Annotated in this window: 47 protein-coding genes, 2 tRNA genes and 2 pseudogenes; 32 read left to right on the top strand and 19 right to left on the bottom strand. The window is 65.5% G+C overall.

The genetic code is table 11. The features are described from left to right. Positions 1–370 precede the first annotated feature (370 nt). Complete coding sequence (locus ACHIRB_RS05415) at positions 371–676, bottom strand: hypothetical protein (protein WP_395117413.1); 306 nt, start codon at positions 674–676, stop codon at positions 371–373. A gap of 395 nt (positions 677–1,071) precedes the next feature. Here ACHIRB_RS05415 and ACHIRB_RS05420 point away from each other — a divergent pair, with 395 nt between their 5' ends. Beyond that, positions 1,072–1,728 carry a TetR/AcrR family transcriptional regulator gene (locus ACHIRB_RS05420; RefSeq protein WP_395117411.1) on the top strand — a complete coding sequence of 219 codons (657 nt, stop codon included), beginning with the start codon at positions 1,072–1,074 and terminating at the stop codon, positions 1,726–1,728. A gap of 6 nt (positions 1,729–1,734) precedes the next feature. Here the strand turns inward: ACHIRB_RS05420 and ACHIRB_RS05425 are convergent, their stop codons facing one another. The 3 genes from ACHIRB_RS05425 to ACHIRB_RS05435 are packed head-to-tail and all read right to left on the bottom strand — an operon-like array spanning position 1,735 to position 3,889. After that, complete coding sequence (locus ACHIRB_RS05425; protein ID WP_395117409.1) at positions 1,735–2,886, bottom strand: serine hydrolase domain-containing protein; 1,152 nt, start codon at positions 2,884–2,886, stop codon at positions 1,735–1,737. A gap of 33 nt (positions 2,887–2,919) precedes the next feature. Further along, positions 2,920–3,447 (bottom strand): hypothetical protein, encoded by a 528-nt coding sequence (locus ACHIRB_RS05430; protein WP_395117407.1) that lies wholly within the window; start codon positions 3,445–3,447, stop codon positions 2,920–2,922. Positions 3,448–3,463: 16 nt separating this feature from the next. Continuing rightward, the gene (locus ACHIRB_RS05435; RefSeq protein ID WP_395117405.1) at positions 3,464–3,889 is read right to left on the bottom strand and encodes a VOC family protein; all 426 of its coding nucleotides are present in this window, start codon (positions 3,887–3,889) and stop codon (positions 3,464–3,466) included. A gap of 233 nt (positions 3,890–4,122) precedes the next feature. Here ACHIRB_RS05435 and ACHIRB_RS05440 point away from each other — a divergent pair, with 233 nt between their 5' ends. The 25 genes and pseudogenes from ACHIRB_RS05440 to ACHIRB_RS05560 form a co-directional block, all read left to right on the top strand. Continuing rightward, positions 4,123–4,593, top strand: coding sequence for a hypothetical protein (locus ACHIRB_RS05440; protein ID WP_395117403.1), 471 nt, complete (start codon positions 4,123–4,125; stop codon positions 4,591–4,593). 26 nt (positions 4,594–4,619) lie between these two features. After that, the gene (locus tag ACHIRB_RS05445) at positions 4,620–5,288 is read left to right on the top strand and encodes a dihydrofolate reductase family protein (RefSeq protein ID WP_395117401.1); all 669 of its coding nucleotides are present in this window, start codon (positions 4,620–4,622) and stop codon (positions 5,286–5,288) included. Next, positions 5,285–5,944 carry a GNAT family N-acetyltransferase gene (locus ACHIRB_RS05450; RefSeq protein WP_395125661.1) on the top strand — a complete coding sequence of 220 codons (660 nt, stop codon included), beginning with the start codon at positions 5,285–5,287 and terminating at the stop codon, positions 5,942–5,944. Before ACHIRB_RS05445 ends, ACHIRB_RS05450 begins: the two co-directional genes overlap by 4 nt. A 456-nt stretch (positions 5,945–6,400) precedes the next feature. After that, positions 6,401–7,450 (top strand): hypothetical protein, encoded by a 1,050-nt coding sequence (locus ACHIRB_RS05455; protein ID WP_395125660.1) that lies wholly within the window; start codon positions 6,401–6,403, stop codon positions 7,448–7,450. 250 nt (positions 7,451–7,700) lie between these two features. Further along, the gene (locus tag ACHIRB_RS05460; protein WP_395117395.1) at positions 7,701–8,522 is read left to right on the top strand and encodes a helix-turn-helix domain-containing protein; all 822 of its coding nucleotides are present in this window, start codon (positions 7,701–7,703) and stop codon (positions 8,520–8,522) included. Positions 8,523–8,775: 253 nt separating this feature from the next. Further along, the gene (locus ACHIRB_RS05465; RefSeq protein WP_395117392.1) at positions 8,776–9,888 is read left to right on the top strand and encodes an ArdC-like ssDNA-binding domain-containing protein; all 1,113 of its coding nucleotides are present in this window, start codon (positions 8,776–8,778) and stop codon (positions 9,886–9,888) included. Further along, positions 9,888–10,844 (top strand): bifunctional DNA primase/polymerase, encoded by a 957-nt coding sequence (locus tag ACHIRB_RS05470; RefSeq protein WP_395125659.1) that lies wholly within the window; start codon positions 9,888–9,890, stop codon positions 10,842–10,844. The genes ACHIRB_RS05465 and ACHIRB_RS05470 overlap by 1 nt, the downstream gene beginning before the upstream one ends. Next, positions 10,844–11,605 (top strand): DUF2637 domain-containing protein, encoded by a 762-nt coding sequence (locus tag ACHIRB_RS05475; RefSeq protein WP_395125658.1) that lies wholly within the window; start codon positions 10,844–10,846, stop codon positions 11,603–11,605. Before ACHIRB_RS05470 ends, ACHIRB_RS05475 begins: the two co-directional genes overlap by 1 nt. Next, positions 11,602–12,000, top strand: a complete 399-nt coding sequence (locus ACHIRB_RS05480) for a hypothetical protein (RefSeq protein WP_395127624.1) — start codon at positions 11,602–11,604, stop codon at positions 11,998–12,000. Before ACHIRB_RS05475 ends, ACHIRB_RS05480 begins: the two co-directional genes overlap by 4 nt. 6 nt (positions 12,001–12,006) lie before the next feature. After that, positions 12,007–12,864, top strand: coding sequence for a hypothetical protein (locus ACHIRB_RS05485; protein ID WP_395125656.1), 858 nt, complete (start codon positions 12,007–12,009; stop codon positions 12,862–12,864). A 49-nt stretch (positions 12,865–12,913) separates the two neighbouring features. Beyond that, complete coding sequence (locus tag ACHIRB_RS05490) at positions 12,914–13,954, top strand: ParB N-terminal domain-containing protein (protein ID WP_395125655.1); 1,041 nt, start codon at positions 12,914–12,916, stop codon at positions 13,952–13,954. Between the two features lie 115 nt (positions 13,955–14,069). Continuing rightward, a complete protein-coding gene (locus tag ACHIRB_RS05495; protein ID WP_395125654.1) occupies positions 14,070–14,708 on the top strand; it encodes a hypothetical protein in 639 nt (212 codons plus the stop codon). A 19-nt stretch (positions 14,709–14,727) separates the two neighbouring features. Then, complete coding sequence (locus tag ACHIRB_RS05500; protein ID WP_395125653.1) at positions 14,728–16,383, top strand: M23 family metallopeptidase; 1,656 nt, start codon at positions 14,728–14,730, stop codon at positions 16,381–16,383. 268 nt (positions 16,384–16,651) lie between these two features. Next, positions 16,652–16,918: a DUF6112 family protein gene (locus ACHIRB_RS05505; RefSeq protein WP_395125652.1), complete on the top strand. Its 267-nt coding sequence runs from the start codon at positions 16,652–16,654 to the stop codon at positions 16,916–16,918. Positions 16,919–17,105: 187 nt separating this feature from the next. Continuing rightward, positions 17,106–17,426, top strand: coding sequence for a DUF6112 family protein (locus ACHIRB_RS05510; RefSeq protein WP_417282115.1), 321 nt, complete (start codon positions 17,106–17,108; stop codon positions 17,424–17,426). Between the two features lie 103 nt (positions 17,427–17,529). Continuing rightward, positions 17,530–18,876 (top strand): conjugal transfer protein TrbL, encoded by a 1,347-nt coding sequence (locus ACHIRB_RS05515; RefSeq protein ID WP_395125651.1) that lies wholly within the window; start codon positions 17,530–17,532, stop codon positions 18,874–18,876. 6 nt (positions 18,877–18,882) lie between these two features. Then, the gene (locus ACHIRB_RS05520) at positions 18,883–20,355 is read left to right on the top strand and encodes an SCO6880 family protein (RefSeq protein ID WP_395125650.1); all 1,473 of its coding nucleotides are present in this window, start codon (positions 18,883–18,885) and stop codon (positions 20,353–20,355) included. Between the two features lie 101 nt (positions 20,356–20,456). Further along, positions 20,457–21,668 carry a hypothetical protein gene (locus ACHIRB_RS05525; protein ID WP_395125649.1) on the top strand — a complete coding sequence of 404 codons (1,212 nt, stop codon included), beginning with the start codon at positions 20,457–20,459 and terminating at the stop codon, positions 21,666–21,668. Continuing rightward, positions 21,665–23,152 (top strand): ATP-binding protein, encoded by a 1,488-nt coding sequence (locus tag ACHIRB_RS05530; protein ID WP_395125648.1) that lies wholly within the window; start codon positions 21,665–21,667, stop codon positions 23,150–23,152. The genes ACHIRB_RS05525 and ACHIRB_RS05530 overlap by 4 nt, the downstream gene beginning before the upstream one ends. Then, positions 23,149–23,721 (top strand): hypothetical protein, encoded by a 573-nt coding sequence (locus tag ACHIRB_RS05535; protein WP_395125647.1) that lies wholly within the window; start codon positions 23,149–23,151, stop codon positions 23,719–23,721. Before ACHIRB_RS05530 ends, ACHIRB_RS05535 begins: the two co-directional genes overlap by 4 nt. Continuing rightward, a complete protein-coding gene (locus tag ACHIRB_RS05540) occupies positions 23,718–25,505 on the top strand; it encodes a type IV secretory system conjugative DNA transfer family protein (RefSeq protein ID WP_395125646.1) in 1,788 nt (595 codons plus the stop codon). Before ACHIRB_RS05535 ends, ACHIRB_RS05540 begins: the two co-directional genes overlap by 4 nt. 79 nt (positions 25,506–25,584) lie before the next feature. After that, a complete protein-coding gene (locus ACHIRB_RS05545) occupies positions 25,585–26,028 on the top strand; it encodes a single-stranded DNA-binding protein (protein ID WP_395117386.1) in 444 nt (147 codons plus the stop codon). A 19-nt stretch (positions 26,029–26,047) separates the two neighbouring features. Next, a complete protein-coding gene (locus ACHIRB_RS05550) occupies positions 26,048–26,620 on the top strand; it encodes a hypothetical protein (RefSeq protein ID WP_395117384.1) in 573 nt (190 codons plus the stop codon). Continuing rightward, positions 26,617–26,859, top strand: coding sequence for a hypothetical protein (locus ACHIRB_RS05555; RefSeq protein WP_395117382.1), 243 nt, complete (start codon positions 26,617–26,619; stop codon positions 26,857–26,859). Before ACHIRB_RS05550 ends, ACHIRB_RS05555 begins: the two co-directional genes overlap by 4 nt. 169 nt (positions 26,860–27,028) lie before the next feature. Further along, a pseudogene (locus ACHIRB_RS05560) lies at positions 27,029–28,087 on the top strand (recombinase family protein); the annotation flags it as partial. Here ACHIRB_RS05560 and ACHIRB_RS05565 read toward each other — a convergent pair. The 15 genes and pseudogenes from ACHIRB_RS05565 to dnaA all read right to left on the bottom strand — a co-directional run bounded on the left by ACHIRB_RS05565 (position 27,998) and on the right by dnaA (position 44,769). After that, positions 27,998–28,462 (bottom strand): hypothetical protein, encoded by a 465-nt coding sequence (locus tag ACHIRB_RS05565; protein ID WP_395125645.1) that lies wholly within the window; start codon positions 28,460–28,462, stop codon positions 27,998–28,000. The pseudogene ACHIRB_RS05560 and the gene ACHIRB_RS05565 sit on opposite strands and share 90 nt — an antisense overlap. 223 nt (positions 28,463–28,685) lie before the next feature. Beyond that, a tRNA-Ala gene (locus ACHIRB_RS05570) sits at positions 28,686–28,761 on the bottom strand. 45 nt (positions 28,762–28,806) lie between these two features. After that, entirely contained in the window at positions 28,807–28,917 is a 111-nt protein-coding gene (locus ACHIRB_RS05575; RefSeq protein ID WP_233530165.1) for a DLW-39 family protein, read from the bottom strand. A gap of 30 nt (positions 28,918–28,947) precedes the next feature. Further along, positions 28,948–29,021, bottom strand: a tRNA-Ile gene (locus ACHIRB_RS05580). A gap of 114 nt (positions 29,022–29,135) precedes the next feature. Then, positions 29,136–30,374 carry a DUF3566 domain-containing protein gene (locus ACHIRB_RS05585; RefSeq protein WP_395127625.1) on the bottom strand — a complete coding sequence of 413 codons (1,239 nt, stop codon included), beginning with the start codon at positions 30,372–30,374 and terminating at the stop codon, positions 29,136–29,138. Continuing rightward, on the bottom strand, positions 30,371–34,162 hold the full coding sequence (gyrA, locus tag ACHIRB_RS05590) for an intein-containing DNA gyrase subunit A (protein ID WP_395117376.1): 3,792 nt from the start codon (positions 34,160–34,162) through the stop codon (positions 30,371–30,373). Before gyrA ends, ACHIRB_RS05585 begins: the two co-directional genes overlap by 4 nt. Before the next feature lie 41 nt (positions 34,163–34,203). After that, positions 34,204–36,252, bottom strand: a complete 2,049-nt coding sequence (gene gyrB, locus ACHIRB_RS05595; RefSeq protein WP_395117374.1) for a DNA topoisomerase (ATP-hydrolyzing) subunit B — start codon at positions 36,250–36,252, stop codon at positions 34,204–34,206. 228 nt (positions 36,253–36,480) lie between these two features. Further along, the gene (locus ACHIRB_RS05600; protein WP_395125642.1) at positions 36,481–36,861 is read right to left on the bottom strand and encodes an alpha/beta hydrolase; all 381 of its coding nucleotides are present in this window, start codon (positions 36,859–36,861) and stop codon (positions 36,481–36,483) included. After that, positions 36,858–37,406, bottom strand: coding sequence for an alpha/beta fold hydrolase (locus ACHIRB_RS05605; protein WP_395125641.1), 549 nt, complete (start codon positions 37,404–37,406; stop codon positions 36,858–36,860). The genes ACHIRB_RS05600 and ACHIRB_RS05605 overlap by 4 nt, the downstream gene beginning before the upstream one ends. Positions 37,407–37,453: 47 nt before the next feature. Continuing rightward, positions 37,454–38,577: pseudogene (locus tag ACHIRB_RS05610) on the bottom strand (PDR/VanB family oxidoreductase). Then, entirely contained in the window at positions 38,577–39,473 is an 897-nt protein-coding gene (locus ACHIRB_RS05615) for a metal-dependent hydrolase (protein WP_395117368.1), read from the bottom strand. Before ACHIRB_RS05615 ends, ACHIRB_RS05610 begins: the two are co-directional and overlap by 1 nt. A gap of 99 nt (positions 39,474–39,572) precedes the next feature. Beyond that, a complete protein-coding gene (locus tag ACHIRB_RS05620) occupies positions 39,573–40,145 on the bottom strand; it encodes a DUF721 family protein (RefSeq protein WP_395117366.1) in 573 nt (190 codons plus the stop codon). 64 nt (positions 40,146–40,209) lie between these two features. Beyond that, positions 40,210–41,382, bottom strand: a complete 1,173-nt coding sequence (gene recF, locus ACHIRB_RS05625) for a DNA replication/repair protein RecF (protein WP_395125640.1) — start codon at positions 41,380–41,382, stop codon at positions 40,210–40,212. A 3-nt stretch (positions 41,383–41,385) separates the two neighbouring features. Beyond that, positions 41,386–42,570, bottom strand: a complete 1,185-nt coding sequence (gene dnaN, locus ACHIRB_RS05630; RefSeq protein ID WP_395125639.1) for a DNA polymerase III subunit beta — start codon at positions 42,568–42,570, stop codon at positions 41,386–41,388. A 501-nt stretch (positions 42,571–43,071) separates the two neighbouring features. Beyond that, a complete protein-coding gene (gene dnaA / locus ACHIRB_RS05635; RefSeq protein WP_395127626.1) occupies positions 43,072–44,769 on the bottom strand; it encodes a chromosomal replication initiator protein DnaA in 1,698 nt (565 codons plus the stop codon). Between the two features lie 394 nt (positions 44,770–45,163). On the opposite strand from dnaA, the gene rpmH reads away from it, so the two are divergent. The 6 genes from rpmH (at position 45,164) to rsmG (ending at position 48,609) form a co-directional block, all read left to right on the top strand. Then, positions 45,164–45,307 (top strand): 50S ribosomal protein L34, encoded by a 144-nt coding sequence (gene rpmH / locus ACHIRB_RS05640; protein WP_199708206.1) that lies wholly within the window; start codon positions 45,164–45,166, stop codon positions 45,305–45,307. Between the two features lie 27 nt (positions 45,308–45,334). Continuing rightward, a complete protein-coding gene (gene rnpA / locus ACHIRB_RS05645) occupies positions 45,335–45,739 on the top strand; it encodes a ribonuclease P protein component (RefSeq protein WP_395117360.1) in 405 nt (134 codons plus the stop codon). Beyond that, on the top strand, positions 45,736–46,071 hold the full coding sequence (yidD, locus tag ACHIRB_RS05650) for a membrane protein insertion efficiency factor YidD (protein ID WP_395125638.1): 336 nt from the start codon (positions 45,736–45,738) through the stop codon (positions 46,069–46,071). The genes rnpA and yidD overlap by 4 nt, the downstream gene beginning before the upstream one ends. A gap of 4 nt (positions 46,072–46,075) precedes the next feature. Next, positions 46,076–47,215 (top strand): membrane protein insertase YidC, encoded by a 1,140-nt coding sequence (gene yidC, locus ACHIRB_RS05655; protein ID WP_395117356.1) that lies wholly within the window; start codon positions 46,076–46,078, stop codon positions 47,213–47,215. 50 nt (positions 47,216–47,265) lie between these two features. After that, complete coding sequence (locus ACHIRB_RS05660) at positions 47,266–47,835, top strand: Jag family protein (protein WP_395117354.1); 570 nt, start codon at positions 47,266–47,268, stop codon at positions 47,833–47,835. A gap of 102 nt (positions 47,836–47,937) precedes the next feature. Continuing rightward, positions 47,938–48,609 carry a 16S rRNA (guanine(527)-N(7))-methyltransferase RsmG gene (gene rsmG, locus ACHIRB_RS05665; protein ID WP_395125637.1) on the top strand — a complete coding sequence of 224 codons (672 nt, stop codon included), beginning with the start codon at positions 47,938–47,940 and terminating at the stop codon, positions 48,607–48,609. The last annotated feature ends 992 nt before the right edge of the window (positions 48,610–49,601 follow it).

Here is a 49,601-nt window from a genome sequence, read left to right on the forward strand (position 1 = left end):
CGTCGATCGGGACGACGGATGCCCCCGCCGTGGTCGTCATCCCGAGAGCGTCTCAACACTTCTAACCGATCTCCGAAGGATCAGCCGTTACACCACGAACAGGGACTTGACCCCGGGTCGGCATACGAGGAGAGGTCGTGCATGAAGTGGCTCCGCAGGCGTGGCGAACCCCGGATGCAGACACCGCTACTCGTGAACTTGGGAACTCGGTTGCGTCCGGCGCATCTGGGGAGCTGAACAAGCCGATCCAGGGGACGAGGCTGCACGGACTCTCGCTATGGGTCGCCTGCGACTTTGAGGAACCGAGGGCGCCGAAACCGCGTGAAGCGAACCCCGGACGTGGCCTCTCGGGATTCCGCTGTCGGCGGGGCTATGTGCTGGACTTGTCGGCGGGTAGTCGCTCGATGCGGGTCCAGCCCTTCCAGCCCCGCTCGTTTAGAAGTGCCATCAACCGCTCGACAGACGGATCGGACTCGGCAATGGCCGCGTCCAGCAGGTCAACGAGGCCGTTGTCGAACCCCTCCCCGTGTACGTTCAGACTTCCCGCCTTCGCCGCGTTAGTCAGCAGCCGGTCGAGACTGTCGGCGACCTCCACCATCTGCGAGTCGTCGGCCGACGAATCCCATGCTCCGCCGTTCTCTGGTGCGTCCTGGCGACAACTTGTTCGCGAGGTCAACGAAGAGATTACGTGCTGGAAGCTGCCGCGTACATCAATGGGCCGACCAGCCAGCCACCCATACTCGCCGCCAGCGGCGAGTGAGGCGGGCACGAGTCCCTGTCCAGCCGATCGGAGCCTTCCGACACTCTTGTCGACTACGGCATTTACGGCGGCGATCCGCAACTTCAGAACGCGATCTGAAGCCCTTGCAAGCGTCTTGGCGGCTTCTGTCTCGCTCAGAACCTCTACACTGTAGGGGAAACAGTGAACGCCCCGATGTTCGGACAGCCGGCCAGGGCGGGAAGGAAGCGATGGCGGACGAGCACCCCCTCCCTCCGATCGTTGCGCGGATGTGGGGGCGAGAGGAGGCCGCGCGGCACGGGCCACGCCCGAGCTTGGACACCGCAACGGTCGTGGAAACCGCGATCGCCCTTGCTGATGAGAAGGGCCTCGCCGGGGTGACGATGAGTGCCGTCGCCTCGAAACTCAAGGTTGCGGCGATGTCGCTTTACCGCTACGTCGGCAGCAAGGACGAATTACTCACGATGATGGCGGACGCTGCGGCACCGGTCCCGCCAGTGCAAGGTGAGCTCGGCTGGCGCGAGTACGTCGTCGTGTGGACCCGGGCTCAGCTCGACCATCTGCGCGGACGCCCGTGGACATTGGATATTCCGCGCACCGGGCCGCCTTCCGGCCCGAGTGAGCTTCGCTGGCTTGAGGCGATGCTCCGTGCGCTCGAAGCGACGGGATTGAGCGTGGGAGAGCGGTTTAACATCGCTATCGCGCTCTCTGGTTACGCGTTTGCGCAGGCCAAGCTGGTTCATGATCTTGCCACGCCTGCGCAGAGTGCATCGGAGGAGTTCGCAAGTAGCGCTGGGTACGCTGCCATGCTGAGCGCGGTGCTCGATGAGCGGGACTATCCGATCCTCACCTCGCTCGCTCGGGTTGATGACTTCGGTAGCTGGAAGGAGTGGGTCAGAGATCCCGATTTCGGTTTCGGGCTGAATCTTCTGTGTGCCGGCGTGGAATCCCTGATCGAGCGCTCCTCGGGCCCTCGCTCCGCCCCGTAGCCCTGCTCACGGAGCCGGTTTGTGCCCCTCGGTCCACGCGGCGAGGCACTTGGCCATCAGTGCGAACGGCGCGGCCTTGCTCCCGATCTGGTCAACGGTGCCTGCGAGGTGCAGGTCGACCTCGGGGCAGGAGAATAGCCAGCTCCCAGTTGCTCCGGAGTGTCCCACGAGCGTTCTCGCCGGAGCGCCGCCGGACATGAGTCGACCGACACGGAACGTCATCGTTCCCAGGCCGTAGGTGAGCATCGGGATGTTGCGCAGGCGGTTCGACCGCTCGGTGAGCAGAGCCGATGTCTCTTGCTCGTGGAACACCGACCCTGTGGAAAGGGCCTGCTGAAAGATCTGAAGGTCATTCGTGGTACTCATCAGGTCGTTACTGGATTCCAGCATGCCGGGCACCGTGACAGGCGCCCGCCCTGAGTACAGCTGCGTCGGGGGGGTCGGGGGCGACTCCGAGCGACCGTGTGCAACACGACGCGGAAGATGGGTCCGGGTGAGTCCCAGCGGTTCGACGATTCTCATCGTCACGAGCTCCGAGAAGGAACGGCCGGTCGCTGTCTCCAGGATGCGGATCAACATCTGGAACCCGGTGTCGGAGTAGCGTGCCTTCTGTCGGGCGGCTCGGAGGTCTTGCGGGGCGAAGTGCGGTCGCTGCAGATGTCGCGTCGTGTGCAGTACGTCGTCGAATGTCCACGCGGCGTCCTCGCCCCGGCGCAGCGCTCGGTCGAGGCTGCCTAGTCCGCGACGCTTCTCGAAGTGGTCGGGTAACCCCGAGGTATGACTTGCCAGGTGCCGCACTGTGATCTCTTGCGTCCGGTCGATGCCGCACCAGACGTGCAGTCCTCGGGGGTCGCCGGCGGGAAGGTAGCGGCCGATATGTCCGTCGAGGTCGAGTTCGCCGCGTTCATGTGCCTGTAGGACCAGTGCGATGATGAAGCGCTTCGTCACGCTGGCGATGAAGAACGGAGCGGCGGGGTCGAGCGGAGTGCGGGCGCACGCGGCCGACCAGCGATGCTTTCCACCGCTGTCCGTGAGGCCGATCAGAACGTGGTGGGAACGTCCGCGTTCGACGTGGCGTTCGATGATGGCAGTGAGGCGGGCGTCCAGTTGGGCGGGCACCGTGTTCTCGTGCGCTCGTCGTGTGATCGGCTGTGTCATCGATTCCGCTCCTCCGTCTCCATCCGCCGTGACCTAGCTCCGAGTCAGTTCGAGTTCGGAGAGGGGGACGATCGTTTCCTCGCTCTCAGCAATGTGATCCGGGATGCGGCCGTCATCGCCACGACAGTCTGACGGGAGCAGTTCTACGGGCGAATCGGCGCGGACTTCGATCGTGAAACAGACGCGGCCCGACAGCGCCTCGTAGCTGAGACCACCGCCGCCCTCGACCCTGGCAGTGGTCGTCATCGTCAAGCGCACCGTCTCCGCAGTTCGACCCATCGCCAACAGTGCCGACGGCTCGACCGGCCACGTTGCTTCCGAGCCGCCGGAGAGTGAGCGTGCATCGCCAATGACATCCGAGCCGGCGATGACGTCCTCCGGGTCTGCGATCACGTCTTCGCGGACGAGTTCGATCCCGTCCGTCACGCTCTCCACCCGGTAAGTCAGCTCTGCGACAAGATCCTTCTCCAACTGTGCGCTATCGGTCAGCGCACACCCGCACACACCGGATGCGGCCACGAGCGCCAAGAAAGCGGCAACCTTCCTTCGGGCGGTGGTCATTCGAGTTCGAGCTCCCTCACCAGCTCTCTTCCAGCGCCTGGTTGAGGGCTACCAGCGTGCCGTCGGGGGCTCGCATCGTCGCGAGACGAGCGCCGGGCACGTCAACGGCCCCGGTAGCGGAGTCGACGCCTGCAACCGGCGTCCCTTCCCCCTGTTCCTCCAGGGTGCCGCCGGCCACCTCGATCATCGTGACAGCGCCGGCAACTGTGAGCGCGCGATGAGCGTCTTCGATCTGATCACACGCCCAGAACACCACAGGCTCATCTCGCCACGGCGCTTTCGTCAGACCGACCGAGACATTGCCAGCCTCGAAACTGGCGAAGTCATCGGTCCGAAACGCGGGCCCGTGGCCCAACGCGACGGACCAGAACTTGATCGACGCGTCTAGATCGCGTGTCGGAAACACGATCGACTCGACACGGTTCAACGGTGAACCAGACATCAGATACCTCCTCAGTTCGGATGAGCGACTTCTTCAACTCGCCCATGAAATGTTTCTCAGCAGCCGCCTCGCCGTCAGGGAGACCGATGTAGCCGACGCCGATGAGACTCCACGACACGCGGGGCGGCCTAGGGTGAGCAGCCCTCTTGGCTTGATGAGTCTCCTCTTCCTTCACGCCATCAATAACTATGTGTAGTGTACACTGTAGCACGTACGGAAGGATGGGAGAAGTGATGCGGGTACTCGACCCCCTCAGAGCACTGCTCACCCTCGTTGTCGCTTACGTCGCAGTCTCGACACTGGGGTTCGGCATCTACCTGGGTGTCGCAGCCGTGATGGGGCAATCTCCCTGGGACGAGGTGGCCGTCCGAGACAACATCGCCTATCAGCGCGTCGCTGTGATCCTGCCGATCCTCAACCTCGCGGTCTGGACCTGCGCGGCACGCTGGTACTTCTCAGGGCGCCGCCTCCGCTATCCAGCCTGGCCCCTCGGCCTCGCCTGGCTCATCGTCGCCCTGCTCTTGGACTATCTCGCGTTCGTGGTGCCCACACACCCGCTCTCGCTCGATCACACGAGCTTCTACCTCGAACAGGGACCCTGGATCTACCTCACCTATCTCGCCGTCGCGGTCTCAGCCTTCCTGGGGCGATGGTGGGTGACAGCCGGTGCGCGGCATCGCGTTGATGCGGTTCCGGACCAATGAAAGAACCGAACGGAAGAGAACCCATCATGCGCAAGGTCATCGTCAACAACATCGTCTCGCTCGACGGCTACTTCGCCGACGCGTCGGGCAGCCCACTCGCTCTGGCGACGGATGCCGCGTTCGACCGGGCGAACCTTGAGAGCATCGCGTCCGCAGAGCTACTGCTGCTCGGGCGGGATTCCTTCGACGGATTCAGCGCCTACTGGCCGTACATCGCCGATGCCCCAGAGCCTGAGAATCCGCACGCGCCCGAGGCGCGCGACGTGGACGACACCAACCGGGAGATCAGCCGCCGCTTCAACGGGCTGCCCAAGGTCGTCGTCAGCGACCGGGGCCCGATCCCGACTGACAACCCCTGGGCCAAGACTACGACCGTCATCCGCCGAGCCGATGTCGCCGCTTGGCTCGCAAAGGCGACCGCCGAAGGGGACGGAAACATTGTCGTATTCGCCAGCCACATCGTTTGGAACCCGCTCCTCGCCCAAGGACTCGTGGACGAACTGCACCTCATGGTCAGTCCGGTTGCGCTTGGCAGTGGCATCCCGCTCTTCATCGAGTCCACGCGCCTGGAACTGCTCGAAGTACGCCGCTTCGACAACTCGTCAAACATTCAGCTCTGCTACCACCCCACCCGCTTGAGCGACATGAGGGACGATTTGGGTCGCCAACGCGAAGACCAAGGAGCAACGACATGACTGAGACAGTCGTCCGCAGTTTTCGGCACGATGACCGGGTTCCGCTACGTCAACTATTCGATCGCGCGGGCGCAGACTCCCCGGTCGATCAGCTCTGGGGACACCGCGACTCCGAGGCGGCGGTCTATCTCGATCCCTACATGGACACCGAGCCCGAGTCGCTGCTCGTTGCGCATGGGGATGGCCGACTCGTCGGCTACCTCACCGGATGCGTGGACAGTTCCCGGTTCCCCACCGAGAGCGAGCGAATTGATCGTGCGATCAAGGAACACCGACTGATGCGTCGGCCCAGTGTCCTGAGGTTCTTCCTGCGCAGCCTGCGTGACCTTGCCCTCGCCAGGCTGCGGCACGAGGAATCGATGGGAGATGGGTTCACAGACCCGCGCTGGCCCGCTCATCTGCACATCGCCGTCCTCGCAGAGTTCCGCGGCACAGGCGTGGCCGAACAACTCATGACCCACTGGCTCACCCGACTCGACGAGGCAAGAGTTCCAGGTTGCCACCTGCAAACGACCGTCGACAATCCCCGGGCAATCCGCTTCTTCGCGCGCATGGGATTCACCAGACATGGTGCGACGCCAGCCATCCCCGGCGTCAGATACAACGGACATCGACAGCACCTGCAGACCATGGTGCTCTCCCTCCCCGGGACCTAGCCGGGAAGCACCAACTGGGACCAATCGGTTGTCCTGCACGCTAGCGTGTCTCCGCGAGTTCGCGCCTCGGCGATGACCGGATGCAATGAAGCACGGGTATCGGCGTTGGTCACTTCGTTCAGGTCAGATAGGGCCGAAGCAGTTGATCGAACCGCATCTTCATGGAGTCGACAGTGCCCCGTCCGCGTCGAAGCTCGCTCAACCTGCCTCGGAACTGGGCTACGTCACTGTACATGCTACAGTGTAGTCTGTCCAGTGACGTAGCGTTCACGAGAGGAGAGGGATGGTGCCGCAGGTAGTCACCAGCGATGTCGGCGACCACGTCCTCAGCGATTCTCGTGGTCGGATCAGCCATGCGCGCCAGGCAGGCTCAATGCGTGGAGGCGGTTGGGGCCGTCAGCATGCGCAGCCGGCCCTACTGTCGGCTTGTCGGCACCGACACGTCTCGGCAGTATCATGAACCTCCGCGGGACAGTCGGTCACGCACTATTGGCCCATCGTCCCCTCCAGTTCGCCGCCTTCGGCTCGCTGGCGATCGCGGGTATCGCGCTGATCGGGGTGTTCCTCGATCCGCGGGAACTCGTGAACGCCCCGATCTGGCTCAAGTCCTTCAAGTTCGGCATCTCCATAGCGATCTACACCACGACGCTCGCCGTGCTCCTCCCGCACGTGACCCGGGCACGCCGAACAGCACGGGGGCTGTGCACCATCATCGCGGCAGGAATCTTCCTCGAACTGGCGCTGATAACGTTCCAGATCGTCCGAGGCACACTGAGCCACTTCAACTTCCAAACCGTCTTCGACACTGCTGTCACCGCTTCAATGGGCATCATCATCGTCATCGTCTGGCTGTCGAACATCGTGCTCGCCGTCTTCGTGCTCGCATCGCGAGGCGGCGATCAGGCGCTGAGAATCGCCGTGGGATGGGGCCTGGTCATCGGCCTGGTAGGAATGGGCCTCGCATTCACGATGACCGCCGAAGAGGCCGGACTGATTGAGAACCCGACCGAGACGATCATGGGGGCACACTCGGTGGGCATCGCCGACGGCGGACCCGGCTTGCCGATCACCGGATGGAGCACGGTCGCAGGCGATCTTCGCGTGCCGCACTTCGTCGGTCTCCACGCCATGCAGGTGGTACCACTGATCGCCTTCGCTATCGCGTGGCTTTCACGCCGTAGCCCCGCGATCGTCTCCGAAGGCGCGCGGGTGCCGCTTTCTCATATCGCCGGTGTCGCCTACAGCGGTCTCGTCGTGCTCAGCTTCTGGCAGGCCGCCCGCGGACAGTCGATCGTGCAACCCGACGCGATGACGCTCTCCGCCGCGGGTGCGCTCGTCGCGGGTACCACGATCGCCGCGATCGTGACTCTGGTGTTGGGTGCTCGGCGCCGGCCACCGCCGACTAGCGATCGATCGCTCGCAGCCTCCCCGGCACCAGCTCACTCCCAAGCAGAGGCGCGGCATCCTAGGCGCACCGACACGGCAAGGGGCCCGGAGAAGGAATGACGCGACGTCCAGCCTCGATGCGACGGCATTCATCGTCACCCCCCGGCGAGCCTTTTCTCGTCGGCGAGGGGTGCGGCCGCCCCGCGGACGATTCTCGGCTTGTTCCGGGGCGTCCGGAGACCGGTGTGCACGCCATTCCATAATGCCGCAAATTGGGGCTGCTGATGTCGTTGAGGCCCACGATTATCAGCCGATCCTGGCGCGGACTCGGACGGTTCACCGTCCGGTTGGGCCGGTGGCGTATGACTGCGTGAAGCTCATCTTCGTACGCTCCGGTTCGGCGATCCTGTTCAGTGAGTTCGGGCAGAAGCCGGCCACATCGGGTGATGTAGTGCTGCTGAGCGCGAACACCTTGTGTGGCAGTGAACCCGAGGGCCACATCACCGTCACGACGATCTATTTGGACACCGACTATGTGATCGATCAGGTGTTCTGGCAGCATGCCGGGCTGTTGCAGGATCGGCTCGACGCGCAGGGATTCGCCGAGCGAGTGTACTCCGAGCCGGCTCAGATTCTCCGGCTGGGTGAGAAACGCGCAGGGATGTTGATGCCGTGGCTGGATGAGCTGGTGGAGCGGAGCATTGACGGTGGCTTCGCCCGGAACTTCTACCGGATGCAGGCGCTGTGGTTCAACGTCGCCCACGTAGTCGCGCCGTTCGTCAACGTCTCCCCGGTGCGGATATCGGCGTCGCAGCGTGCGCATATCCGGCCCACGCTGCCGCGGCATCGGCAGTTCGCGCCGTTGCGCGCCGAGGCTCGCCGGGCCGCCGAGCTGCTGCATCAGGCACCCGCGAAGCAGTGGACTCTCCACCTTCTGGCCGCGAGGGTGCATCTGTCGCCGTCGCAGCTCAGCCGGGTGTTCACCGATGCCTACGGCAAGACGCCCCTGGCGTATCTGACCATGCTCCGCGCCGAGAACCTTGCCAAGTCTCTGCGGGAGACCGATCTGTCGATCGAGACGGCGATGCGGGAGGTCGGCTGGCGCAGCCGCGGACACGCAGCCCAGCAGTTCCGCAAGTACGTCGGACTCACCCCCACCCGGTACCGGCAGTTGACCCTGCGCGCGAGCTGAACGCCGCTCCCGATCTGAGCATCACGAGCGGGATATCGGGAGCATCCCGGCACCGAACCCCACGGATCACGAGATTCCCGGTAGGCCGGTATGTCATACGTCAGGCGCGCCACGCGAGTTCTCCTGACGGCCAACCTACCGACCTCGTAGTCCGCTGACCGTCTCGACACACCTGCTGGTTCTCCTGGCGCACCTCGTTGGTGCACCGCCACCTTCTCCTGGGCGCGGTCGATGCCGGGAGGAGGCCAGAGCAATGGCGACGAGGCAGGAAGCCCGCGAGGCACGCGAGGCGAAGCTCGACGAGCTGCACGAGAAGCTGACCGGCGCCGTGGAACAACTCGTGTCCGGCCCAGATTGGACGCGGGCGCTGGCGTTCGCGGCGCGGTTCCGTTCAAGGAGCTTCAACAACACGCTGCTGGTCTGGGTGCAGCACCAGAACGCTTACGAGCAGGGCCGCGTGCCGGAGCCGTACCCGTCGTACGTGGCCGGCTACAAGCAGTGGCAACAGCTCGGCCGACAGGTGGAGAAGGGTCAACCCGGCTACCAGATTCTCGCGCCCGTGACCGGCCGGTTCGCCTCGGCCAACCCCGCGGACGCGGAGTCGTGGCGCCGTCTCAGCAAGGGCGAGAAGCCCCGGCCGGGTGAGGTGGTGCGCTCCAAGATGGTCGGCGTCCGCCCGGCGTATGTGTGGGACGCATCGCAGACCACCGGCGACCCGATCCCCGAACCCCCGGCACCGCGACTGCTGGAAGGCGAAGCGCCCGCCGGGTTGTGGGACGGCCTGGCGGTGCAGGTGGAGGCGGCCGGATTCGCGGTGCTGCGGGTGCCCCACGAGGGGATGATCCACGGCGCGAACGGGACGACTGACTACACCGCGAACACGGTCGCGGTGCGGGAGAACATGGACCCCGCGGCGCAGGTCAAGACCCTCGCTCACGAACTCGGCCACGTCCTCCTCCACGGCCCCGACGCAGAGGAGGCCCGACAGCATCGCGGCATCGGCGAGGTCGAAGCCGAGTCGGTGGCGTTGATGGTCGGCGCTGCCCACGGAATGGACACCTCCGGGTACACGATCCCGTACGTCTCGACCTGGGCAGCCCGCGTCGACGGGAAAGAGCTGGTCGAGGTGGTTAAGGCGACCGGGGAGCGGGTCCGCAAGACCGCCCTGGCGATCCTGGACCAGCTCGACACCGCACAGGTCGGCGACGGCACCCCACCGGGAATGGACCGGGACGCGGCCCACCGCGAGACACCCGCACATGGGCGACCGGCAGCGGAGCCGACTGCTCCGCGGCGGGTGGCGTCGTTGCCTGAGCCAGGTGCGCGCCCCGTCCCGGCGCCGGCGTTCGAGGGGCGGGGGCTGTGATGGCCGAGCACGGCGCGGTCTCCTCAGCGCTGCTCCGGATGAGCGGGGCATGGCCGTTGTCGGCGGCCGCGCGGGAGTTCGCCGCCGCGGGGGTGCGGGTCTTCCCCTGTGTGGCGTTTGGGAAGCGGCCGGCCACCGGACACGGCTTCCACGACGCCACCACGGACCTGGATCAGATCGAGGCGTGGTGGCGGCAGTCGCCGGGGGCGAACATCGGTGTCCCGACCGGCGCAGCCTCGGGCGCGGTCGTCGTCGATGTGGATGTCCACGGTCCGGTCGATGGCCGTGCCGGGTTCGGCCGCGCCGCTCGTGCCGGGCTGGTGGACGGGTGGGAGCTGCTGGTGCGCACCCCTACCGGCGGGATGCACGCCTACTACCCGGCGACCCCCGGGACGGAGCAGCGGTCGTGGCAGGCCGGGCCGGCTGGGATCGACTTCCGCGGCGACGGCGGTTACATCGTCGTCCCGCCCTCGACCCGCGCGATCCAGGGCGCCACGGTCGGGTACCAGGTCGAACAGGTCAACACCGGCCCCGCCAGCACCCTGGACGCTCAGCGGCTGCGAGACTTCCTCGACCCCCGCCCCGCACCGAGCCGTCCTGCGTCTGGCGGTGTGGACCGGGATGTCGATGTGTGCCGGCTGGCGGCGTGGGTCGCTGCCCGTGGCGAAGGTGAACGGAACCGCGGCCTGTTCTGGGCGGCGTGCCGACTCGCGGAAGATGGGCTCCCCGCCTCGGATGCGCTGGATGTGCTGACCGCTGCCGCCGGTCACGCCGGGCTCGGAGACCGCGAAATCGCCACCACGGTCCGCTCTGCCTACCGCACCGTCCACCCGGCCACGGCGCGGCGCGGAGCGTCGTCACCGGTGCGGGGTTATTCGCCGCTGGCCTCAGACAGCTGGTTCAACCGCGATCCCGCTCGCCCGTCAGCCGGGCCGTCGAAGGTGCGGGGGCTGTGATGACCACCCCGATCGCGAGCAGGGCGGCGGGTCGCCGGTGGGCGGTGGTGACGGCGGTGTCGGGGACGGTGTTCATCGCCGCCGGCGCGTTCTGGCTGTCCTTCACCGCGCTGGCCGACCTCGCGGCCCGAAGCGGTGTCGGTGCGGGGCAAGCGTGGGCGTGGCCGCTGATCGTGGACGGCATCATCGTCGTCGCCACGGTCGCCGTCGTCGCCCTCGCCGGTCAGAAGACAGCGTGGTACCCGTGGGCGCTGCTGATCGGCGGCGCCGCGGTCTCGGTGACCGCCAACGCCATCCACGCCGTGGTCGCCGCCGACGCCGACGTGCCCGACGTGCTCGCCGCATCGGTGGCGGCGGTGCCGCCGGTCGTGCTGCTGGCGATCACCCACCTGACCGTCATCCTCACCCGCCCCACACCCGACACCACCGGTCTCGATGAGACTTCACCCAGCCTCGCGGCCTCGAACCATGCGGTCCTCGGCGCACCGTCGCCGTCACAGCCGCGAGAGCTGACTGCACCGCGCACCGAGGGCGAGCCGGCCCATGAGGCGGGCAGGAACGTGCCCGACATGTCTACGTCCGCGCCGGCACTGGAGCGCAGGGGCCGGGCCGCTGAGCTGCGGGATGGGGGCTGGTCGGACCGGCGCATCGCCCGCGAACTCGGAGTGCATCCGTCCACGGTCGGGCGCTGGTTCACCGCTGCGCACCTTCCTGACATGAGAACCCCTGAGATGACCGATGGTGAGGAGGCAACCCGATGAACGGGAACCCACACGCACAGCACGAACGGCGACGGCTGACCCCCGAGCCAGTGGACGAGCGACCGGAGATGGTCGAGAAGACCGGCACGCCAGACGCGGTGGAAGCCACCCACGTCCGCCGCGACGGCGACCAGGGCACCCCCGCACATGAGAGGCGGGCGCGGGGTGTGGAGTGGGTGCGGCCCACCGACCTGATCGCTCGGCACGGCGCGACGCTGTCGGGGCGGGGTATCGACTTCGAGGCCGAGCTGGCCCGTCGCGCCCGCGCCCCGATCGCGAACCGGGTGCACGACCTCGCCGACCGGGCGCACCGGCTGCCGCCGCTGTCCGCCTTCGGCCGCAGCGGTGCTACTCCCTCGGGTCCGGTGCGCTCGGGTGTCGGGATGAACAGGTGACCGGCCATGACCCCCACGACGCACCACGGACACCACGACGAGACCGACTTCACCACGGGTGAGGGTCTGCGTGCCCTGCTGACCCGGCTGTACGAGGCGGGCGAGGGCGCCTGGGCCTCCGATCCCGTGGCGCGGGAGCTGATGGCCTATGCCGCGGAGAAGTACACGCCGCTGGCGCGCAAGCACGGCCTGGACCCGTGGGAGGCCGCGTCGGCGGCGTTTGACGCGATGCAGTACGACTCCACCCGGCGCGCGGACGATCCGTGGGCGATGGTCACTCACGGGGTGCGGATCACCTGCATCTTTGAGGAACGTGCCCAAGGACTGCTCTGCTCGGTCCACCAAGCCCGCCGCCCGCACGTGTCCGCGTTCCACGATCCCGAAAGGTTCGGCGATCGCGACAACCCGCTGACGGACTATCACCCGGCGTTCCACGTCACCGACCCCAGCTCCGCAGACGCCGAGACGGACACCAGCGCCGATGCGGGCAACGGTGGCTCCAGCGGTTCGGATCAGGCGTGCATGTCCGCTGAGTCGGCGAGTGAGGACGCGATCGGCCTGTTGTGCCTGCTGGGCTGGGCACCGGAGACCGCTCGCGCGTCGGTGGAGCATGTCTGCGGGGCCCTGATGCGGGCCGGCACCCGGCAGTCCGCCTATGAGAGCCTGCGGCGAGACCGGCACGCCCGCGCCCTGCTCGACCTGCCCCGCGCCTCGTGGACCGTGCTGCTGCGCGCGCTGCTCGGCAGCCCGCACCCGGCGTATGCGGCTACGAGTGCGGGGAAGGGCGTGCTGTTGCGGCTGCTGATCGGTGAGACCTTGCCGTGTTGCTGCGCGATGACGACCTGGTGCTCTCGCTGTCTCTAGCCGCTACCGCCCACCACAGCCGGAACCGCGACCGTGGCGGGGGTGGGGTGTGAGTGAGGGGCAGGCCGGCGGGGTCCAGCTCGACCGGGTGGTGGACTCCATCATCGTCGGTGCACGGCACCGTGCCGATCTGGGCGACATTGACGCTCTGGCCGCCTCCATCGACCGCGAGGGGCTGCTGCAACCGCTGACGGTCACCATCGACGGGGTCCTGGTGTGCGGGGCACGGCGGTTGGCGGCGATCAAACAGCTCCGCTGGCGCACCGTCAGCGTATGGGTCCGCTCCGGTCTGTCGGATCGTCTCGGGCAACTGCTGGGCGAGCAGGACGACAACGCCCTGCACAAGCCGCTGACCCAGCTCGAAGCCGCCACCCTGTACCGAGAGCTGAAACAGGAGATGTCCGCCGACGCGGCCCGCCGGCAGGCCGCGACCCGATTCACCAGCGACCATCAGCCCGGAAGCGACGGTGGTGGACAATGTCCACCACCGTCCGCCGGGCAGCTCGGCAAGACCCGCGAGCAGGCTGCCGCCATGATTCCCGGTAGCGCCTCCTACAAGACCTTCGAGCGGATCGGCTACCTCGAACGCATCGTTGCCGACGCTGCCCAACCCGAACCCCTCCGCGCGCAGGCCGCCGCGGGTCTGGCGCAGATCGAGCGCGGCGCCCCGGTGCATCCCATCTTCCAGGCCGTTCGCGACGCGGCGAGTGCTGCGCAGGATGTGCGGGAGGCCGACCTGCATCAGATGGCCGACGAGGCCGTTGCCCGCGCCACCGCCGCCAAGAAGCAGAAGGGCAAGACGCCGGCGCACCGACCAGTGCCGCTGGTGGGCGTCGATGGGGAGCCGGTGCGGTATCCGGTGCGGGCGTTCATCCATACCTGGGGCGAGCTGACCGAGTGGTGGACCCACTACGCCCCAGACCAGCTCGCCGCCGAGCTGACCGACGAGCAGATCGCGGGCTTCCTGAACACCGCTGAGGGCACGAGCCGGTTCGCCGATGAGCTGCGCGCCGCCCGCGACCACCAAGCCTCCGACGATCAGCCGGCCGACGAGCCGCCCACAGATCGTGCACACCTGCGCGCCCTCTGACGCTGCGCTGTCTGAACGCAAAGGCAGGACTGGCGCACCTGCCGGGTATGAAGACCCATTCGCCGCCTCTGATCCTCGTTCCCGTCACCGGCTCATCGCCCTCATCGCCGCTCTCGTGGCGATCGTGGTGCTCGCCGGGATCGGGGTGTACGGCCTGCTGGCCGGGCCACCGAAGACCGACCCCTCGGATGGGAACAGCGGGACGCGGCCGGGGCCGGTGGTCACCTCGCCCGGCGAACCTGCACCGACCGGAACACCGACTCTGCCTGCACTACCGGAGGTCGAGGCGTCGGATGACCCGGAAACCTTCGCCGGCAACGTCGCCACGGCGTTGTTCGCCTGGGACACGGCCTCGGGGTTGATGCCGCTGGACTACAGCGCGGTGGTCCTCGCCGTGGGTGACCCGTCAGGTGCGGAGCAGGCCGGCCTCGCCTTCGATGTCGCCGCCTACCTCCCGTCGCGGGACGCGTGGCTGGAGCTTCGGCGGTACGCCACCGCCCAGCACCTCACCATCGAGCACGCCTACGTCCCCGAGGCATGGGACACGGCAGTGGAGCAGGCCCAGCCCGGCCAGCTCGCTCCCGGCACCGTCGCCTACACGATCGAGGGCACCCGCCACCGCACCGGGACCTGGAACGACGAACAGGTGACGTCCGAGCATGCGGTGGCGTTCACGGTGTTCATCGTCTGCGGCCCGACGTATGACACCTGCCATCTGCTGCGGCTGTCCCAGCTCGACAACCCCCTCCGATAGCCGCCAGGGGTGATCGCTCGTGTTCAAGAAGGTCGCCGTCGCCGCTCTGGTCCTGGTGTTCTTCGGACCCGCCTTGGCGCTGCTGTCGGTCGGGGTGCTGATGAACCCCGCCGCCACCGCGACCGCCACCTGCACCGTCGACGGCGGTGTCACGGTCGGGGACGTCCCCGACTCGCTCACCGTGACGACGGCGAACGGTGAGACGTTCACCCTCAATCGGACCCAGCTCACCCATGCCGCGACGATCATCGAGTCCGGCTCTGGCATCGACGGAGTGACCCGCGACGGGCTGGTGATCGCGCTGATGGCCGCGCTCACCGAATCCACCCTGCGGATGCTGTCCAACACCAGCGCCTATCCCGAGTCGGCGAACTACCCCAACGACGGCGACGGCTCGGACAACGACTCCCTTGGCCTGTTCCAGATGCGGCCACAGTCCGGGTGGGGAACCGTCGCCGAGCTGATGGACCCCGTCTACCAGGCGCAGGCGTTCTTCGGCGGACCCACCGGCCCGAACCATCCCTCGCCGCGGGGCCTATTGGACATTCCCGGCTGGGAGCAGATGGACAAGGGCGAGGCCGCCCAAGCCGTCGAAGTGTCCGCCTACCCCGACCGGTACCGCAACTACGAGCCCGTCGCCGAAACCATCCTCACCACGCTCACCACCACAGCCGGCACTGGCGACGGCGCGGTCGTTCCGGTCGGGCAACCCGCCGGGCCGGAGTCGTCGCGAGTGGTGTTCCCGGTCCCGGAGGGCACGTGGGTCCTCACCTCCGAGTACGGGCCGCGCATCCACCCCATCACGGGCGAGCAGAGCTTTCATACCGGGACCGACTTCGCCGCCCCCGACGGCACCCCTCTGTTGGCCGCCGCGGACGGGACGGTGACGGTCGCGGAGTTCTCCGGCGGCTACGGCGGGCTCATCGTCATCGAGCACACCATCGACGGGCAGACGGTCGCGACGGCATACGCGCACATGTGGGAGCACGGCATCCACGTCCAATCCGGCGACCAGGTGACCGCCGGGCAGCACATCGGCGACATCGGCAGCTCGGGCAACAGCACCGGACCGCACTTGCATTTCGAGGTCCGCATCGGCGGCACCGATGGCGAGCACACCGACCCCGCCGCCTGGCTCAACTCCCATGACGCCGCGGACCTGCCCGAACCCGAGACCGGCCCCGGACGCCCAGGCGAGGAGTGCGACCCGGACACCGGCGCCCCCGGACCGGGCGGGGCGCCGGAACCGTTCGAGGGCGACCCGAACCAGATGGTCGACGACCCCACATCGAATGGGCAGATCACCGCCCGGATGCTGCACCTGTATCAGCAGACCATCGCCGCGTTCCCCGACACGAGCTGGTCCTGCTACTCACCCCGCCCCGGCACCGTCTCCGAACACCCCCTCGGCCGAGCGTGCGACGGGACGTTCGGCAACGCGATCGGCCAGCGGCCCACTCCGGCACCGCGCGAGCTCGGCTGGCAGGTCACCAACTGGATGAAGAACCACGCCGAAGCCCTCGGTGTGGAGTACCTGATCTGGGACGGTCGCATCTGGTCGGTAGCCCGCGACGCTGAGGGCTGGCGCCCCTACAACGGCGGCGGCATGCACGACCCCGACGATGTGACCGGCGGCCACTACGACCACCTCCACGTCACCGTGTCTCAGAACTAGCAATTGTTCGCTTACATCTGATGCACGAATCATGCATCAGATGTAAGCACCGGATCGACCACCGCGGCCGTTGAGGCGGTCCCGGCGATCCAAGTGATCGCCCTGGTCAGGCGTCGTTCCACAGGATCAGGCGGGCCGTGCCGGAGCGGCTGGGCCGGCGGGTCGCACCTACCGGCATGAGGGCTATTGCGTCACTTCGATCATCGGACACCACCAGCATCGCGTCTGCTCGCTGCGCCTGCCAGCGACGGGCCGGTGGTGATGCGGCATGAACGTGTTCCCCGACTTCGACGGACTCGGCGGCATCGGCGACCTCCGGGCCGTGATCGGCGCGCTGCTGACTTTCGTGCTGATCGTCGCGGTGCTGATGCTGATCGTCTCCGCGATCGTGTGGGCCATCGCCGCCGCGAACGGCAACCACGCGATGGCCGGCAAAGGCCGCACCGGCGTCTTGGTCGCTCTCGGTGCCGCGGTGCTGGCCGGCGGCGGGGTGGCGTGGATGAACTGGCTGATCGCCCTCGGCGACCAGCTCTGACACCTGCCCGCCGTCATCGTCATCGCCACTGATGCCGTCTCGCCCCCTTGCCGGGCGGGGCGGCATTCGTGTGTGGCGGGCCTCTGAGCACTCGGGCGGGCGCGCGGATGTGCGGGCGCACCTGACACGTGAACCCGTCCGTGTTCCCCGCCCTCGCCGGCGGGTCCGCATCCGTCAGGAGCCCATCGTGTTCGACCTCGCCACCACCCTTCTCACCGCACCGCTCGTGGTGCCGATGGACATCAACATCGACCCCAACAGCGACGGCCTGCCTGGCATCGCACAGTTGCGCACCATCGTCGGCGCCGTCATGACGGTCGGCCTCATCCTCTCCGTCCTCGCCCTCATCATCAGCGCGATCGTGTGGGGCTTCGGCGCCAACTCCAGCAATCCCCATCTCGCGGGCAGGGGCAAGATCGGCGTCCTCGTCTCCTGCGGAGCCGCCGTGATCTGCGGCGCATCGGTGACGCTCATCAACTTCTTCTGGAACGTCGGCCAGCGGGTCTGAACACCCATCCATACGTCAGGAAGTAGGTCTTGTGATGGGTGTCTGCGACGTCCCTGTCATCTCCTCCGTCTGCGATGCAGTCGGTGAAGGTGCGGCCAGTCTGGTGGCCGCGCCGTTCGACTGGCTAGCCCAAGCGATGGGCGCCGCCGCGGGGTGGCTGTTCGAGGCCGTCTGGAGCGTGTTCGACACCACCACCCTCGTGGACGTCACCAGCGAGGAGTACGTGGCGGTCTACAACATCCTGTTCGGCATCGCCGTGTTCGTGATGCTGATCTTCTTCTGCCTCCAGCTCATCACCGGCCTCATCAGACGCGACCCCACCGCCCTCTCCCGAGCCGCGTTGGGGTTGGCGAAATCGGTGCTCGGGTCGTTCGTGGTCATCACCCTGACCGCCTTGTTGTTGGAGCTTGTCGATCAACTCTGCATCGGGATCATCCAGGCCGCCGGGGAGACCACCGAGAGCATGGGCGACAAGATCGCCCTGCTCGCCGCCGGCCTCGTCGGAATCAACATCGCCGCCCCCGGCGTCGGCGCGATCATCACGATCTTCCTCGCCGGACTCGCCATCGCCGCCGCCGCGATCGTCTGGCTCTCCCTGCTGGTGCGCAAGGCGCTGCTGCTGGTGGCGATCGTGTTCGCCCCGCTGGCGTTCTCCGGCGCCTCCTGGGACGCCAGCCGGGGGTGGATCAGCAAGTGGGCCATGTTCGTCATCGCCCTGATCTGCTCCAAGCTCGTCCTGGTCGTGATGTTCCTCGTCGCCATCACCCAAGTCAGCGCACCCATCGACGGAGACCTGGCCTCGGTGGCCGACCCGATCGCCGGGATCGTGCTCATGGCGATGGCCGCCTTCGCGCCGTACCTGACGTACAAGTTCATCGCGTTCGTCGGGTTCGACATGTACCACGCCATCGGCTCCGAGCAGGACGCGAAGAACGCCCTCAACCGTCCCGTCCCGGTTCCCTCCAAGCCCGGCGGCAACGGCGGGAGCGAGCCGAAGAAGGTCCTCGACGGCAACGACGGCGGAACCGACGGGGGCGGTGGGAAGAAGCCGCCGGAGCCGAAGAACCCTGCACCAGCGTCCTCCAACGGCACGGCTGGCGCAGGCGGCAGCACCGCCGCCGGCAGCTCCGCAGGAGCCGGCGCGGGTGGCGGGGCCGGAGCGGGCGCTGGGGCTGGTGCAGCGGCTGGGCCGACGGCGGCTGCGGTGGTGGCCGCGAAGGTCGCCAAGGACGCCGCCACGGCAGGCCCAAAGGCCGGCAAGGCCCTCGGTCACCAGGGTGAGAGCGCCGCCGACTCCGCGGGCCAGACCGGCACCGCCGCGCAGGCGCCGCCGCCCTCGGCGCCGGCTCCCAAGACGCCCTCCGCGGGTCCCACGGGGCCGTCGCAGGCGGAGTCGCAGCCACCGAAGCAGCCCCCGCCGCCGGCACCGAAGCCGACCGGAAAGGAGTAGTCCGCTATGTCCGCGAAGCAGACCGAGCCCGCAGCGTCGTCGGGTGAGCTGGTGCCGGTGAAGTTCTCCCGCCTCACCCGCCACGGCATACTCCTGGGGTTGTCGCTGGCGCAGCTCATCACCCTCGCCATCGGCGTCCTGTCAGTGGTCGGTGCCCTGTACGCGGGTGGCGGCATCCTGCTCGCATACACCGCCCCCGTCTGGGTGATCGCCGCCTGCATGACGTGGATACCCGTCGCCGGGCGGCCGGCGGTGGAGTGGCTGCCGGTCGCGTGCTGGTGGCTCTGGCGCACCACCGGCGGACAGCTCCTCTACCGCCGCCGCGTCGTGAAGCCCCGGCCGGTGGGCACGCTCGCGCTGCCCGGCGACATAGCGAGACTCAGGGAGTACACCGACCCCGAGACCGGGGCCGGGATGATCCACGACCCCACCGCCAGCACGCTGACGGTGGTCTGCGAGGTCACCCACCCTGCCTTCGTGCTCCTCGATCCCGGCGAGCAGGAACGACGGGTCACCTCCTGGGGTCGCGTCCTCGCGACCGTGTGCCGCTCCGGGCGGATCGCGACCTTGCAGGTGCTGGAGCGGACGCTGCCGGACTCCGGCACCGGACTCGCGGAATGGTGGGAAGCCCACGGCACCGCCGACGACACCTGGGCCGCGACCACCTACGCCGAGCTGATCGACCGCGCCGGTCCCGCCGGCGAGAGGCACGCGACCACCCTGTCTCTCGCGTTGGACATGAACGCCAGCGCCAGGCAGATCAGGACCGCCGGCGGCGGCCTACGCGGCGCCGCCGCGGTGCTGCGGCAAGAGATGAACACCCTGGTCGCCGCGCTGCGCTCTGCGGATCTGTCACCCTCCGGGTGGCTCACGCCGGGGCAGATCGCGGTGATCCTCCGTAGCGCGTATGACCCGGCGATCGCCGCGACCCTGGAGCGCCACGGCCAGCTCGGGCAGTCCCTCGCCACCGCAGGCCCGGTCGCGGTCAACGAGTCCTGGTCGCGGCTGCGCACCGACTCGGCCCACCATGCGGTGCTGTGGGTCTCGGAGTGGCCGCGGTCGCTGGTGTATCCGGGGTTCCTGTCCCCGGTCCTGCTCTCGACGGGGATTCAGCGGTCGTTCTCGTTGCTGTGCACGCCGATGCGCTCTGACCAAGCTGCCCGCGACATCCGGAAGAAGAAGGTCGAGCACATCTCCGACCAGGCGCAGCGGGCCAAGATCGGGCAGATCGAGGACGCCGCCCAGACCGCGGAGTACCACGACGTGCTCCAACAGGAAGCCGACCTCACCGCCGGCCACGGCGTCCTGCGCTACACCGGCCTCATCGCCGTCTCCGCCCCCACCGTGGAAGAACTCGACGCCGGAGTGGCGGCGATCGAACAGGCCGCCATCCAAGCCTCCTGCGAGACCCGGCTCTTGGTCGGCCAGCAAGCTGCGGCGTTCACCGCCGCCGCCCTCCCGCTCTGCCGCCGCATCTGACCCGCCCGCCGCGGGCTATTCCGGGCGCATGGGAGTGGTGGTGCACCTGACCGGTGGCCCCCGAATCGCGGGGGTTCTCGCCCTCGTCCAGGGAGGCCGTCATGCCCACGTTCCACGACCCACTCGCCGATACCGCCGAAGCATCCGAGGCGATGCGGGGCCTCGCCCACGCATCCCGCGTGTTCGATGACCCGGCCGACACCTACACCGTGTTCGGCGACCTCGCCGCGACCATGCGATCGCTGCGGCAGGTGCTCGACCAGCTCGCCGCCACCCACCTCGCACACCGAGACCGGGCGCACCACGACGACGGCGACCACCTCGCCGGGGACCGCTCCGCGCTCGCCGCCGCCGACGAGCTGCACCAGGCCGGCACCCTGCTCGAACAGGCCCACGACCGCCTCGACGCGGCGTTCTCCCACTCCGGGCGGATCGCCTGGCACCCCGCACCCGTGACCGGCCTCGACCACGAGACCCCCACGCCGGCAACGACGGCCACCGCTGGTGCGCTAAGGCTGACGGTCTGGTCCGACACCCCGGTGGGTGAGCACCAGCGCTACGCCTACCGGATCACCGACACCACCACCGGGCAGGAACTGGAGGGACGGGACCTGTTCACCGGCGCCGGCCAGCCCGTCGACCCCGACCACGCGATCCGAGACCTCGCGATCTTCCTGTCCGCGGCCGGTGAGGCCCGCCAGTACGCCCTCGACGACCCCGACAGCGAACCCGAGCACGCGGGTCTGTTCCCGGAATGGGCGGGCGAGGCCGCCCGTACCAACGCCGACGCCCTCACCGAGCTGACCGAGCCCACCGAGCAGACGGCTCCAGCCGAGGCATCCCGGCCCGAGCGGCGATGGATCAGCGTGGTGTTCCTCCAAGGCGAGGAAGCCGACCAGGTTCTCGATGTGATCGACCGCGACGGCAACGCCGCAGCGATCGAGCACCTGAAGGGCTGGGACTACGGGGAGGAGACTACCCAGGCGGCGCTGGCGAACGGCTACGTCTACGACAAGCCCCCGACCCGAGCGCTGGACCGGGTGGTCACCGGCAAGGACGGCTACACCCTCACCTACAACCCGTTCGCCGGACACGTCAGCCTCCTGCGCGAGCACCACACCCCGCCAGCCGACGCCCTCGAAGACCCCGCCGTGGTGACGGCGCGTGAGGCGATCGCCGGGATCGGCACCCCCACACCTGAACCGGAAGCGAGACAGGCGGCGTCCGTGCGGTCGCGCAGAGCGCCCGATCCGTCGTGGTTCGAGCATCCCGGCGTCGCCGCGGTGAAGCAGTCCCGAGGACTCTCGCTGTGAACGCGAGTGAGCCCGAGCGGCTGCACACCTCCGTCCTTGTCGCCCCCGCCGCCGAACGGCGCCGACTGCGCAAGCAACGCCGCCAAGCGGCCGCCCACCTTCAAGCCGAGCAACGCCAGGCGGAGAAGCAGGCGGCGCGAGCGAAGGCCGAAGCCGAACGAGCCGAACGGCGCGCAACCACCTACCTGCCGGCGGCCGGCGAGCCTGGACCGGCCGCGCTCAGGTCGCCGGGCCGGTTCCGACTGCCCCGCCACCAAGACACCAGCGCGACATTGGCGGGGGCGTATCCGTTCGTCGCCGAAGGCGGCCTGGGCTCCGATGGGGTGTTCGTCGGCCAGGACCTCTACTCCGGCGGATCGTTCGTCTACGACCCCTGGGTCTTGTATGCCCGCGGGATCATCACCGCACCCAACATCGTCCTGGCCGGGATCGTAGGCTCCGGCAAGTCTTCCCTCGCCAAGTCGCTTTACACCCGGTCGTTGCCGTTCGGCCGCCGCGTGTATGTGCCGGGTGATCCGAAGGGCGAGCACACCGCCGTGGCCGAAGCGGTCGGCGGGCGGGCGATTGTCTTGGGCCACGGACTTCGCACGAGGCTGAATCCGCTCGATGAAGGGCACCGCCCGAGTGGTCTCTCGGATGAGCAATGGGCCTCCACCGTTTCGTCCCGGCGTCGTGACCTGATCGGCGCCCTTGCCGAGACCGTGCTCGCGCGCGGGTTGACGCCGTTGGAGCACACCGCGATTGACCTCGCGTTGACTGCGACGGTGCGGGAGAACGACGTGCCGATCCTGCCCACCGTGGTCGATCACATCCTCACCCCAACCGATGATCCGGACGGCCGCCTCGCGGAGGACGGTCGGCTCGTCGGCCACGCCCTACGCCGCCTCGTCGCCGGAGACCTCGGCGGCCTCTTCGACGGCCCGAGCACCGTCGCCTTCGACCCGTCGTTGCCGATGATCAGTCTCGACCTGTCGCGGGTGACAGAGAACAGCACGCTGATTTCGGTGCTGATGACGTGTTCGTCGGCGTGGATGGAATCGGCGCTACTCGACCCCAATGGTGGGCAGCGGTGGGTGATCTACGACGAAGCCTGGCGTCTCATGTCCCACCCCGCCCTGCTACGGCGCATGGACGCGCACTGGCGTCTCGCTCGCCATTACGGGATCGCGAACATGCTCATCTTCCACAAGCTCACCGACCTCGACAACGTCGGCGATCAGGGCTCGGCCATGCGGTCCCTCGCCAACTCCTTGTTGGCGAACGCGGAGACGAGGATCGTCTACCGGCAGGAGTCCGACCAGCTCGGCCCCACCGCCGCCGCGCTCGGTCTGACTGGGACCGAGCAGAAGCTCCTCCCCACCCTCGGCGTCGGACAGGGGCTGTGGAAGATCAAGTCCAGGAGCTTCATTTCGCAACACCAGCTCCATCCCGTCGAGCTGGAACTGTTCCGGACCGATGCCCGCTACCTGGGCGGTCAGTCATGAGCGGCCGCAACCCGCTGCACCGCACCACGTCCCAGCAGCCCGACGAGACACCGGTGGTGCTGCCACACGTCGTCATCGCCGTCGCCGAGAACGGCGCCCTGGACGGCACGCCGTTCCCACCACCTGCCGCGGGCTCAGAGTGGACACGGGGCACCTTCGGGCCGCTGCTGGACGCGGTGACCAAGGACCGCACCATCGCCGTGCGGATCGAGGTCCGCGAGGTCGACGGGACCGTGTTCACCGACCTCATCCGCTCCCGCAAACCCGCCCCACCCTCACCACCCGACGACGATCCGGCAGGGCCGGGGACGCGGCGGGTACGCCGCGCCAAGCACACCAGGCAGCACGAGTCGTCGCCGGTGCTGGTCGAGGTCACCGGGGACGGGTTCGTGCCCGGTGAGGACATCGCCGTCGCCGTCATCGTCTCCCACACCGACACCACCGGCACCGGGGCCGCGCGCGCACTGCTCGACCAGCGCCAGCTCGATACCGTGTTGGCCGAGGGTTCCGCCGAGGTGGTGCTGTACGGGCGCATCTCCGGCACCATCACGGTTCGGCGTGTGCCGTGAGCAGCCCGCAGGGCCGACAGACCGGCTCGTTCGGGGACGAGCTGACCAACGCCGCCCTGATCGGGCTGGTCGGCATGTTCGGCGTCGCGCTCATCCTGCGCGCTGCCGGCAGCGTGGCCGCGTTCCTCACAGGCACCGCCCAACCCGCCGCGGGACCGGCGTCCGGACTCGGGGTGCTGTTCAACCCCGGCAACCCGGCTGCCGCGCTCGACGCCGCCGGGCTGAACCCGGTCGTCTACTGGATCGTCACCGCCCTGCTGCTCATCGGTCTCTGCGCCAGTGTCGGGTGGGTGTGGGTGCGGCTGTGCCGCCACACCCGCAAGGCTGAGACCGACCCCCGCCGGCTCGCCGGGACCGCCACCGGCCACGAGGTCAAGACCACCGCCTCGGGCAAAGCGCTGCTACGACGAGCCGGCACCCTGCGACCCTCACTCGACCAGCCATCGCCCGCCGATGTCGGCTACCTGCTGGGCCGTTCCAAGGGCGCTCAGGTGTGGGCGTCGGTGGAGGACTCGATCCTGCTGCTCGGCCCGCCGCGCTCGGGCAAGGGCCTGCACGTGGTCATCAACGCCATCTTGGATGCGCCCGGTGCTGTGGTCACCACCTCGACGCGGCCGGACAACCTCACCGCCACCCTCCGCGCCCGGCAACGCGAGGGCCGGCCGGTGGGGATGTTCGATCCCCAGCGCCTCGCCGAAGGCGTCCCCGCCGGGCTGCGCTGGTCCCCGGTCCGCGGGTGCGAAGACCCGCTGACGGCGATGATCCGCGCCACCGGCCTCGCCTCCGCCACCGGACTCTCAGCCGGTGGGGTGGAGTCTGGCGGGTTCTGGGAGGGCAAGACCCGCACCGCGCTCCAAGCGCTGCTGCACGCCGCAGCCCTGGATCGTCGGCCGCCGGCGGAGCTGTTCCGGTGGACCCTGGACCCCTCCATCGCCGCCGAAGCCGTCGCCGTCCTCACCAACCACCCGAACGCAGCGGTGGGGTGGGCCGACTCGCTCGGAGCGATGATCGACGCCGACCCCAAGACCCGCGACTCCATCTGGCAAGGCGTCTCCCTCGCGCTCTCCGCCCTGGCCGACCCGCGCGTCCTGGACGCTGTCACCCCACGAGCTGGCGAGGACTTCGACCCCGAAGCGTTCCTCACCCAGCGCGGCACGCTGTATCTCCTCGCGACCGGGGCGGGGGCCGGAGCGTCCGCGGCCCTGGTCGCGGCGTTCGTGGAAGACCTCGTGGAAGCCGCCCGCCGCCTCGCCGCCCGCTCACCCGGTGCCCGCCTCGACCCGCCACTGCTGCTCGCCTTGGATGAGATCGGCAACCTCTCACTGTTGCCCTCGCTGCCGACACTGATGGCCGAGGGCGGCGGCACCGGCATCACCTGCCTCCCCGTGCTCCAGTCGCTCGCCCAGGCCAGGGAGAAGTGGGGCGACAACGCCGCCGGCGCGATCTGGGACGCCTCCATCGTCAAGATCATCCTCGGCGGCGCCTCCAACTCCCGCGACCTCCAAGACCTCAGCTCGCTGATCGGCGAACGGGACGAGTACACCGATTCGGTGACCCTGGGTGATCACGGCACCAGGTCGAACCAACGGTCGGTGCGCCGGGTGCCGATCCTGCCGCCCGACCGCATCCGCACCCTGCCCTTCGGCACCGGCATCACCCTCCTCCGTAGTGCGCCGCCGATCGTGACCGACCTGCGCGCCTGGCCCGCCCGCCCCGACGCCTCCCAGCTCGGCAGGGACCGCGCGGCCATAGAGGCACTGCTACGGCGCCCGGCGGCCACCTGACGCAGGGAACAGTCGTGCACCTGCCTGACGTGAGCGGCCCTGATCGGCGGGGTCGCGTGAGTGTCAGGAGGAGAGTCCGATGGCTATTCAGACTCAGCAGTCGTTCTCGGGGTTCGTGGCGTCCGACCCGCAGCTCACCCGGACCGAGAACGGCGATGCCCGGCTGTACATGAAGGTCGGCAAGGAGCACTACCGGCAGGAGCAGGACGGGTCGTTCACGCAGTTGGAGACTACTTTCCACAACCTGGTCGCGTTCAAGGCCGCCGCCGAGCAGGGCCACGAGCGCCTGGCGAAGGGCGACAAGATCATCGCCGAAGGCTATGTCCGCGAGTACAGCTACCAGCGCGACGGGCAGAACGTCGAGGGTGAGGAGTTCGTCGCCCGCCGGCTCGGCCACGACATGGCCCGCACCCGCTACGACGTCGACCGCACGCCCCGACGCACCGCTCCCGAGCGTGACGCGGCGGCGTTCACCACGCCCGCGCGCGCCACCGCCCAGTCGGCTCCGGCCGTGAGCATGTGACCGGGAGGGGTTGGCGACGATGGATGAGTACACGCCCGAGCCTGACGAGCCCGACCACTTCGACCCGGACGATGAGCCCGACACCGCAGTGGACGACGGGGCCGAGCCGCCGCACCCAGTGAACTGGAACCTGCTGTCCGCCGACGATCTGGAAGTCGAATGGCTCGCGCTCAACGACTGGGTGGCGTGGCTGCGCCGCACCTACGGACTGCCCGCCAGCGTGGTGCCGCCGTTCTGGCACCGCCACCCCGAACTCGTGTGGGAGCTGTCGGCCCTACATCTGCACTGGCTCGGCGCCTACGACCCCGAGCAGGCCGGGTCCGCGCCGTTCGGCTGGCATCGCGACTTCGCCGACGCCCGGAACCGGCTCCGCGAATGGGTCGCCACCTCCGGTACCCGCCTGGACCGCGACCGCCCCACCCGCCAGACCACGTGGCCCGGCGAGGAACCGGCTCCACCTGTGGAGGACGTGTTGATCGCCGATCGTGCGGAGGACTTCGTGCAGTTCGTGTTCGAGCAGGTCGAGGCCCGCCGCGAGGCCGAGGAGGCGTTCTTCCGCACGCTCGGTGAACACACCGGAGGACTCTTATGACCACGCCCCACAACGCCGACCGCGACGAACGGCTACCTGACCGGATGCGCGACTACCGGATCGAGGCCGAGCCGCGGCAGAGCCCGGACCTGCACAAGCTCGCCCAACTGTTCATCGGCATGGCCCGCGCCCGAGCCGAACAGGACCGCCCCAACCCCGCGCCAGACCGCACGCCGCCAGACTCCGGCGCCTGTCGGAGTGCAGGGGTAGAATCTGAGCAGCAAGAAGCCAACGGCTGAACCCGCGCGGTTCGGTCGTGGTGCGCAGTCCTGTTTGGCCTTCGTGGCTTACCCGGCCCGCTCCCTCGGAGCCGCCGGGTCGTGTTTCCCCGTTACGAGTCGCACCGCACCAGCGGTCCCCGCGGCCGCTCGTGCTGGCCCCAACTCACTGGGGAAGGAAACACGACCCATGACCACCACGACCACGACGCAGCAGCCACCCGCCGCCACCGCGCTCGACCGCGTCGGCGAGACCACCACCCTCGCCGTCTCCTACCTACGCGTCTCCACCAAGGAACAAGCATCCAAGGGTGGCCGGGACGAGGGGTTCTCGATCCCCGCGCAGCGCGAGGCGAACCTGCGCAAGGCCCGCGAGCTGAACGCGATCATCACCGAAGAGTTCGTGGACGCCGGTGAGTCCGCCCGCAAGGCCGGCCGGCCCGAGCTGATGCGGATGATCGAGTACGTCAAGACCCACCAGGTCGCCTACTGCATCGTCCACAAGGTCGACCGGCTGGCCCGCAACCGCGCCGACGACGTGACCATCCACCTCGCCCTCAAAGACGCCGGCGTCATGCTCGTCTCCGCGACCGAGAACATCGACGAAACCCCGTCCGGGATGCTGCTGCACGGCATCATGTCCACCATCGCGGAGTTCTACTCCCGCAACCTCGCCAGCGAGGTCTCCAAAGGCATGAACCAGAAAGCACAGGGCGGCGGCACCAACGGCAAGGCCCCGATGGGCTACCTCAACGTCACCCGCCGTGACGAACTCGGCCGCGAAGTCCGCACCGTCGAACTCGACCCCGACCGCGCACCGCTGGTCAAGTGGGCATTCGAGGCCTACGCCACCGGCAATCACTCCACCATCAGCCTGCGCGAAGAACTCATCGACCGAGGCCTGACCACCGTCCCGACACCGAAGCGGCCCTCCAAGCCGCCAGTGCTGTCCACGATCCACAAGATGCTCACCAACCCCTACTACAAGGGCAACGTCCGCTTCCGCGGCGCCAGCTACGACGGCCTGCACGAACCCATCGTCGCCCCCGAAGTCTGGTACCGCGTCCAGGCAGTGCTCACCGCCCACCAGACCTCCGGAGAGAAGACCCAGAGCCACGACCACTACCTCAAAGGCAGCCTCTACTGCGGGCAGTGCGGATCACGCTTGACGCTGACCAACGCCAAGAGTCGGCGCGGCGTCATCTACCCCTACTTCATGTGCACCGGCCGACACGCCAAGCGCACCAACTGCGAACGCAAGTCCATGTTCGTGCCCGACATCGAAGCCGCCGTCGAAGACCACTACCGGCGCGTGCAGATACCCGAGCACGTCCTGCCTGCGCTCCGCGAGCTGGTCACCAGCGAGTTCGACCGACTCCACCAGGCCGCCAAGCACGAGGCCCAGGGATACAAGGCCGAACGCGACGCGCTCCGTGACGAACGGACCAAGCTCATGCAGGCCCACTACGCCGGAGCCGTCCCCCTCGACCTCCTCGCGAGCGAGCAGGACCGCATCGCTCGGCGGCTCGCGTTCCTCGACGCACAGATCAACGCCGGAGACGTCGAGTACGAGCAGGCCAAAGCGCATCTGGCCGACTGCCTCGCCCTCGCAGGCGACATGCACGCCATCTACATGAGCATCGACGACTCGCTACGCCGGATCGCCAACCAAGCCTTCTTCGACAAGCTCATCGTCACCGACGACGACACCATCCACAGCGAACCCGGCATCCCGTTCAACGTGTTCCTCAACCCGGACGTCCAGACCCTCGCCCTCCGCCGGCAAGGACGGAAGGCGGAGTCTGGAACTCAAACCGGTGATGTCGCTGGTTTGAACAACGACCTTCTGGTGGAGCCTAGGAGATTCGAACTCCTGACATCTGCCTTGCAAAGGCAGCGCTCTACCAACTGAGCTAAGGCCCCGAACGGGTCGATATTGACTTGTACTTACCGGCCCGAGTCGATCGGTCAGTGCTGCGTGGCTTCGTGCCAGACATCCGCACCACTCTGCTTGGAACGCAGCTTGGTGAGTCCGAACAACACAGCCACCGTGACACCTAGGAGCAGAAGGAGTTTCATGTCTTCCACCCTAACTTCTCGTCTCGGTAGTGGGCCTAGGAGGACTTGAACCTCCGACCTCTTCGTTATCAGCGAAGCGCTCTAACCGCCTGAGCTATAGGCCCGTGAACCTCGGAACCGGGGTGAAAATCCCACCCTGGACCGAGGCACGAGATTACCGTACGGGACCGGCGATAACCAAAACGGCCGGGTTCTCCGTGACCGGAACCAGCCCGGATCTAGTCCGGATCGGCCAGCGTGACCTCGATACCGCCGACCAGATCCGAGCATTGGTTGTAGATAAACGATCCGATCGTGGCCAACGCAGTGAAAAGCACCACATTGATCAGCCCGATACCCGCTGCGTAGCCGAAGATCTGGCCCGCACTGACAAGTCCATCGGAGCTGGAATCGGAGACGATATCGGTGAACGCGTTGTTGAGCCGATCCCACACGCCCATGCCCGCAAGCACGATGTAGAGCAGACCGACCGCGACCATCCAGATGAAGAACAGCGCGACCGAGATGACCAGCGTCACCTTGAGCGTCGACCAGGGATCGATGCGGCGAAGCTGAACCGTCGCGCGCAGTGGTGTGCCATCACCAACGGCGACCGCAGCACCTGCCGGCTGCAACGCTGGGGCACTCGCCTCCTGCGGTAGCGGATGCCGCACCTCGGACAGATCTGGCATGTCCTTGGCCAACTCGGGCCGAGCGATGCTGCGGGTCGGACCGTCGATCGCATCCGACTTCGACTTGGCTGCTTCCTTGCGCTGCGACTTGGCTTCCTCGACCTGATCGCGTCCTACCTGCGGAGCACCGACGGGCGGCCTACCGACAACCGGTGCCTCGCCGGGACGGTTGAGGTTCGACTGCGGCTCACGCTGCGGAGCGCGCTGCCACGGCGGCGTCGATGAGTGGTTGTGCCCGTTCTGCACCTTCGCCGTCACAGCCGACGGATCGACGTTCTTGCCGTCTTGACGCTGTTCCGGAACCGGCCGACCGCCGCGGGTCGGCGGACCCTGATGCTGCGGCGGCTCGAAGTTCGCGGGCCGCACCTGCGTTGTGTCGGCCGGACGCGAAGCCGGCTGGCCCGCATTCGGCTGCTGATTGGTTGGCTGGGGAACGAGCGGCTGACGCGTCGGCAGCTTCGGTTGGTGACCCGGCTGGCCCTGACCTTGCGGATTCGAGCCCTGCGGATTCGGGCCCGACGACACCGGCGGAGGCGTTGTCGTCCGCTGCTGATCGACAGCAGGCATCGCCTGCGTCGACGGCTGCTGCTGCGGATTCGATGGAATCGGCCGCGGCAACGGGCGCGGCTGCAACGGCTGCCGTACCCGTTCGGTCACAGATTCAGGGGCAACACGATCCTGTGCCCCCCGCTGCGGCAGAGGTCCCGCAGCCGGACCGTTCACAGGCTCGGATCGGCGAGGCTCGCCGGGTCCGCGCGGGTCGTCGGGATGGTCAGGAGTACTCACTTGGGCTCCTTGGCTCCGTCTGTGGCGGCCGGAACCTCGTCCGGCTCATCGGCGTTGCGGGCAATCGCGAGCAAGGTATCCCCTTCGCCGAGATTCATCAGTCGCACACCCTTGGTCTGTCGGCCTGCCTTGCGAACCTGCTTGGCAGCAGTGCGAATAACTCCGCCGCCCGAGGTTATCGCGTAGAGCTCGTCGTCGTCGTTCACGATAAGCGCTCCGACCAGAGTGCCACGCCGTTTGTCGTACTGAATCGTGAGGACGCCCTTGCCGCCACGACCCTGCACAGGGTAGTCGTCCATCGGCGTTCTCTTGGCGTAGCCGCCGTTGGTGGCGACGAGAAGATACATACCTTCCTGCACGACATTCAGCGACAGCAACTGATCTTCGCCGTTGAAACGCATGCCCTGGACACCGGAGGTCGCGCGACCCATCGGACGTAGCGCCTCGTCGGTCGCGGAGAAGCGAATCGACTGACCCAACGCCGAGACGAGCAGCAGGTCGTCGTCCGCGGAACACAGCGACGCTCCGACCAGTTCGTCTTCACCGCGCAGGTTCACCGCGACGATGCCGCCGCTGCGGTTGGAGTCGAAGTCGGTCAACTTCGACTTCTTCACCAGACCCGCGCGGGTGGCAAGGACCAGGTAGGGCGCGTCCTCGTAGGTCTTGAGCTGGATGACCTGTGCGATGCGCTCGTCCGGCTGGAATGCGAGGAGGTTCGCGACATGCTGACCACGTGCGGTCCGACTTGCCTCGGGCAGCTCGTATGCCTTCGCGCGGTAGACCCGGCCCTTCGTGGTGAAGAACAGAATCCAGTCGTGCGTGGAGCTGACGAAGAAGTGCTTGACGATGTCGTCCTGCTTGAGGCCTGCACCCTGCACACCCTTGCCGCCACGCTTCTGTGAGCGGTAGAGGTCGGTCTTGGTCCGCTTCGCGTAGCCCGTTTCGGTGATCGTGACGACCACATCTTCGCGGGCGATCAGATCTTCGTCGGCGACGTCACCGTCTGCGGCGATTATGCGGGTCCGGCGGTCGTCGCCGTACTTCTCGACGATCTCGGCGAGCTCGTCGTGGACGATCTTCCGCTGCCGTTCCGGCCTCGCGAGAATGTCCTTGAGGTCGGTGATCTCGAGCTCGATCTCAGCCAACTGGTCGACGATCTTCTGTCGCTCGAGAGCAGCAAGTCGACGCAACTGCATGTCGAGGATGGCGGTGGCCTGGATCTCGTCGACGTCGAGCAGTTCCATCAATCCGACACGAGCGATCTCGGTGGTCTGCGACCGCCGGATCAACGCGATCACTTCGTCGAGCGCATCGAGCGCCTTGACGAGTCCGCGCAAGATGTGTGCGCGTTCCTCGGCCTTACGAAGCAGGTACTTGGTCCGCCGAATGATCACTTCGAGCTGATGGGTGACGTACAGGCGGATCATCTGGTCCAGCCGCAGCGTGCGCGGCACACCGTCGACGATGGACAGCATGTTCACACCGAAGCTGGTTTGCAGCTGGGTGTGCTTGTAGAGGTTGTTCAGCACGACCTTCGCGACGGCGTCACGCTTGATGGTGACGACGATGCGCATGCCGGCACGGTCCGACGACTCGTCGTGAATATCGGAGATTCCGGAGATCTTGCCGTCGCGGACCTGCTCGGCGATGGACGTGATCAGGTTGTCCGGGTTCACCTGGTACGGCAACTCGGTCATCACGATCGTGGTGCGGCCCTTGGCGTCTTCCTCGATTTCGACGACACCACGCATACGAACCGAACCGCGGCCCGTCGTGTACGCGTCGTGAATGCCCTGGCCGCCGACGATCAGGCCGTAGGTCGGGAAGTCCGGGCCCTTCACGTACTCCATGCAGGCTGCGAGCGTTGCCTCTTCGTCGGCCTCGTAATTCTCGAGCGCCCAGTAGATCGCATTGGCAAGTTCGGGCAGATTGTGCGGCGGAATGTTCGTCGCCATACCGACCGCGATGCCGCCGCTGCCGTTCATCAACAGGTTGGGCACACGGCTGGGGAGAACCGTCGGCTCTTGTGTACGGCCGTCGTAGTTGGGAACGAAATCGACTGTCTCATGGTCGATTTCGCGCAACATCTCCATCGCGAGCGGAGTGAGGCGGCACTCGGTGTTGTGGCTTACGAAGCCGTTGGTGATGAAGGCGTGATCGTCTGTGTCGACCCGCAAGCTGTACACAGCTTGTTCTCCGGCTTCGACGACACTGCCGACGGTCGCGTAGTAGAAGCGCCCGTCCGTGAGGTCGGCCGCGATCTCTCGCACATCGGAATCAGTTATGTGAGAGAGGATTTCGTCTCGCCGATGTTCCCATCGCTCGATGCGGTCGACGTTGTGGCGCGAAAGCCAATGCACATTCGTGGAGTCGGATGCACCGTAGGTCCGAACGAACTCGGCGAGGCCGGGCACATAGTCCTTGCTCAGCGACCGTGCAGTGACAGACGGACTGGACGCCTCCGCATCGAGCAGAATTTCAGCCAGTTTGGTTTGCTTTGTTCCGCCGAACCCGATGCGGTCGTAGAACAGTCCTGCATCTCGCCTGTTGGTGACGACGACCTTGTGCTCGCCGGTTGCATGCAGGTAGCGATGGCTGATGACGCCGAACTCGAGCAACAGTTGCTGCACGTCGACGGCGAGGCGCTCGCTTCGGGTCGAATAGGACAACTGAATCGTGTTGCGCGGCAATGCCGAGCACGATCCGTCACCTTCGAACAGCGCACCGAGGAATGCGCGCTTGATTGCTGCCGAGGAGTTCCAGATGAACTCCGGCACGTACTTGTCGGCACTTCGAAGTCCGAGGCAATCAGCGAGGGGCGAGGAGCGCAACGCACCGAGATCCTGGATGTCCAGCTCGTGCAGCAGTGAGCCTGACGCGATCGTTCGATGCGAGAGGTACCGGCGTCCGCCGACGACCACGTCGTAGGCGGCGACAACCTGGTTGAAGAAGTCACGGTCGAGGTTGTTGAAACCGGCCCGGTTCTCCGAAACGAATCCCTCGCTGACGAAGGCACCCAGCAGGAGACCTACTGCCGCTTCGGACCAATCGGGCACGCCGATTTCGTCTGCCGGCACTCGTTGCATTGCGACAACGTCGCCGGGTTCGATCTCTTCCAGCAGTTTCCACAGCAGCGTGGGGACACCTGCGACGTCGACCAGGCAGAGAACCGGGTGGTTTTCGGTACCGGTGACCTGATATCCCTCGCGGGTCTCGAGCGTCATCGTCCGGTGCACGCCCGAGTGGAACAGGGTCTCGGCGCGAACGGGGTCACCGTGGCGATCGAGAACCTTCAGATCGATCTCGTTATCGGTGTTCGGCGCAGCGTCCTTGACGACTTCCGCGATCCGGATCGACTGACCGAGTGGCAGCCGCACCCTCGTGTCACCCGTGACGCAATAACGCATCGCGGCAGCCCCGTCGTTGCCGCGGGAACCGAAGTTGCCCTGGCCGTCGACCAACGGGTACCGCAGCGACCACGGCTGCGCCATACGGACCAACGTGTCGTAGATCGACGCGTCACCGTGGGGGTGATAGTTACCCATCGTCTCGGCGACGGGTCGGGCCGACTTCACGTAGCCGCGATCGGGACGGTAGCCGTTGTCGTACATCGCGTAGAGCACACGGCGGTGAACGGGCTTGAGACCGTCACGCACGTCGGGCAATGCACGCCCGACGATGACGCTCATGGCGTAGTCGATGTAGCTGTTCTGCATCTCCTGCTGGATGTCGACAGGTTCGATGCGGTCCCCGGCGCCGCCTGACGGCGGCAACGTGGTGTCGGTCATGTGCTCACTTTCGGTAGAAGAAGGCCGCTACTCGCAGGTGCCTAGACGTCGAGGAAACGAACGTCCTTGGCATTTCGGGTGATGAAACTGCGGCGGGCTTCGACGTCCTCGCCCATCAGGATGGAAAACAGTTCGTCCGCAGAAGCGGCGTCGTCGAGGGTGACCAAGCGCAGAACGCGAACCGAGGGATCCATCGTGGTCTCCCACAGCTCCTTCGCGTTCATCTCGCCGAGGCCCTTGTAGCGCTGCACGCCGTCGTCCTTGTTGATCTTCTTGCCTGCCTCGAGGCCCGCCTTCATCAGACCGTCGCGCTCGCGGTCGGAGTAGGCGAACTCGGGATCGCTTCGCTGCCACTTCAGCTTGTACAGCGGCGGCTGCGCGAGATAGACGTGACCGTGCTCGACCAACGGCCGCATGAAGCGGAACAGCAACGTGAGCAGCAGCGTTGCGATGTGCTGACCGTCCACGTCGGCGTCGGCCATCAGCACGATCTTGTGATAGCGCAGTTTCGCGATATCGAACTCGTCGTGGATGCCGGTGCCGAAGGCGGTGATGATCGACTGGACCTCGTTGTTCTTGAGGACGCGGTCGATGCGTGCCTTCTCGACGTTGATGATCTTTCCGCGCAGCGGCAGGATCGCCTGATACATCGAGTCACGACCCGACTTGGCGGAACCGCCGGCGGAGTCGCCCTCCACGATGTAGATCTCGGACTTGCTCGGATCGTTGGAGCGGCAGTCGGCGAGCTTGCCTGGTAGACCACCGAGGTCGGTCGCGCTCTTACGGCGAACGAGTTCGCGTGCTTTCCGAGCTGCCATACGAGCTTGCGCCGACGAGACCGCTTTGTTCACGATCGTCTTGGCATCGGCGGGATTCGATTCGAACCAGTGCGCGATGTGTTCGTTGCACGACTTCTGCACGAACGACTTGACCTCGGTGTTGCCGAGCTTGGTCTTCGTCTGACCCTCGAACTGCGGCTCGCCGACCCGGACGCTGACGATTGCGGCGAGACCCTCGCGGATGTCGTCACCGGTGAGGTTGGTTTCCTTCTCCTTCAGGAGCTTCTTGTCGCGCGCGTACTTGTTGACGACATTGGTCAGCGCTGCGCGGAAGCCCTCTTCGTGAGTGCCACCCTCGTGGGTGTTGATCGTGTTGGCGAATGTGTGGACGGATTCGGAGTAACCGGAATTCCACTGCATCGCCAGTTCGAGTTCGTGACCGGTGCCCTTGGCGGTGAAGCCGACGACCGAGTTGTGAATCGGTGACTTGGACCGGTTGATGTGCTTGACGTAGTCCTCGAGGCCACCCGGGTAGTGGTAGGTGCGCGTCTTCACCTTGTGCACAGGTGCTGCTGCGACCTTTTCTTCCTCGTCGTGCGACTTCGGCGCATCGGCGGTATCACTGACATGCTCTTCGACGACATCGTCATCGGCGACCCGCTCGTCGGTGAACGTGATGGTCAGACCCTTGTTGAGGAACGCCATCTCCTGCAGGCGGCGCGAGACCGTCTCGAAGTTGTAAACAGTGGTTTCGAAGATGTCCGGGTCGGCCCAGAATCGGATCGTCGTGCCCTGTTTGCGGCTCGGCGCGCCCTTCACGAGGGTGCCAGGCTTCGCGTCCTTGTATTCCTGCGTCCAGTGGAAACCGTCGCGGTCGATCTCGACTTCGAGTCGCTTCGACAGCGCGTTCACCACCGAGATGCCGACACCGTGCAGACCGCCGGACACCGCATAGGAATCGGAGTCGAACTTGCCACCTGCGTGCAGCTGCGTCATGACGACCTCGAGGGTCGGTACGCCCGAGGAGTGCATGCCGACCGGAATACCACGACCGTCGTCGACGACCTGGACGCCACCGTCGGCGAGCATGGTGACGTCGACCTGTGTCGCGTGGCCTGCCATGGCCTCGTCGACGGAGTTGTCGACGACCTCCCAGATCAGATGATGAAGGCCGCGTTCACCAGTCGAGCCGATGTACATGCCTGGCCGTTTACGAACCGCCTCGAGGCCTTCGAGAACGGTGATGGAAGAAGCACCGTAATCCTTCGCCGTGGACTCTGATTTGCCCTTGCTCGAACTTTGCGCAGCCACGGGTCGGTAGCACTCCTTCTTCCAAGATTCCGACGCAACGCTCCCCCAGAGCTTTTCGAGGCGGACTTTCACAGGGAAAGCACCGCCTGATCGGCGTTGTCGAACGTGCGTCGGCGATATCGCCGCCAGTTACTCCTACATGTTACTGGTACGCGCAGGCTACAGTGCGCCTATGACACCCCTGAGACCGTCGAGAATCGATTAACTCGACAAATCTTGGGTGAAACCCTACGGCGTAACCCTCGATGACCGATTTGTGGCGAGACTGTCCACGAACTCGGTGGTGAACTCAGCCAGCGTTTCGGCATGCGATATCGGCGACCAGTGCCCCGACTCGACCTCGCGCCGAACGAGGATGCCGGTGATCGATTCGACGTCTTCGTAGACCAACGGGCGCACGGCGCGATCACCGGTACCGACGATCAACTGCACCGGGACACTCACCTGACGCAGGTCCGGGCTCCATAACCGGCTCAGAATGTTTGCACGATAGAGCTTCTGATTCACGAGCATGTCTCTTTGCAGCGTCGGCGCGGTCTTGACCGATGTCGCATCGAACCCGTCGAATCGTCCGATGAAGGCGGGCCAGCGCCCCGAAAGGAACTTCAACGCAGGTTCCGAGAGCCCGGGAACCATAAAAGCGAACGTGTACGACGACGCCAACAACTGTGTGCCGACCTTCGCGAGATTGCCCGGCGTCGGGTTCGAGAGGCCTTGCGAACGAGCTGACCGAGCAGGTCGAGGTTGGGACAGGAGACGCAGGTGAACGAGGCGACACGTTCGTCCGCCCCGGGAGTACTGACAACTTCCCAGCCGACGACGCCACCCCAGTCGTGCGCCAGCAGATGCACCGGCTTACCTGGGCTGACGGCCTCGATCACAGCGGAGACGTCGGTGGCCAGCTCTTCGATTCGGAAGTCGTCGACCTCGCGCGGGATCGTGCTTTCACCCGCACCGCGATTGTCGAACGACACGACCCTGTACTTCTCGAGCAGATGCGGCGTGATGTGATCCCACAGCTCGTGCGTATCGGGCCAACCGTGTACGAGAAGAACGGTTTCGCCCTTCGGATTGCCCTGTTCGAACACGGCAAGTTCGATGTTGCCGTTCGTGACGAAACGTCGTGTTGCTTCCGTGGATGTCTTCGGTGACATGGCCGGTTCTCCAAATCAATTGGTGTGTAACAGTTTTTGCGAATGAATCAGAGATCGAGGACGAGTCGTCCACCGTCTGCTCGCGACACACAGATCAACATCTCGTTCTGTTTCTCCTCGGCAGTGAGCCGATTCTCGCGATGTTCGGGTTGACCGTGCAGCACCTTGACCCGGCACGTTCCACAGAAACCCTGCTGACAGGAGTAGCCGACAGTCGGTACCTGCTTGCGGATCACCGACAGTGCGGTTTCGTCCGCAGGCACTTCGAGTACCTCGCCGGTGCTGACCAACTGCACCTGGAACGGCGTGCCACCCTCTACCGTCGGCGCCGAGAACCGCTCGTAATGCAGTGCAGCCGAGGGTGTTTCCCCGAATCCACGTCGCACGGAATCCAGCATCGGAGTAGGTCCGCAGACGTAGACCGCGCCGCCGTCCGGCGCCATCGACAGAAGCTCGGACGCGGTCGGCACGCCGTACTCGTCGTCGGGACGCACGAACACCCGGTACGGATCCCACGACTCGATCTCGTCGAGGAACGGCATCGACTCGCGTGATCGACCGGAGTAGACGAAGCGCCAGTCCATACCGAGTTCCCGGGCGGCACGAACCATCGCAATGATCGGCGTGATGCCGATACCACCCGCGATGAACAATGCGCTTCCGGTTCCTACCATCGGAAAACCATTGCGCGGGCCGTGAACTGCGCCGCAGCTTCGAGTTCGTGCATCTCGATCGATCCGCCGCCACCGTCAGCAATCCGGCGGACGGCGATCGTATAGACGCTGCGATCCGTCGGGTCGCCACAGATGGAGTACTGCCGACGTTTGCCGGACGGCAGGTGGAAGTCGAGATGGCAGCCTGGTTGCCACGGCGGTACGTCACTGCCGTCGGCATTTCCGAAACTCAACCGAACGACGTTCTCGTCGTGGGCGACGACGACACGATCCCGAAGGACGAGTTGCATCGCCGAATCCGGGTTGTGGCCCGCATCCGAGCGGTCGTAGTCGGTATTTTCGATCCTCGCGATGTACACCCGCTCGATGAGCTTGCCTGCAACGGCAAAGATCCGATCGGCGCGAGGCTTGCCGCGAAGATCTGCCGGCGGCGTATCGCTGACGCGATAGCGCGTCTTCGACGGACGGATCCTCGGAATGTTGTCGAGCAGCGTCATCAGCTCGCCGCTCGTGCGGCGGGTGAACTTGCCAGATATGCCACTGCCTGAGCAGTGGACCCTTCCTTGCTCGGGTGGTAACCGGGCAGAAAGTAGGTCGACATACGCAGCAGCAACGTCGCCGGATTCGGCAAAACTCCGCGACGAGCGGCATGGAAGTAGTCGGACCAGTGCGGTTTACGCCGGTGGTTGCTCTGCGGTGCGAGCGCCGGATCGTTCGCCATCAGGAATCGCACGCCACGAATCCACAGGTAGATGATCACCGGAATGATCAGAGCTTGCGTCCGCGCGCGGCGAATGTAGCGCTTGTCGAAATACATCAGTACGTCGTAGGCGACAGCACGATGCTCGACCTCTTCGGCGCCGTGCCAGCGCAGCAGATCGATCATCGTCGGGTGCATGTGGGCGCGGTCGAGTCCTTCGGCGTTGAGGACCCAATCGCCGAGGAATGCGGTGATGTGTTCGATCGCGGCGATCAGCGCAAGTCGTTCGACCAGGTAGTTCTGCTCTTTGAGACCCGTGATCGGACGCGGGCCGAGCAACTTGTCGAAAAGCCAATGCAGCTGGTCAGTGAACGGAGTCGGGTCGATTCCGTTGCTCGCCAGGTGATCGAGCACACCGGTGTGAGCGCCTGCATGCATCGATTCCTGTCCGATGAACCCGATGACGTCGTCGCGCAGTTTTTCGTCGTCGATGAAAGGCAGGGCCTCTTTGAACGTCGCGACGAACCAATCTTCCCCTTCGGGAAGCAGCAGATGCAGCACGTTGATCGTGTGCGTTGCGACGGGATCGCCCGGGATGTAGTGCATCGGGACGTTTGCCCAGTCGAACGCGACCTGGCGCGGCTGGAGCACCAGATTTTCGGGTTCCGCAAGGTGAAGTGTCTCCGTTGACATTTCGACTACTCCTAGGCAATAAGTGAAAACTTAATGTAACAGGGAGTAGCGCGTACTGCCAGTATCTGACAACTCGCTGGTCAGCGGGCCTATTTGGGGCTAGCCGTAGGTATCGCGGGGACCGCGGCCTTTGACATGACGCTCACCCTTGCGCCAACTGGGCGCAACCGGTCCCGTGATCCGCAACGACGTCACCGACCCGTGCCCGACCGCAGCATTGATCTTCGCAAGTATCTGTCCCTGCATCATCCGAAGCTGCGTTGCCCACGCAGTCGACTCGGCGGCGATGCTGAGCACGCCATCCTTCAAGGTGGTCGGCTCCGCGTGCGATGCGATGTCTTCGCCGACAACCTGCGGCCACCGACCGAACACCGTTCCCTCGGCGACCTTGCCCGACCAGCCACGAGACTTGGCTATCGATCCCGTCAACGAGCCGAAGGCTTGCGGATCGCGGTCGTCGGGTCCGGATCCGGACCAGCCCCGCTTTCGCCCGGGTCGGTACCGGCCCTGACCCGACTTCGGCGATGCACGCCCCTGACCTACAGCCTTACCGCTCGCCCGGGCGGCGGCGCGAGCATCCTCCAGCGCTCGACGCGCGAGGTCGATACCGCGTAGTTCCGGCTTTTCACCGGTCGGTTCGGCTGGTGGTCCAGCGTCCTCGTTCGGTCCCATACCTACTCCTTAGGCGGCTCCGCCGCTCGTGAGTCCTTTCGGAGGTTCCGCCCTCCTAAAGGACTCACGACCCGCAGACCACTCGCGATACCCGACCGAGATCGGTTTGCTCCGTCGATACTTCCACGATGTCGGCCTTCAGTTCAGCAGGAACATCGTCTCCGACAGCCGCTGTGATGAGAACCTGCTCCGCATCAGCGGCGACCGACGCGAGCGCCGACCGACGTCGCCGATCCAGCTCCGCAAATACGTCGTCGAGCATCAAGACGGGATCGGAACCATCGGCGCGTAGCAACTCGTAGGACGCCAGCCGCAAAGACAATGCATACGACCAGGATTCACCGTGGCTGGCAAAACCTTTCGCCGGCTCGGTGCCGAGATGCAGCTCGAGATCGTCACGATGTGGTCCGACGAGACACACGCCGCGTTCGATCTCCTTCGACCGCACGGTCGCCAGTTCCTGCAGAAAGACAGCTTCGAGTACCTCGGCATCGTCTCGGACCGGTGCTCGCGCGATGTCGAGAAACTCCGGCGGCAACGAAGCGCCGAGACTGCTTTTGTAGCGCACACTCGACGGCCGTGATTCCGGCGCGATCGACCGGTAGGCCTCGACGAGGTACGGCGCCAACTCGTGGACCAGCTTCAACCGCTCCGCAACGAGGATCGAGCCGTGCGCTGCGAGGTGACCATCCCAGACATCCAGCGTTCCGAGGTCGGCACGGCGCGAACGGGCAGCGGTTTTCAACAGTGCGGATCGTTGCCGCAACACACGGTCGTAGTCGGCACGGACGGCAGCCAGACGTGGCAGTCGAGTTGTACTCAGCTCATCGAGGAACCGACGGCGTTCGCCCGGATCACCGCGGACGAGCGCGAGATCTTCCGGCGAAAAGAGCACCGTTCGCAGGATTCCCAGAATCTCACGGGTGCGACGGGCTGGACTTTTATTGATCCGCGCGCGGTTTGCGAGCCCCTGATTCAGTTCGACGTCGATGGTCAACTCGCGACCGAGATTGACGACGGTGGCGCCGATCAGCGACTTCGACATTCCGGTGCGGACCAGCGGCGCCTCGGAGGCAACCCGATGCGACGAGAGTGTCGACAGGTAACCCAACGCCTCGAGCAAGTTCGTCTTGCCGTTGCCGTTGGAGCCGAGAAAAACGGTCCGTCCTGGTTCAAGTTCGATGCTGACCTTGTCCCACGAGCGAAAATCGTGCAACGACAGGGCTCTGACGTACACCCGTCAGCCCGGCAAGCGGACCGGCATCAACAGATACGTGTAGTCGCTCTCCGGCGCGGTGAAGCTACCCGAGGCAGCTGCTTCGGGCTCTTCGTCCGACGCGGGACGCAGCACCGCTGGCCTGCTCGGTGTCGTGAAACCGAACGACACCCGATCGCTGTGCAGCGAACCGAGACCGTCGATCAGGTAGCCGGGGTTGAACGCGATGGTGAGCGCGGTACCCCTGAACTCGGCCTCCAGCGCTTCTTCCGCACGACCGGCGTCTTCCCCGCCGGCGGACAACAACAATCCCTCGTCGGAGAACTCGAGCCGAACCTGAGCACCGCGGTCGGCGACTAGTGCAACACGCTTGATGGCTTCGATGAGTGGTGCGACATCGAGAGTCGCCATCGAAGTGTGTTCCTTCGGCAGCAGCTGCCTGAACTTCGGGAATTCTGCGTCGAGCAGCCGCGTCGTCGTCCGTCGACCCGAGGTCACGATGCCGAGCAAGCCTTCGGAGCCGACGGTCGAACCGCCACCGAGCGACAGCTCGACGCGCGAATCAAGTGGTCCGACAAGGGTTTTCGCGGATTCCGACAGCGTCTTCGCAGGTATCAACACCGCAGCCTTGACCTCGGCCTTGGCGGGTTCCCAATCGACGTGGCGCACTGCGAGACGAAAACGGTCGGTGGCTGCGAGCACAACCTTGTCGCCTTCGATCTCGACGCGAATACCCGTCAGCATCGGCAACGTGTCGTCCTTGCCGGCTGCAACAGCAACCTGGCCGACCGCCTCGGAGAACGAGTCGACCGACAACGAGCCGGTCTTGCCGGGCAGTTCGGGAAGCTGTGGATAGTCCTCGACAGGCATCGTCGGGAGAGAGAACTTGGCACTGCCGCACGCAATCAGGACGCGGGTGCCGTCGACGGTCACATCGACAGGCTTGCCGGGGAGCGACTTGGTGATGTCGGCAAGGAGTCGGCCTGACACGAGCACCTCGCCATGACCGGCAACCTCGGCCGAGATACGCATCTGCGCAGAGACCTCGTAGTCGAACCCGGAGACGGTCAGGCCGTCCTCTGAGGTCGCGAGCAACACGCCGCCGAGTACAGGAACCGGCGGCCGGGAAGGAAGGCTGCGGGCAACCCAGGCGACAGAATCGGCAAAGTCTTCTCGAGCGACTCGAAACTTAATGCTCGCAAGCTCCATCGCCCGGCTTTTCCTCTCGGTCGGTTGGGGTTCCAACGTCGTCGAAGTCTGACACACGACGCCGACAGACACGCTATGCGCTCCGACTCCAACTTGAAAGCCGAACATCGACGCTCACGATCTCTCGAAGGTGCCGTTCGACCCTTCGTCCCCAACACCTGTTTTTAAAGAGTTAATTAGAGGACTAGAACAACAACAGTATTAGGTCCTGTGGAATCTGTGGAGCAAGACCGAAGTCGCAGGTGGCCAAGCGTGGCGACCTGGGGATGGACTCGGGACAAGCTCGAGGACCAACGTGGGCGGTTGGGGACGGCTCGAGTTTGTCGACATCTCTCCCAAGTTCATCCCCAGGCTTTTGGGATTACTCACAAAGTTATCCACAGGTGTGAGTTGTTTCATTTTGTTGGAATCGGAGACCTGAATCAGGACAAAAAACGGCGGCACCCGGTGTTGCGGGTACCGCCGAAAGTTGTCCGAACATCAGTGAATCGACGACGGGACCTAGCGCTTCGACCGTTGCTTGATACGTGCCGTCAGCTCCTGGACCTGGTCGTATACCTTCCTACGCTCGGTCATTTCCTTCTTGATCTTCTTTTCCGCGTACATGACGGTCGTGTGGTCACGTCCGAATGTCTGGCCGATCTTGGGTAGTGACAGATCGGTCAGCTCACGGCACAGATACATCGCGATCTGCCTGGCCTGGGCCAATGGCCTGGCTTTTCCTGGCCCGCAGAGGTCGTCGATCGAAATCGTGAAGTACTCGGCGGTGACGGCCATGATCGTCGCCGCATTGATCTCCAACGTCGCCGTATCGGGCATCAGATCGCGCAGGACGATCTCGGCGAGAGTGAGGTCCAGCGGCTGACCGTTGAGCGACGCGAACGCCGTCACACGGATGAGTGCGCCCTCCAACTCACGGATGTTGCGTTCGATCCTGCTTGCGATCAACTCGAGCACATCGTGGGGAACATCGAGCCGATCCATGCGGGCCTTCTTACGAAGGATCGCGATCCGGGTTTCGAGCTCCGGAGGTTGCACGTCGGTGATGAGACCCCACTCGAATCGGGTCCGCAGACGTTCCTCGAGAGTCGTCAGCTGTTTCGGCGGCCGGTCGGAGGAGACGACGATCTGCTTGTTCGCGTTGTGGAGTGTGTTGAAGGTGTGGAAGAACTCTTCCTGGATACCTTCCTTGCCCTCGATGAATTGGATGTCGTCGACGAGCAGTACGTCGGTCTCGCGGTACCGGCGTTTGAACGCGACCTTGCGGTCGTCACGGAGACTGTTGATGAAGTCGTTGGTGAACTCTTCGGTCGAGACGTACTTGACGCGCATGCCCGGGAACAAGCGCTGCGCGTACTGACCGGCCGCGTGCAGCAGGTGTGTCTTCCCGAGGCCCGAGGCTCCCCAAACGAACAGTGGGTTGTAAGCCCGTGCCGGAGCCTCGGCGATTGCAACGGCCGCGGCGTGGGCGAAGCGGTTGGATGCGCCGATCACGAAGGTGTCGAACGTGTACTTCGAGTTGAGGCTGTTCGTACCCGAGGACGACGACGGCGCATCGGCCGGCTTGGTGAAGTAGGACGGCCACGAACTCTGGATGCTCGCGATCGCCTCTCGCTCGTCGTCGATCTCGTCGAACGTCGAACTGCCGTTCGCTCCGGTGAGCCTGCGTCGCCGAAAATCGGTTTCGTTCGACATGTCGTCGTCGATGTCGTGGGTCATTCGCTCGGGTCCGGAGCGAGTCCGGTTGCGTGGCTCCGGACCAGGGTGGGGTGGGTCCATCGCAATTTCAGGCGTTTCGGAGGCTGCTTCGGCTGCGGCGATACGGACGCCGAGGCCTTCGACCTGGATGCCGAGATGGCGTCCGAGGGACTGCAAGATCGGTTCGCGGAGGTCGCGCTCGATAGCTTCCTGTGCGAAAGACGACGGGACGGACAGCAGCGCGAATCCCTGCGTCAGCGTCAATGGTTTGACCAACGCGAGCCAGGCTTTGTGCGCATTCGTCAGAGGAGTGGTCGATCCGTCCGAACCACTGTTGAGCGCTGCAACCACGTCCGGCCATACCGCTGCGAGTGCATTTTGGTCGTCGTTCAAGACGGGTGCCTCCTCTTGTGGAGATTCGATGAGGCTTGGGTACGACTGCACCGAACCCCGGTGTGGAGCGACCCCGAACCGCGCCACGTAGGGATACGAATATGCCACCCCGGTGCTGTCTCCACACAATTATCCACAGATGTGGAGAAACACAGGGATGTTACTTGGGTCTCCTACGACCTGGAACAAATCGTCCTCACCAGGCCTTATGCGGACGCTCTATGCTAAGCGCACCCTAAGTACGCCTGGTCGAGGTGTTGAACCTGTGGAATCCGGGTGCAGCGAGTTTGACCCGACCCGGGCGACCCGATTACCCTCGTACAGTCACCCGCTGGTGAGGTGGCCGCTTCGTGCTGGCTGGGCTTGCTCGGTTCACGATCCTCGGATCGGCCGTTGCTTGCGTTGCATCACCAGTGTTGGACCAAAGATGTTTTACCACCAGATTTGCAAGTCCCCCATTGGGCACCACGAGGGTGCCTACGATTTTCGAGGAGTGTTCACCGTGGCCAAGGGCAAGCGGACGTTCCAGCCGAACAACCGACGCCGCGCGCGTGTTCACGGCTTCCGTCTCCGGATGCGGACCCGTGCGGGCCGCGCAATCGTTTCTGCGCGTCGCCGTAAGGGCCGCGACACACTGACCGCCTGATCGATACCTTCGGGTTCGGACGCTCGGGTGTTGCCTGAGCCACATCGGTTGCATCACCACGCAGACTTCTCCCGGACGGTGCGCCGCGGCCATCGAATCGGGAGGCGTGACCTCGTCGTGCATATATTCGACAGGGACCGTGCTGCCGATGATGCGACCTCCGAACCTGTTCTCGGCGTCGGTGGACTCCGAATGGGTTTGATCGTGAGCAAGACCGTCGGCAACGCCGTCACACGTCATCGTGTTGCGCGTCGCCTGCGACACAGCTTTCACAGCTTGATCGACGACGTCGACCTCAGTGTCGACGTCGTCGTTCGTGCATTACCGTCCGCTGCGTCTGCGTCGTCTGCGGATCTCGAACGCCAACTTCGCGCCGGCCTGGCGAAAATTCGTCAGCGTCAGACGCCCCCCGCCGAAAACACTCGGCGATGATCGCGCAACGATTGCAGACCACTGTCGCGTTCGTCAGGAACGCCCCCGTTCGGTCGCTCGTTTTTCTCGTCGAGCTGTACCGGACCTATGTGTCCCCCACTCGCATGCCGACCTGTCGATTCACCCCAACCTGTAGCGAGTACGCAGTCGACTCGTTGCGCGAATGGGGTGTCGTTCGGGGTCTCGCTTTGACGGTCGTTCGATTGGCTAAATGCGCGCCCTGGCACCCTGGTGGGTGGGACCCGGTTCCGCAGCGCAACGGCCGCCGCGACCACAAGACCGATACGAAGCACCACTCGATGCCGAGTGTGAATCAACAGAGGAGTACATAGAGCCGTGCTCGACTTCATCTACTACCCGGTCGCCGCGATTTTGTGGTTCTGGCACAAGGTGTTCGGGGCCATCCCGTTCCTCGGGCCGGCCAACGGAATTGCGTGGGCGCTCTCGGTTGTGTTCCTCGTGTTCACGTTGCGACTGCTGCTGTACAAGCCCTTCGTCAAGCAGGTGCGCACCACACGCCAGATGCAGGAACTGCAGCCCCAGATCAAGGCATTGCAGAAGAAGTACGCGGGTGACCGCCAGCGTCAGGCCCTCGAACTGCAGAAGCTGCAGAAGGAACACGGCTTCAACCCGATCATGGGTTGCCTGCCGGTTCTTGCGCAGGCGCCGGTGTTCATCGGTCTCTATCACGTGCTGCGTTCGTTCAACCGGACCGGTCACGGAATGGGTCAACTCGGCCTCGATCCGGCGACCAACAGAACGCTGAACAACTATGTGTTCGATGTTGCAGACGTCAACTCGTTCCTCGATGCGCGTCTGTTCGGCGCACCGATTTCGGCTGCGGTCACCGCACCGGAAACCGAGCTGATCGGCTTCGTCAACGAGAACCTCGGCCTCGGGCTCCCCTCGACTGTGGGTCTTGCACTCGTCGCCATCCCGTTGATGATCATTGCGAGCCTCGCGACGCACTTCAACGCTCGTGCGTCGGTCGCCAGGCAGAGCGAAGCAGCCGCAGCCAACCCGCAAGCCGCGATCATGAACAAGTTGGCCCTGTGGGTGTTCCCCCTTGGTGTGCTCGTGTTCGGTGTGTTCCTGCCGATCGCCATCCTGCTGTACTGGGTTGCCAACAACATCTGGACCTACGGTCAGCAGCACCTGGTGTTCCGCAAGATCGACAAAGAAGAAGAGGCCAAGAAGCAAGAGGTCCTCGAGCGACGGACACAGAATGCACCGAAGCCGGGTGCCAAACCCATGAAGGCCAAGGGTGGAGCAGTCGAGCTGACGAAGGGGTCCTCACTCGACGACAGCGACATCGAGGACGACGAAACTCCGTCGACACCGAAGCCCGGTCAGAAGCCGAAACAGCCCGTGAAGCAAGCCCAGAAGAGGCCCAACAGGGGCACCAGTCAACAGCGCAGACCTTCCGGAGCGCGGTCGGGCAATCGTGGTAGGTCGAACAAGCGAAAGCGAAGCTGAGCAGGATGCTGACGGAAAAGACGCGGGAAGAAGAGGAAACGGAAACCACAATGGGAACTGATTCCGGAAACGGAACCGACGAGGGCAGCGTTGCAGTGACGGACGTCGCCACCACCACAGAGGTAGATGTAGAGCTTGGCAAGGATTCTGGGGAGTCCGACGACTACCTGATCGAAGAAGGCGAGATCGCAGGCGACTACCTCGAGCAGTTGCTCGACGTACTCGACTTCGACGGCGACATCGATCTCGACGTCGAAGGTGATCGCGCCATCGTGAGTATCGACGGCGGCAAGGACCTGTCGAAGTTGGTCGGCCGTAAGGGCGAGGTGCTCGATGCCTTGCAGGAGTTGACTCGTCTTGCCGTGCAGCAGTCCACAGGCGAGCGAAGCCGGTTGATGCTCGACGTGGCTGGTTGGCGTGCGGGTCGGCGAGCAGAGCTGACGACACTGGGTCGCGATGCCGCGCAACGTGTCCTCGAGTCCGGCGAACGTGAGGCGTTGAACCCGATGACGCCGTTCGAGCGCAAGATCGTGCACGACGCCGTGGCTGGCATCGACGGTGTGTCCAGTGAGAGTGAGGGCGCGGAGCCCTCCAGGCGAGTAGTGGTCGTCCGGCAATGATCGGATAGACAAGCAGCAGGGCCTTCGGTCGTCGACCGGAGGCCCTGTTTGTTTGCGAGCTGAATTACATCGATGTTGTTCCGTCGCTAGTCGCAGTGGAGGATGTTTCACGTGGAACGCAATGACAGCGAGACGATCGAGCCACCCCCCGCGGCACATCGAATTTTCGGTGATCGCATCGAACTGGCAATCGCGTATTGGCAGGCACTGTCTACCGACGGCGTAGAGCGCGGACTCATCGGCCCACGAGAAGTGCCGAGACTGTGGGAACGGCACATCCTCAATTGCGCCGTCATCGGCGAATTGATTGCCGAAGGGGAATCCGTAGTCGACATCGGCAGCGGTGCCGGACTGCCTGGGATCCCGCTTGCGATCGCTCGTCCAGATCTCCGGGTTGCTCTGGTCGAGCCACTGCTGCGCCGCACTCGATTCCTCGGCGAGTTCGTCGAAGCCGCCGGCCTCGACATCACCGTGGTCCGCGGCCGCGCAGAGCAAGCCGGCGTTGTGCATGAAGTTGGTGGTGCCGACGTCGCCACATCACGCGCAGTTGCTCCGCTCGAGAAGCTGTCCAAGTGGTCACTCCCCCTCGTTCACGAGAATGGACGCATGCTCGCGATGAAGGGGTCCAGCGCGGCTGAGGAGATCACACGGGATCGCGCTGCGCTCACCCGACTCGGCGCCGGTGCCATCGACGTCGTCGAGTGCGGATCGACGTTCCTCGAAACACCGACGATCGTCGTGCGCGCGGTACGAATCGCGAAGCGGCACAAGTAGGGGCGTCGTCGTCACGGGCGCAGGAGTGGTGTGTTCTCGAGTTGATCGCACCGGAGGTAGAGCCGTGAGTGTGGTTCTGTCCTCTTGTTGCGCGAGTGGTTTCGATGAGGTCGAGCCGATTTACAGGCAGTGACAGAACCCCCGATCGATGACCGCTTCGGGAGAACGAGCGGCGACGGATCCTTTCGTGCCTCGTGTCACGTGACTCCTCGGACCTGTTGGTCAGGTGTGCGCCCACATCGACGAGAAATTCTGACTTCTTGGTCGTACGGTCCGTCTTGTCTCGGCCAGAAATTACTTCGATGTGATTAGTGGTCGGCAGGAGTTGTTTCACGTGGAACACAACTTGTTCGACTAGGTAGCTCTCCGGAGCAGTCAGGGGCGGAGAACAGTTCTGGAGGATTCGCCATCTGCACAACACTCCCCTACGAGTCGCGGGTAGGACGGAGTTGATGCATCGCTGCTTCCCCAAAAATCAGACGGGACCGGGTTGTCGATTCCCCGCGATTGAGACGCCAGGCGCTGTGTCATAACCCGTGCGCCGGGAGGTGCGGTTCGAGTGCGCGGGACGCTGAATCGAATACGCAACGAGCGAAATCTGGGACTACCGGTCGCTGTCCCGAATGGGACACTTTGCATGCGGACGCTGCGATCTCGGTCAGCTCGTACATCGCCATTTCCCACAGCCAGCAGCAGCGCGTTGATGACCGGAAGAGTCGTTGTTCGATACCCTGTTCATCGCCAAGGTGAAGGACCAGTGGATTGCCCCTCGTAGTGCATGTCGCGTGGAGTTGCCCGTCAAGGGCTTGTGACACGTAGAGCTTGGCAAACAAGTTTCGTAGTGTGGGCGACGCCGGGTCTCACTGCCGCAATTGGGATCCAGGAGTGAGCGGTGCACAGATGGGCTTGCGTGGAGGGAAGCGCTGCCGTCGGTTGTTGCCCGTCGTTGAGGATGCAGACGATGTCGTCACAGTCGATGTTGATGCTGCTGA

Source organism: Antrihabitans spumae (genome assembly GCF_043944905.1).
GTDB classification, from domain to species: Bacteria; Actinomycetota; Actinomycetes; order Mycobacteriales; family Mycobacteriaceae; genus Antrihabitans; species Antrihabitans spumae.

What these genes read in the sequence shown, in the direction of transcription:
- ACHIRB_RS05620 (WP_395117366.1), bottom strand. Translation starts at nt 40,145, where the DNA reads ATGGGACCGAACGAGGACGCTGGACCACCAGCCGAACCGACCGGTGAA.
- ACHIRB_RS05475 (WP_395125658.1), top strand. Translation starts at nt 10,844, where the DNA reads ATGACCACCCCGATCGCGAGCAGGGCGGCGGGTCGCCGGTGGGCGGTG.
- ACHIRB_RS05505 (WP_395125652.1), top strand. Translation starts at nt 16,652, where the DNA reads ATGAACGTGTTCCCCGACTTCGACGGACTCGGCGGCATCGGCGACCTC.
- dnaN (WP_395125639.1), bottom strand. Translation starts at nt 42,570, where the DNA reads ATGGAGCTTGCGAGCATTAAGTTTCGAGTCGCTCGAGAAGACTTTGCC.
- gyrA (WP_395117376.1), bottom strand. Translation starts at nt 34,162, where the DNA reads ATGACCGACACCACGTTGCCGCCGTCAGGCGGCGCCGGGGACCGCATC.
- ACHIRB_RS05450 (WP_395125661.1), top strand. Translation starts at nt 5,285, where the DNA reads ATGACTGAGACAGTCGTCCGCAGTTTTCGGCACGATGACCGGGTTCCG.
- ACHIRB_RS05485 (WP_395125656.1), top strand. Translation starts at nt 12,007, where the DNA reads ATGACCCCCACGACGCACCACGGACACCACGACGAGACCGACTTCACC.
- yidD (WP_395125638.1), top strand. Translation starts at nt 45,736, where the DNA reads ATGATCGCGCAACGATTGCAGACCACTGTCGCGTTCGTCAGGAACGCC.
- ACHIRB_RS05445 (WP_395117401.1), top strand. Translation starts at nt 4,620, where the DNA reads ATGCGCAAGGTCATCGTCAACAACATCGTCTCGCTCGACGGCTACTTC.
- ACHIRB_RS05430 (WP_395117407.1), bottom strand. Translation starts at nt 3,447, where the DNA reads ATGACCACCGCCCGAAGGAAGGTTGCCGCTTTCTTGGCGCTCGTGGCC.
- ACHIRB_RS05555 (WP_395117382.1), top strand. Translation starts at nt 26,617, where the DNA reads ATGACCACGCCCCACAACGCCGACCGCGACGAACGGCTACCTGACCGG.
- ACHIRB_RS05425 (WP_395117409.1), bottom strand. Translation starts at nt 2,886, where the DNA reads ATGACACAGCCGATCACACGACGAGCGCACGAGAACACGGTGCCCGCC.
- ACHIRB_RS05470 (WP_395125659.1), top strand. Translation starts at nt 9,888, where the DNA reads ATGGCCGAGCACGGCGCGGTCTCCTCAGCGCTGCTCCGGATGAGCGGG.
- ACHIRB_RS05440 (WP_395117403.1), top strand. Translation starts at nt 4,123, where the DNA reads ATGCGGGTACTCGACCCCCTCAGAGCACTGCTCACCCTCGTTGTCGCT.
- ACHIRB_RS05545 (WP_395117386.1), top strand. Translation starts at nt 25,585, where the DNA reads ATGGCTATTCAGACTCAGCAGTCGTTCTCGGGGTTCGTGGCGTCCGAC.
- ACHIRB_RS05525 (WP_395125649.1), top strand. Translation starts at nt 20,457, where the DNA reads ATGCCCACGTTCCACGACCCACTCGCCGATACCGCCGAAGCATCCGAG.
- ACHIRB_RS05550 (WP_395117384.1), top strand. Translation starts at nt 26,048, where the DNA reads ATGGATGAGTACACGCCCGAGCCTGACGAGCCCGACCACTTCGACCCG.
- ACHIRB_RS05465 (WP_395117392.1), top strand. Translation starts at nt 8,776, where the DNA reads ATGGCGACGAGGCAGGAAGCCCGCGAGGCACGCGAGGCGAAGCTCGAC.
- ACHIRB_RS05520 (WP_395125650.1), top strand. Translation starts at nt 18,883, where the DNA reads ATGTCCGCGAAGCAGACCGAGCCCGCAGCGTCGTCGGGTGAGCTGGTG.
- ACHIRB_RS05615 (WP_395117368.1), bottom strand. Translation starts at nt 39,473, where the DNA reads ATGTCAACGGAGACACTTCACCTTGCGGAACCCGAAAATCTGGTGCTC.
- ACHIRB_RS05605 (WP_395125641.1), bottom strand. Translation starts at nt 37,406, where the DNA reads ATGTCACCGAAGACATCCACGGAAGCAACACGACGTTTCGTCACGAAC.
- ACHIRB_RS05455 (WP_395125660.1), top strand. Translation starts at nt 6,401, where the DNA reads ATGAACCTCCGCGGGACAGTCGGTCACGCACTATTGGCCCATCGTCCC.
- ACHIRB_RS05535 (WP_395125647.1), top strand. Translation starts at nt 23,149, where the DNA reads ATGAGCGGCCGCAACCCGCTGCACCGCACCACGTCCCAGCAGCCCGAC.
- rsmG (WP_395125637.1), top strand. Translation starts at nt 47,938, where the DNA reads ATGTTTCACGTGGAACGCAATGACAGCGAGACGATCGAGCCACCCCCC.
- ACHIRB_RS05575 (WP_233530165.1), bottom strand. Translation starts at nt 28,917, where the DNA reads ATGAAACTCCTTCTGCTCCTAGGTGTCACGGTGGCTGTGTTGTTCGGA.
- ACHIRB_RS05660 (WP_395117354.1), top strand. Translation starts at nt 47,266, where the DNA reads ATGGGAACTGATTCCGGAAACGGAACCGACGAGGGCAGCGTTGCAGTG.
- ACHIRB_RS05435 (WP_395117405.1), bottom strand. Translation starts at nt 3,889, where the DNA reads ATGTCTGGTTCACCGTTGAACCGTGTCGAGTCGATCGTGTTTCCGACA.
- ACHIRB_RS05480 (WP_395127624.1), top strand. Translation starts at nt 11,602, where the DNA reads ATGAACGGGAACCCACACGCACAGCACGAACGGCGACGGCTGACCCCC.